Source organism: Actinoplanes oryzae (genome assembly GCF_030757795.1).
GTDB lineage: Bacteria > Actinomycetota > Actinomycetes > Mycobacteriales > Micromonosporaceae > Actinoplanes.
Genome location: NZ_JAUQWH010000069.1, coordinates 1 through 44076 on the forward strand (window position 1 = coordinate 1; position 44076 = coordinate 44076).

The following is a 44076-nucleotide window of genomic DNA, read 5'->3' on the forward strand; positions in this document are numbered from 1 at the left end:
TCTGCGTGACGGGGCCGTCCTCGGCGAGAGTGACGCGGTCGCCCGCCGCGGCCGCCGCCTCGTCCCCGGCGAGGGCGGCGCGCAGCCGCTCCTTCTCGGCGGACCGGCGCTCGGCGGCCGACCCGAGCTGCTCGGCCATCTCGTTGCGCCACTTCGCCAGCAGGAAGTACGAGAAGGCAGCCGACGCGACGAGCGCGATCATCGCCTTGACCAGGAAGTTCAGCGGCACGGGCAGCAGCAGCGCGAACACCACGACGAACAGTCCGAAGCGGCCCAGCGTGTACTTGAGGGCGGGATTCATCACCAGACTCCTGTCAGCCGACCCGATGACTGAGCCATCGGAGGCCGTAGAACCAGACCAGGCAGTAGACCACGGTCAGCCCGAGCGCCCCCACCGTGCCGCTGACCAGCGCGGGGAACGCCGGCGCCACGAGCCCGGCCAGGGTCATGCCGACGGCGATCCCGAAGCCGGCCGCCAGCGCCGCCACGATGATCCGATAGGCGCCGTAGCCCGCCGCGCGAAACTCCTCGGTGAACAGCCACACCGGCAGCACGATGGCGATCCAGCCGCTCGCATCCCCGAACTCCGAGGCGCGGATCAGAGCCATCACGCCCTCGAAGATCAGCAGGATGACGAGCCCGGACGCCAGCCCGGCCAGCGCCACCCCGAGCAGATCCTGGACAGTCGCCAGCCGCCCGTCCGCATCCCGGCGCGGGCGTCGCACACTCTCGGTCTCCGCCATGACAACCACAGGGTACGCCGTGCCGAGCCCGCCCTTTCAGCCCACACCCGCCGACCAGCCCGAACCCGCCCCGCCGCACTCCCCGAGTCCCGCCGCCGCTGCCCTGCCGCCGCCGCCCGACCCTGCCGCACTCCCGAAGTCCCGCCGCCGCTGCCCGCCGCCGCCGCCCGACCCTGCCACCGCTGCCCGAGCCGAGCCCGCCGCCCCTGCCACTGCTCGACCCTGCTGCCCTTGCCGCCGCCCCACCCTGCCGCCGCTGCCCGGGCCGGCTGGGCGCGCAAGGGCGAAGTCTCGACGGGCTGGAGGGGTCAGGCCCAGACGCGCTGGGGCTCGCTGCGGCGCTCCGCGAGGGAGATCGGCTTGTCGAACTCCCGGACGACCTCGTAGCGGGTGTTGCGCTCGACCGGCTGGAAGCCCGCGTCGGTGATCAGCTCGAGGAGGTCGTCGCGGTGCATGGTGTGCGGGGTGCCGTAGGAGTCGGCGTCGTGAGTGATCTTGTACTCGACGACCGAGCCGTCGAGGTCGTCGGCGCCGAAGTTGAGGGAGAGCTGCGCCACGGACAGGCCGTGCATGACCCAGAAGCACTTGAGGTGCGGGACGTTGTCGAACATCAGCCGGGACACCGCGAACGTCTTCAGCGACTCGGCCGGTGCCGCCATCGTGGTGCGCTCCTGGAGGCGGTTGCGGATCTTGCCGTCGGCCGAGTCGACGAAGTCGTGCTGGTAGCGCAGCGGGATGAACACGGCGAAGCCGCCCGTCTCGTCCTGCAGCTCCCGCAGGCGCATGACGTGGTCGACGCGGTGCCGCGGCTCCTCGATGTGGCCGTAGAGCATGGTGGCCGGGGTCTTCATGCCCTTCTCGTGGGCCAGCCGGTGGATCCTCGACCAGTCCTCCCAGTGGGTGTCGTGGTCGACGATGTGCTGCCGGACCTCCCAGTCGAAGATCTCCGCGCCCCCGCCGGTCAGCGACTCCAGGCCGGCGTCCATCAGCTCGTCGAGGATCTCGCTCGCCGGCAGGCCGCTGATCTTCTCGAACCACTTCACCTCGGTCGCCGTGAAGCACTTGAGCTTGACGCCGGGCAGCGCCGCCTTCAGCTCGCGCAGCACCTTGGGGTAGTAGCGCCAGGGCAGGGAGGGGTGCAGGCCGTTGACGATGTGCAGCTCGGTGAGCTGCTCGTCCTCCATCTCCTTGGCCTTCGCCACCGCCTCCTCGATGCGCATCGTGTAGGCGTCCTTCTCCCCCGGCTTGCGCTGGAAGGAGCAGTAGGCACAGCTCGCGGAGCAGACGTTGGTGAGGTTGAGGTGCCGGTTGACGTTGAACATCACCCGGTCGCCGTTGAGCTCGGTGCGCTTGTGGTGGGCCAGCCGGCCGAGCCATGCCAGGTCGTCGGACTCGTAGAGGGCGATGCCGTCCTCGCGCGTCAGCCGCTCACCCGCATAGACCTTGGCCTCCAGCTCACGCTTCAGTCCGGCGTCCACCCGAGCCCCCTCTCCCTGCATCGCTTCGGTGGATCGAGCGTACGTCCTGACGCGGCGTGAGGTTCCAGCCGTGCCGCCTCGGGTGCGGCGTAGGTCACTCGGCGCTCCGCCCCAGGTCACGTAACCGGCTCACGATTCTCAGGGTCCTTTCATCTTCCATCAATCGACAGCGGTGCAGGTGTTGCGGTAAGACCATTAGGGAGCCGGGAACGCCCGGCGCCACAGGTCTCGGACGGGAGCTCATGCCGATGAAGAGGCAGCACCGGTTCACCTCGGCGCTGCGGGGACGCCCCTGGTGGCGTCCGGTCGTGCTGTCGGCTACCGCGGCTGCGGCCATCGCCGCCCTCTTCAACCCGATGCCGGCCCTCGCCGATCCGGTGTCGCCCGGCGGCGTCCCCGTCGCCGTGCCCGACACCGGCTCCCGGCCGGTTCTGCCGGGCGCCGTCACGCTGCCCGGGCAGCAGGGCGCGACCGGCGGCAGCTCGGCCGCCACGACGATCAGCCCCGTCACCTCCACCCTGCCGACCGACCCGGTGCTCCGGAAGGTCGAGGCGGGCCGGGCCGAGCTGGCCACGCTCGGCGAGCAGCTGGCGAAGCTGCAGGAGGACATCGCTCTCACCCAGGCGCAGATCGCCACCACCGACCAGAAGGCGATCGACGCCCGCGCGGCCGTGACGCAGGCTCATACCGAGGTCAAGGAGGCGGCGAAGACATCGGTGCGCGACGCCGCCGCGCTCCCGCCCGGCACGCTCGGGTCGGGCCTGCAGGACCTCGACTCCCTGGCGCGCCTCCAGCGCGGCGACTCGGCCACGCAGGAGGCGGCGAGCCGTCAGCTCAGCATCGCCCAGGCCGCCCTCGCCGCGGCCCTCGCCGACCAGCAGGCGCTCAGCGCCAAGCTGACGCAGCTCACCCAGTCGCAGACGACCCAGCAGAAGGCCGTCGACACCAAGACGGCCGCCCAGCAGAAGCTCGAGCAGGACAACGCCGCCGTCATCAACGCGGCCGACACCGCGGAGGCGGCCCAGGACGCCGCGATCGGCCAGGGCATCCTCGCGGGCGAGACCGCCGGGCGGGGCGCCGACCCCCGGGCGCTGGCGGCGCTGCAGATCGCTCTCGCCCAGCGCGGCGACCCCTACGTCTGGTCGGAGGAGGGCCCGAACGAGTTCGACTGCTCCGGGCTCATGTACTACGCCTACCGGTCGGCGCAGGCGGGCAGCTTCCCGCTGGTCCGGGTGTCACGCGACCAGTACTACCAGACCCGCGCCAAGACGGTGGACCGCTACTCGCTGCTCCCCGGCGACCTGCTCTTCTTCAGCTCGACGAGCAGCTGGACGGGCATCCACCACGTCGCGATGTACGCCGGCGAGGGCATGATGGTCGAGGCGCCGCGCACCGGTCTCGACGTCCGGCTCACGCCCGTGCGCTGGACCCGCCTGTTCGCCGCGACCCGCATCTACGGCTCGGTCGAGGGCGTCGTCGAGGGCCCCAACCTGGGCGCGCCCGACCCGGAGACGCCGAGCAACCACACGCCGGCGACCCGGCCGACGACCCCCACCACCCCGGTCACGCCGAAGCCGACGACGTCGCCGACCAAGCCGGGCACGCCGACGAAGCCGAGCACCCCCACCAAGCCCACCAAGCCGAGCACGCCCACCAAGCCCAGCACGCCGACGAAGCCGAGCACCCCGTCGACCGATCCGAGCACGACGACGCCGACGAAGCCGAGCGAGGACCCGTCCCCGACCACGCCGAGCGAGGACCCGTCGCCGACCGCCGATCCGACGACATCGGCGACCACGGCGGCACCGACGCCGGAGGAGACCACCAAGGCTCCGACGGAGAGCGCCCCGACGTCGGAGGCGACGAAGACCCCGTCGGAGTCGGCAGCGAGCTCGGCCTCCGCGGAGGCGTCCGCCTCGGCCCAGGCGTCGGCCGAGGCCAAACAATCCAGCTAGATCCTTTCTCGCTGGTCACGGCCGTTCGCGGGGGTAACACGCGCCTCGCGGACGGCCCACGCCGGATGCGCTCACGAGCACTGATATGGCACGGTGGTTACCAGCGCCCGGCAACCGGCTTGCCCGGCGTCCGGTAGTTGGCGCCGGCGCACCGCGTGGCGGCGATCGGGAGGACCCATGGACGAGCAGCAGGCGGGATCGGGCAGCGACGGCACGAAGCCGGCGGCTGCGCGATCTTCGGCGAGCAGCTCCCCGCCCCGGAGCGAGCCCCGGGCCGACCAGCCGCGCAGCGACCAGCCGGAGGGCGACCAGGGCTACCGCCCGCCGCCGCCCCCGGGCCCGGGCGCCCTCTGGCCCCCGGCCGCCCCGGCCTCCGCAACCACCCCGAGCCCGACCCCCACCTCCGGCCCGGCCCCGGCCCCCGGCGGCACGGCACCGACCTCTGGAGCGGCGTCAACCTCCGGAGCGGCGTCGACTCCCAGCGCGGCCCCGACGTCCGGCGCGGTGTACGGCTCGAAGCCCAGCTCGGCCCCGGTGTCCGGCTCGGTCTACGGCGGCTCGTCGAAGCCCGCCGCCGCCCCCGTTTCCGGTGGCCTCTATGGCAGCTCGGCAAAGCCCGCCGCCGCCCCGGTCTCCGGCAGCCTCTACGGCACGCGACCGGCCGCGGCGCCCGTCTCCGGCTCAGCCGCCGTGCCGCTCAACACGGCACCCAAGTCAGCACCGCCCGCCTCGGCACCATCCGCCTCCCCGGCGCCCGCCTCGGCACCGCCCGTCTCCACGACGCCCGCTTCCGCACCGCCCGTCTCCACGACGCCCGCCTCCGCACCACCCGTCTCCGCGACGTCCAACTCCTCCGTGACGCCCGCCTCGGCACCGCCTGTGTCCGCGGCTCCTGTCTCGTCCGCCGCTGCTTCGGGTGGTGGGGGTGACGACCGCACGGCCTTCTTCCCGAACTCGTCGGCCGGCGCGGCATCGAGCGCGTCGGGGCCGGACGAGGACAAGACGATCGTGCGCACGCCGGCCGAGCCGGACCTGCCCGAGCCGTCGACCCCCGAGCCGCGTCCCGCCAAGCCCGAGCCGCAGCGCCCGCAGCCGCCCAGCCCGGCGGACCCGACCGAGCCGCTCAAGCCGGAGCCCACGCCCGCCCCGGCGCCGCCCGGCCCCGGCCCGTCGCCCACCCCGCCCGGCCCCGGGCCCTCGCCCGTGCCGCCGGGTCCCGGGCCCTCGCCCGTACCTCCCGGCCCTGGGCCTTCGCCCGTTCCGCCAGGTCCCGGGCCTTCGCCCGTACCTCCCGGTCCCGGGCCTTCGCCCGTGCCGCCGGGGCCCCACCCCTCGCCGGTGCCGCCGACGCCGCCGGCCCCGTTCCCCGCGCCACCCGCGATCGCCGGTGCGACCGGGCTGCCGAGCTATACAGTTCCGCCGACTTCCGCTGCCGACCGAAGGATGCCGGTGCCCACCCCGCCCGCAGACGCCACCATGCCCATCAACACCGCCTTCGCCGCCGGGACGCAGTTCCCGGCCACGCCGCAGGCCGATCAGACCATGCCGATCTCGACGGCGATGCCGGGCTCCGACCGGACCATGCCGTTCCGCAACGACGAGCCCGAGTCCGACCGCACCATGCCCATCAGCACGGCCGCCGCGCAGGCCGCCGCCGCGGGGGCGTCGTTCGGGGTCGGCGCATCGGGTGGATCACGGCAGCCGTTCGGGCAGCCGCCCGCCCCGGCCGGGGGGCCCGGAATGTACGGGTCGGGTTCCGGACACACGTCCGTGCCCCAGCAGCGGGAGCAGGCCGGCATGTACGGCGGCCTGGCCGACTACGCGCCCGCGGACATGACGATGCCCATCAGCATGAATGCGGCCGAGAACTCGGGCTCGCTGACCGGGCACATCCTGGCCCAGGGCTGGCGGGACGTCCCCGAGAACCAGCGGCGCAGCAACGTCAAGGTCGTCGTGGCGATGCTGGCGGTGCTGGGCTTCCTGGTCGGCGTCAGCCTGCTCTTCGTCTTCACCGTGGGCGACGCGTTCAGCGACATGATCGGTGGCGTTTTCTCGGGCTGAGTTGTCGGAGCGACCCGCGGACCCTAAGCTGGCGAGGTTGCGCCGAGGGTGAGTCTGCCCACTACCGGCGCGGAATGCGGGCCGGGTCGCCGACGTTGACCCGTACACTGATGACAGTAATTGACCTGGCGTGCTCTTCAGGAGCACGCCACGGGCGTTCTTGCGGGGATTTCAGCAGCGGGCTTCAAGGTTTCCGCGGCGGATACGCGAGCATGCGCCCCCGTAGAGAGGTTCTCTTGACCACTTTTGCTGACCCCAGCACGTTCCCGTCCGTCTTCGAATCCCCCTCCGCGGCGTCTGCCGCCGAGACGGTGAACACCGCTGCCGAGACCACCGAGCCGGCGCAGGTCCCCGCGACCGCCGCCGCTGTCGAGGCCGCCCCCGCCGCCGAGACCACCGCCGCCGCGGCGGCCACCGCGCCCACCGAGGCGCCGATCGACACCACCGCGCAGGCCGACGCCGCAACGCCGGCCGCCGGCGAGACCACGACCGCCGCCGAGCCGCAGGCCACGGCCGACGCCGGCGCGCCGACCGCCACGGCCACCGCCGAGGCGCAGACCACCACGGCCGCCGCTGAGGCGCAGGTCACCGCGGCCGACGCTGAGGCGCAGGTCACCACGGCCGACGCCGAGGCCGGCGACGACACGCAGGTCGCCGAGGCCGGTGCCGAGGCCGAGCCGGTCGCGCTGCCGAGCTTCTCCGAGCTGGGACTGCCGGTCGAGCTCGTGCGCGTGCTCAACCGCGAGGGCATCACCACCCCGTTCGAGATCCAGGCCGCGACCCTGCCGGACGCGCTGGCCGGCCGGGACGTGCTCGGCCGCGGGCAGACCGGCTCGGGCAAGACGCTCGCGTTCGGCCTGCCGGTGCTCGCCCGGGTCGCCCAGGGTGGCCGGGCCCGCCCGCACCACCCCAAGGCGCTGATCCTGGTCCCCACCCGTGAGCTGGCCATGCAGGTGGCCGACTCGCTGATGCCGCTGGGCCGTTCCGTGGGCGTGTTCCTCAAGACCGCCGTCGGCGGCGTGCCCTACGACCGGCAGATGGACGCGCTGCGCCGCGGCGTCGAGGTCATGGTCGCCACCCCGGGCCGCCTCGGCGACCTGATCGAGCGGGGCGCGTGCAAGCTCGACGACGTCGAGGTCACCGTCCTGGACGAGGCCGACCAGATGGCCGACATGGGCTTCCTGCCCGAGGTCACCGAGCTGCTGGCCAAGACGCCGGCCCGGGCGCAGCGCCTGCTGTTCTCGGCGACGCTCGACGGCGACGTCGACACGCTGGTCAAGCGGTTCATGAACGACCCGGTGACGCACTCGACGGCCCCGGCCGAGGCGAGCGTGTCCACCATGGACCACCACCTGCTGCTGATCCCGCCGCACGACAAGTTCCCGATCACGTCGTGGATCGCCAACCGCGAGGGCAAGACGATCGTCTTCGCCCGGACGCAGATGGGCGTGGACCGGCTGGTCGACCAGCTCGCGGCGGTCGGCGTCCGCGCCGGCGCGCTGCACGGCGGCAAGACCCAGCGGGTACGCACCCGCACGCTGGCCGAGTTCAAGGAAGGCCGCACGAACGTGCTGGTCGCGACCGACGTGGCGGCCCGCGGCATCCACGTCGACGGGATCTCGCTGGTCGTGCACGTGGACCCGCCGAAGGACCCCAAGGACTACCTGCACCGCGCCGGCCGCACCGCCCGCGCGGGCGAGTCGGGCGCCGTGGTGACGCTGGTGCTGCCCAAGCAGCGCCGCAGCACCCAGTCCATGATGCAGAAGGCCGGCGTCTTCCCCGGCGAGGTGCGCGTGCGCCTCGGCGACGAGAAGCTGGCCGAGATCACCGGCGCCCGCGAGCCCAGCGGCATCCCGGTGAAGGAGGAGCCGGAGCCCCGCCGCGAGCGTGGCGACCGTCCCCGCCGGTTCGGCGACCGCCCCCGTGGCGGCTACGGCGACCGTGACCGCGGTGGCTACGGCGACCGGCCGCGCGGCGACCGCGGCGGCTACGGCGACCGGCCGCGTGGCGGATTCGGCGACCGCGAGCGTGGCAGCAGCTTCGGCGACCGTCCGCGCAGCGACCGCCCGTTCGGCGACCGTCGTCCGGCCGGCGACCGCGGCGGCTACAGCGACCGCGCCGCGTCGGGCGAGCGGGGCGGCTACAGCGACCGGGGCGGCGACCGCGGCGGCTACAGCGACCGAGGCGGCGACCGCGGCGGTTACAGCGGCGGCTCCGACCGGGCCGGCTCCGGCGACCGCGGTGGCTACGGCGACCGGGGCGGCTACAGCGGCGGCTCCGGCGACCGTTCGTCGCGTAACTTCGGCGACCGCACGGGCGGCTTCCGCCGGGAGAGCGGCCGCAACGACCGCCGCGACCAGGGCGGCAACCGCTACTCCAGCGGCCGCCCCGCCCACACGCACTGAACCAGCACGTAACTGAGGAAAGGCTCCCGGGATGATCCGGGAGCCTTTTTTCGTGCAGCGGCCCCCGTACGGGGTAGGAACAACAGCATGCCCACCTCGCTCTTCTGGGAACGCCGCGACACCACCGGCGCCGAGCACGTCCTGGCCGACACGCGCGCCGGCCTCCACGCCAAGGGCACGATGCTGGCCGTGGACCCGATCGAGTACACGGCGACGTACGAGCTGCGCACCGGCCCGGACTGGGTCACGACCAGCATGGACGTGTCCGTCGCGGGCGCGGGCTGGACCCGTACTCTCCGGTTGGAAGCCGACGGCGGGCAGTGGCGAGCGACCACCCAGGAGACCGGCGACCTGGACGAAGCGCTGGCAGCGAGCGGCCATGCCCGCGTCGGACTGCCCGGCACGGAGGATCCCGACCTGCTCATCGGGGCGTGCGACGTGGACCTGACGGGCTCTCCGCTGACGAACACGCTGCCGATCCGGCGGCTGGGCCTGCTGGGTGAGGAGGCCGGCGTCGCGCATCGGGTCAGCGTCGCCTGGGTGCGCCTGCCGAGCCTGGAGGTCATCCAGGCCGACCAGATCTACACCGCGCTGGGCGACGGCAGGGTCCGCTTCGCGAGCGAGACCTTCAGCGCCGACCTGACGGTGGACGACGAGGGATTTGTCCGAGACTATCCGGGACTCGCTAAGCGTTGTCCCTGATCCACGACACGCACGTCCTGTCGACCGTGGCGAAGGGCCGACCGAAGGCCTCCCGCGCGGCGGGGTCGAGGTCCTTCTCCTCGCGCAGGTACAGCCGGACGAAGGTGAAGAGCGCCCGCTGCCCGTACTTCTCGGCAAGGCACGCGGCGGCGAAGTGGCCCAGCCCGTAGAAGCTGTCCCCCTCCTCCTGCCGCGCGTCGGTCGCCATGGCCTTCGTGGCGATGCTGGTGGGCGGGTGGTCGCCGGTGACCAGCTCGTGCACCGAGCTGCGGCGCCAGCTGGCGGTGGCGGGCTCCGGGTACCAGCCGATGTACTCGGCGATGCCCTCCTTGAGCCACATGTCGCCCGACCCCCAGTCGCGGCGGTGCAGCGTGCCGATCGTCACCACGTGACCGAGCTCGTGCTGGACCGTGGTCTCCAGCAGGCGCCGGTCCTTCACCAGCGCGTCCATGTTGAGGACGACGTCCATGCCGGCCTCGCCCAGCGGGACGGCGTAGCCGACCACCCACTTGTCGTCGATGCCGCCGTACCAGCTCTTCCACTGCTTCGCGCCGGCGAGATAGACGCGGTAGCGGTGCTGCGGGTTGCCGACCAGCTTGGCGAACTTGTCGTTGACCAGCGCGGCGGCGTCGGCGATCGGCAGGACGGAGGCGAAGTGCTTCTTCTGGGCGGGGAGCGCGGCGAGGGTCACCCGCTTGCCCTGGGCGAAGACGAGCCCGCCGTTGTCCCACGGCGTCGGCTGGAAGTCGTCCTCGTTGCGCTCGGTGCTCGACGCGGCGATCACCCAGCGGCCGGTGACCGGCTTGAGCGCGACCCGGTGCTCCAGCACGGGCGCGGTCGAGGCGGTGCAGGTGTTGCCGGTCAAGCAGTAGTGGATCCGGGCGCGGGCATTGATCACGTCGGCGGAGGCGTCGGACACGATGAGGTCGTAGTCGAACCGGCTGACGCCCAGCGACCGCAGCGACTTGAACATTGCCTGGTAGCGGGGCCGCAGCGCGGTGTCGACCGCCGCCAGCCAGCCGGCGGAGTCGCCGCTCAGCAATGCCGCGGACTGCTGCTTCAGCGACGCCCGGGCGGCCTCGAGCGGCGTCGGCGGGCGGGCGACCGCGGGCCGGACGGCTTCCGCCAGCATGTCCCGGCCCGCGACGAAGGTGAGCCCGGCAAGGAGCGCCAGCACGCCCAGGATCAGCGGGGCCCGGCGACGCCGGCGCTTCGGGGGATCGGGCAGGTCCGAGAGGGAGAAGTCGCCACGCTGCCGGGGGATGAGCGACGGGGCGATGCCGACCGGCTCACCGTCATCCGCCACGGGCACTCCTCGAACGTGAATCGCTTTAGGGCCACGATCCTCCCACGGAACGGCCGCTCAGGAACCCCCGCTCCACTCTCCGGTGGACAAGAAAAGGTCCACGGCGCCCAGGAAGGGGTCGAGTGCCAGCCCCTGGGCGGACACCCAGGCGTCGGAGTAGTACGTGTCCGCGTACCGCTCGCCGCCGTCGCAGATCAGCGTGACAACCGAGCCGCCGCGCCCCTCGCGCAGCATCTCCGCGATCAGCCCGAAGGCGCCCCACAGGTTGGTGCCCGTCGACCCGCCCACGCGCCGGCCCAGCACCGCCGAGCCCGCCCGCATCGCGGCGATCGACGCGGCGTCCGGCACGTGGATCATGCGATCGACGACGGCCGGCTGGAACGACGGCTCGACCGTGGGCCGCCCGATGCCCTCGATGCGCGAGCCGCGGCCGGTCGACAAGGTCCAATCCTGCTTCTCGTACGCCGGGAAGAACGCCGACCCCTCGGGATCCACCACCGCCAGTCGCGTGGCGAACCGCCGGTACCGCGTGTACCGCCCGATCGTCGCGCTCGTGCCGCCCGTGCCCGCGCCCACCACGATCCACGCCGGCTCGGGGAACCGTTCGAGCCGCAGTTGCGCGTACACGGACTCGGCGATGTTGTTGTTGCCCCGCCAGTCGGTGGCCCGTTCGGCGTACGTGAACTGGTCCATGAAGTGTCCGCCCAGGTCGCCCGCGAGCCGCTGCGCCGTGGCGACCACCGCCGTCGGGTCGGCGACCAGGTGACATTTGCCGCCCTGGAACTCGATGAGCGAGATCTTCTCCGGTGACGTGGCCGCCGGCATGACCGCGATGAAGTCCAGCCCGAGCATCCGCGCGAAGTAGGCCTCGCTCACGGCCGTGGACCCCGACGAGGCCTCGACGACCGTGGTGCCGGGGCCGATCCAGCCGTTGCAGAGGGCGTACAGGAAAAGGGAGCGGGCCAGCCGGTGCTTGAGCGAGCCGGTGGGGTGCGACGACTCGTCCTTGAGATAGAGGTCGATGCCCCAGCGCGCGGGCAGCGGGAAGGGCAGCAGGTGCGTGTCGGCGGAGCGGTTGGCGTCGGCCTCGACGAGCCGGATCGCCTCGGCCGCCCATTCGCGGCTCACGCCGGCACCCGGCCGGGCTGGGGACGGTTCTCCCACTTGGTGGAGAGGGCGATGGCCGTACGCGTGGACGCCACCCCCGGCGTCCGATTGACCCGCACGATCAGCTGCTCCAGCTCGGCGATCGTCCCCACCCGCACGGTCAGCTGGTACGACTCGACGCCCGCCATGAAGTAGCACGACTCGATCTCGGGCATGACCCGGAGCGCGGCGAGCACGTCGTCGGTGTCCGCCCCGGAGTCCTCGACGATGCTGATCAGCGCGGTGATGCCCAGGCCGATGGCGTCGGGCTCGACCTCCGCCCGGTACGCCCGGATCGTCCCGGCGGTCTCCAGCTTCCCCACCCGCTCGTGCACGGCCGGGGCGGAAAGGCCCACCTGCCGGGCCAGCTCCGCATAGGAGGAGCGGGCGTTGTCCCGGAGCAGGTCAATCAGGCGCAGATCGATGGCGTCCATGTCAGCAAAGGTTAGTGTGGGCCCGGCAGGTGTTCACGCCCGGTAGCGGGCGGCGACCGCCCAGCCGCGCAAGAATAACGGCCATCAGAGCAATCGGGGCTTTTTCCGCATTTCAGCGACTTGGTGTTTTGCCCGATGCTCTAATGGCTGTACGTCCCGATCGAGCACGCCGACACGCACCGTGACCACCGGCGCTCCCACAACGAACGCGAGGAGAGGGCCGTGGACACTGGAGATCGACTGCTGACGCCCGGGGAGGTTGCCGCTCTTTTCCGGGTCGACCCCAAGACCGTGACGCGCTGGGCCGCCGCCGGACGCATCGGCAGCATCCGGACTCCGGGTGGCCACCGTCGCTTCCGCGAGTCGGAGGTGCGGGCGCTGCTCGAGGGCGAGGGCGCCGCGGTCGTCGAGGAGATGCGCGAGGACGACGCGCAGAACAGGCCCCGCAACCAGGGGCCGTCGAACCCGGGCGGCGGTTACGGCCCGCCCAACGGGCTGCGCTGATTGAGCTCGCCGCGCCACCGCTGGAACAGGTCGTGCGGCACGCCGAGCGCATCGAGCACCTTGCCGGCCACGAAGTCCACGAGCTGCTGCGCCGTGGCGTCCGCGCCCGCGCCGTAGAAGCCCGGCGACGCGGGGAGCACCACGGCGCCGGCGTCGAGCAGGGCGATCTGGTGCTCCAGGTGGCTGCGGGTCACCGGGGTCTCGCGGGGCACGACGACCGTACGCCGGCGCTCCTTGAGGTTGACCTCGGCCGCACGCTGCAGCAGGTCCTTGCTGAGCCCGATCGCGATGCCCGCGCACGCGGCTGTGCTGGCGGGCACCACGGCCATGCCCTTCGCCGGATAGGAGCCGCTGCTCGGCCCCGCGGCGAGATCACCGGCGGGCCAGTACGCGAGATCCGCCTGGCTCACGTCCCGCGCGAGCCAGGCGGCCAGATCGTCCTTCCAGTGAGCGTCCCGCACGGTCGCGCCCGTCTCGTCGAGCAGGGTGAGCCGGGCGGCCTTGGAGATCACCAGGTCCACGGCCTCGCCGGCGTCCAGGAGCGCTCCGATCACGGCCTTGGCGTAGGGCGTGCCGGAGGCTCCTGAGACGCCGACGATCCATGGGATGCGCATGCGTCAAGCATGCACCTTTACTTGATCGCGGCGGTGGCGTCGAACCAGGCTTTACCCGAGGCGAAGGTCACCTTGCCGAGCACCTTCTTCAGCTCGGCGTCGGGCAGGAAGCCGCCGCCGTTGAGTTCGAGGGTGACCTTGCCGCCCGGCGCCTGCACGTAGCAGAGGCCCGCCGAGGCGCAGTACGGCTCGTCGCCCGCGGCCGGGTGCTTGTTGTACCAGTTCGGCACGACCTGCAGGGTCAGCACCGGGAGCTGCTTGTCGCCCACGAGGTAGGGCTCGTGCACGGTGTCGGTGAGGCCGCTGTAGGGGAAGTCGCCCTTGAGCAGGCTGGCGTAGGAGCCGCCCTCGAGCGGGATGGCCATGCCGTCCCACGTGGTGCCCGCCGCGTTGAGCGCGAAGCCCGCGGGCACGTAGCCGAGCTTGAAGCCGATCTGCACCGGCTTCTCCTCGGCGGCGGTCAGGCCCTCGGCGACCTCGGCCAGGTCGCTGGCGGCCAGCTTCTGCCCGCCCTGGAACTTGATGACGGCCCAGGAGTCGTCCGCGTACTCCCAGGAGTAGAAGCCGTCCTCGCCGGCCTTCCCCTTCTTGGGGTCGCCCGCCACACCCGCGGCGTAGAAGGCCTCGCCGACCTGCTTGCCCTTCTTGACCGCCGACGGGTCGAAGGTGCCGGGGCGGTAGACGACGAGCGCGGCGACCTGGTTGCCGATGTCGCGCTGGGTGCCGTCCTCGTCCTCGAAGACCTGGCCGCGGCCGGGCCCGGTGATCGAGGCGATCTCGTAGGCGGAGGTGACCTGGGTCGCCGCCGAGACGTTCAGGTCGCCGACCCGGTAGGGCTTGATGTTGGCGGTGAAGTCGCCCGCGGGATAGGTGAACGGCTTCTTCTCCGCCGCGGGGGCGGCCACCTGGGTGGCGGGGGCGTCGTCCGCCTCGCCGCCGGGCAGCAGCTGCGGGACCGCGACCGCTCCGGCCACGGCGAGGACCGCGGCGGCCGTGCCGGTGCCGGCCCACATGGCCCGGGTCTTGCGCTGGCGCTTGCGGCCGGCGGCGACGAAGTCGTCGACGGAGTAACGGGGACTGGGCGCGTCCGACTTCGCGTCGCGCAACATGTCAGACAGCTCGGGCTTCACGACGGCTCTCCTTGGTGATGAAGACCTCGGTGCCGAGGATCTGGCGCAGCGCGTCCAGCCCCCGCGAGGTGTAGCTCTTGACCGTTCCCTCGGGGCAGCCCAGCGTCTCGGCGGTCTCCCGGACGCTCAGGCCCTCCAGGTAGCGCAGCGTCAGCACAGCCCGCAGCCGCTTGGGCAGCTGCTGCAGCGCCTGGCGCACCTTCAGCCGGTCGTCGACGTGGCCGGTGCTGTCGTAGGGCAGCGGCCGGTCCGGCATCGCGTCGCTCTGTGCCCGCTCCCGCCGCCACCAGGGGCGGCGGGTCTCGTCGATGGCCGCGCGGACCACCGCGGTGCGGGCATAAGCGGCGTGGTTGTCGATCCGCCGCCACTTCACGTACAGCTTCGCGAGGGCGGTCATCACCGCGTCCTCGGCCGCCTGCCAGTCGCCGCACGTGAGGTACGCCAGGCCGCGCAGCGAATCCATCTGCGCGGTGACGAAGTCTCGGAACTCCGTGTCTCTGTCGCTCACGGGGATTAGACGGGTCCGGCGGCCGGGGAGGTTACATCACGATCAGATCAAGGAGCGTGAACACGAAGAGGGCGATGCCCACGAAGCCGTTCGCGGTGAAGAAGGCCCGGTTGACCTTGGACAGGTCGGTCGGGGTGACGACGACGTGTTGGTAGACGAACGACGCCGCGGTGAGCGCCAGGCCGGCCCAGTAGAACCAGCTCAGGTCGACCAGGAAGCCGAACCAGACGAACAGCGCGAACGTGACGACGTGGGTCACGGTCGAGATGTGCAGCGCCGTGCGGACGCCGAAGCGGGCCGGGGTGGAGTGCACCCCGATCTGCCGGTCGATCTCCACGTCCTGGCAGGCGTAGATGATGTCGAAGCCGCCGATCCACAGGCCGACCGCGACGCCGAGCACCCAGGCCGGGCCCGAGCCGTCGAACGTGCCGGTGATCGCCAGCCAGGCGCCGACCGGAGCCACCGCCTGCGCGAGCGCCAGCACGTAGTGCGGGAAGTTCGTGAACCGCTTCGCGTACGGATAGACGATGAGCGGGATCACGGCCAGCGGCGACAGCGCCAGGCAGAGCCAGTTGAGCAGGGCGGCGGCGAGAAAGAACACCACGAGCGAGACGGCCGCGCCGGTCCAGGCCGTGCGCACGCTCACCGCGCCCGTGACGAGCTCGCGATTCCTCGTACGCGGGTTCTGCGCGTCGATCTTGCGGTCGAGGATGCGGTTCGCCGCCATGGCGAACGTGCGCCCCGCGACCATCGCGACCGTGATCAGCAGCAGATCGACCCAGTGCACGCCGGTGCCGAGCCGGTCCATGGCGACCAGCGCCGACAGATAGGCGAACGGCAGCGCGAAGACCGAGTGCTCGATCGCGACCAGCCGCAGGAAGGCCTTGACCTTGCCCGGCTTCTCGGGTGCCGCCGGCGCGAGCGCTGTCATATGCCGTATTCCTTCCACCGCTTGTCCACCAGGGCGCTCACCTCGGGCGCCATGGTCATCGCCTCGGGCCAGCCCCTCGTGTACCCCTCGGTAGGCAGCTTACGGGTGGCGTCGATCCCCGCCTTGCCGCCCCAGAACTGCTGGTAGGACGCGTGATCCAGGTGGTCAACCGGGCCCTGGGTGACGACCAGGTCGCGGTCGTAGTCGACGTTGCCGAAGGCCCGGAAGGCGACCTCGTGATAGTCGTGGACGTCGCAGTCCTCGTCGACGACCACGATCAGTTTGGAGAGCGACATGAGGTGGGCGCCCCAGATCGCGTTCATGATCTTCTGGGCGTGCTTCGGGTAGCGCTTGCGGATCGAGACGATCACGCAGTTGTGGAAGACGCCGGCCGCCGGCATGTCGTAGTCGACGATGTCCGGGATCAGCATCTTGAGCAGCGGCAGGAAGATGCGCTCGGTGGCCTTGCCCAGGCCGTGGTCCTCCTGCGGCGGCTGCGACGTGACGATCGAGTGGTAGATCGGCTGCTTGCGCATCGTCATGGTCTCGATGTGCAGCACCGGGAACGGCTCGACCGGCGTGTAAAAGCCGGTGTGGTCGCCGAAGGGCCCCTCCGGCAGCCGCTCCCCCGGCTCCAGATAGCCCTCGAGGACGATCTGCGCCTCGGCCGGCACCTGCAGCGGCACGGTCAGGCAGTCGACCATCTCGACCCGCTCGCCGCGCAGATAGCCCGCGAACAGGTATTCGTCGATGTCGCCGGGCAGCGGCGCGCTCGCCGCATAGCTCACGACCGGGTCGCAGCCGATCGCGATGGCCACCGGCAGCCGCTGCCCGAGCCGCTCGGCCACCGCGTGGTGGGCGGTGGAGTCCTTGTGGATCTGCCAGTGCATGCCCAGCGTGTTCCTCGAGTGCTGCTGCAGCCGGTAGAGCCCCAGGTTGCGCTTGCCGGTCTCGGGGTGCTTGGTGTGCGTCAGCCCGAAGTTGTGGAAGATGCCGCCGTCGCCGGGCCACACCTGCAGGCCCGGCAGCTTGCCCAGGTCGACCTCGTCGCCCTTGAGCACGACCTCCTGGCACGGGGCGCTCTTCACCTTCTTGGGCGGGAGCGACTTGAGCTGCAGCACCTTGCCGAGGCCCTCGCGGATGCCGGACCAGCCGACCGGCAGCTCCGGCTTGATCATCGCGCCGATCCGGTCGCCCACCTCGTCGAGCCGGTCCACGCCCAGCGCCATCGCCATGCGCTTCTCGGTGCCGAAGAGATTGACGACGATCGGCATGTCGCCGCGGGTCGGATTCTCGAAGAGCAGCGCCGGACCGCCGGCCCGGACCGTGCGGGTCACGATCTCGCTGATCTCCAGCGTGGGATCGACCGGGACGCGCACGCGGCGCAACTCGCCGGCGGCCTCCAGGGCCGCGATGAAGCTCTGCAGATCGGGGTGGGGGAAGCCGCTGGCCATGCCCCCAGTCTTTCACCCGTCACCCGTGGATCACGGCTTCCGTTGCACCAAAGAAGTGTGATGAGGGAGGCTTCTTGAGGTTCCGGCTGTTCGCCCTCGCGGGCCTGGTCGCCGCGCTGGGGGCCGCCGTGCCGGCCCAGTCACGGCCGAAGGAGCTGCCGGCCTGCGGCAAGGGCCACGCCTCGACGAAGGCACCCACCAGCCGGCCCAGCATGAAGGCGGCGAAGGCCTGCCGGGCCACCGGCCGCGTCCTGGAGTCCGGCATGCGGCTCGACCAGGTGCGCACCCACTACACCCCGAGCGGCTACCACCACCTGGGCGCGGGCACAGCCGGCGAGTGGGGCGGCGTCTCCGGCCGCATCGAGGTCGTCGACGGCGCGGTCCGCCCCAACACCTACGACTTCGTCGCCGGCCGCTTCATGGTCAAGCGCGACCTGGGCGGCGGCAGCATCTCGTGGCTGGAGGCCGGGTGGGCCGAGACCGGCTGGGCCGGGCAGGGCCGCCAGCACATCTACACGTTCAACACCAACACCAAGACCTGGCAGTTCTACGAACAGTACCAGCTGCGCGCCGGCGACCGGGTCTGGCTCGACCTGCACACCGACGCGGACAACGTCTGGCAGGCGTGGCTGTGGTGGAACAACCGCTGGAACCTGCTGACCGCGCAGCGCCTCCCGGTCGGCCAGAGCGCCTACGTCGAGCAGTACGTCGAGGTCCACGTCGACCCGTCGCGCCCCGCGCACGTCCTGGTCCCGACCGTCACGGTCGACAACGTGCAGCTGCGGGCGGCGGGCGGCGGGCCCTACCGCTTCTGGCGCCAGGACGTGGGCACGCTCACCGCGGACGCGTCGAAGCAGCGCAGCGGCGGCTTCTGCCTCAACTGGCGCACTCTCTACGACACGTGGGACGCGGGCGACTGCCCGAACTACTGAGGCAGATGTCGCAGCTGGGTGGGGCGTACAGACCGTCGCTCACGCCGAGGGTCCCTGCGGTCTCCGCTGGCCGCTGGCGCGTCCAGACCGCGAAGCCCTCCGGGACTACGTCCGTGCGGGGAGACCGCTACTCCTCCTCGGGCCCCACCTTGTTACCGCCCGCGGCGTTGAAGACCTCGTTGCTGCTCCCGTGCGCCGGAGTGTCCCCTGTCGGCGCCTCGTCCGTCGTGAACGTGCCCGTCTCCTCGTACCCCGTCACATCCTGATCGGTGCTGCTGCCCGCATCGGGGTGGTGGCCGCCGCTCTCATTCGCGTCCGTGCTCATACGCCTGGCCTACCCACCCAGCCGCCGGCCATGCCGCCGACGTCTCCGGGGTGGCCAACGGCAACATGAGTCGATCTAGGATCCGCGCATGAGAATGCGCGGTATCGTCGCCGCAATCACCACGACCGCCCTCGCGGTCGGCATCCCCCAGGCGGCCCACGCCGCCGACTCTGACACCCAGGCCCCCGTCGTGAGCCTGCTGGGCCTGCCGGACACCTATCTGCGGGCAGACGTCATCGCGACCACGGTCGTGTCCGACGACATCGGCGTGACCAGGACCGAGCTTCTGGCCGACGGCGTGCTCGTCGGAGCCGCCGTCGGCCAGGGCACGACGTGGCAGTGGTGGGACACCAAAACCGTTCCGGACGGCCCGGTCACCCTGACCGTGCGCGCCTATGACGCGGTCGGCAACGTCGGCGAGCGCTCCGGCGGATACGTCGTCGACAACACCAAACCCACGGCCACCTTCGCTGTCGCCGAGCACAACGGCAACGTCCACGGCAATGTGCCGGTCACCGTCACCGGCGCCCACGACCCCACCAACGTCTACTCCATCGACATCGGCCGCCAGTCCTCCTACTACCCGGCCAAGGCCGGCCCCTGGGTAGTGCGGGTGGACACCGGCAAGAGCATCGACATGGCGGACCTCTTCCTGCGGGTCAACGTGCGCGACAGGGCCGGCAACGAGGTTCAGTACTACCGCGAGCTGAGGGTCGACCAGTCGGCGCCGTACGTGAACGTGTCGAAGGCGCCGGCCGCGTATGCCCGTGGCCCGGTCTCGTTCGACGTGCAGACCTTCGACTGGAGTGACGCCACCATCGAGCTGCTGGCCAACGGCAAGAGCGTCGCCGTCCGCAAGACCGCCGCGGGCAAGGACGCGACCATGCGGCTGGCGTGGAACCCGGCCGGCAAGAACGGCAAGTACACGTTCACTGTGCGGGCCAAGGACTGGTTCGGCCAGACGCGGCAGATCGCGCGGACGGTCACCCTCGACACCAAGGCTCCCTCGCTGTCGATCACCAAGGCACCCGGAAACAAGGCCAAGGTGAAGGGCAAGGTCACCATCAAGGCCAAGGCCGCCGACACGTACGGGGTCAGCCGCGTGGAGCTGCTGGTCAACGGCAAGGTGGTCGCGCGCGACTACCAGTCCGGCTACGCGTTCACGCTCAACACGGCGAAGCAGAAGAAGACCTTCAAGGTCCGGCTGCGCGCCTATGACAGAGCGGGCAACGTGAAGTACACGCCCGTCCGCACCTGGCACCGCTGAGAAACCACAAGGGCGCCCCTTCCCAGGAAGAGGCGCCCTTGGCAGTGCGGAGCTGTCACATGCCGCCGGCGTTGGCGTACGAGTGCAGGCCCGTGAAGAACAGGTTGACGCCGAAGAGGTTCATCAGCATCGTCACGAAGCCGAGCAGGGCGATCCACGTCGCCGTCGTGCGCTTGACGCTCGGGGTGGCCCGGGCGTGCAGGTAGGCGGCGTAGACGACGAAGGAGATGAAGGCCCAGACCTCCTTGGGGTCCCAGCCCCAGTAGCGGCCCCAGGACGCCTCGGCCCACAGGGGACCGGCGATGAGGGCGCCGAAGGTGAAGAGCGGGAAGCCGAAGGCGTGCAGCCGGAAGGTGAGCCGCTCGAGCGAGGCCGCGGCCGGCACCTTGGCGCCCAGCGAGTAGGGGAAGCGGCGCTTGCCCTGGTCGTAGCCGGTGCGGATGAGGAACATCGCCGCCGGAACGCCGCCGATCAGCAGGATGCCGCTGGCCAGGATGATCGAGGAGACGTGGATGATGAACCAGTACGAGTTCAGCGCGGGCACCAGCGGCCCGACCGGCGTGTAGGCGATCAGCCCGTCGGCGCCGAGCAGCACGGTCAGCGCGAGCGTGGCGAAGAGGCCGAGGTGGCGGATGCCGGGCCAGCGGGTCAGCACACCGAGCCACACCGCCGAGCCGACCAGGCCGACCGTGAGGATGTACTCGTACATGTTGCCCCAGGGCATGCGGTCGGCCGCGATGCCGCGGGTGACCGTCGTGCCCAGGTGCAGCACGAACGCCAGCCAGGTGAGCCCGACGGCGATCTTGCCGACCAGCTCGCCGCGGTCCCGCCCCGGCGCCTCGGCGACCGGCTCGTCCCCGGCCGGCTCGGCCTCCGGCTCGTAGGGCGCGATGGGCGCGTCGTCGGCCGGGGCGCCCGCGCCGACGAGCTGCCGGGCGGGACGGGACGCTGCCCGCCCGATGTGGCTGCGGGCCCCGAACGCGTACTCCGCCGCATAGAACACCATGGCCAGCAGGTACGCGAGCACCGTGATGCCCATCAGCTGGTTGGACAACTCCGCCATCAGGGCGTCCCTTCCTCCGGGCCGCGCGCGGCCCCCACCAGTCGTCCGAACTCGTCCGTGAAGCCCGGGTAGTCGGAGCGCGGCAGGCCACCGGCCTCCACCAAACTACCGGACTCCCCGCGCGGCCTGATCCGGAACCACATCCTGCGCCGATGCCCCGACAGCGAGAGCATCAGGCCGAGCAGACCCACGACCGCACCGCCCAGCACGTACGGCTGTGCGGGGTCGTAGCGGACCGCGATCGTCGCGAACTCCCGGGTGCCCACGAACTCGAGCTTCGTCCCGTCGTCCAGGGTCATCGTCTGCCCCGGGGTGAGCCGCTGCGGGCGGTCGCCGCTGATCTTCTTGAGCTGCCCGTTGTCGATCTGCCCCTGGTTGAGCGAGTAGACCGACTGCGGCAGCCCCACCTCGACGCCGAGGTCGCCCCGATAGGCCGTGAGGAACAGCACCGGGTCGTTCTCCGCCGGGAAGATCGAGGTGGCGCCGCCGTCGGGGTCGACCGTGGGCAGGAACACGCCCTCGAAGCCGACCTGCAGCTTCACGTCCCGCTTGTTCGTCTTCGGGTCGATGTTCACGTCCGGGAACTGCGCCACGCCCTCGCTGGTGAACATCCCGTCGCGGGGCAGGAACGGCACCACCTTGGTCTGCGACGCGCCGTAGCGGTCGGTGTAGCGCAGCACCATCGCGTAGCCGTGGCCGAGCGGGTAGATGTTGCCCTGCGACAGGCGCAGCGGGCTGTTGACCGAGAACTCCTCCGGCTCCCACGGGCCGTCCTGCTTCGTCTGCAGCTCCACCTTCGCCGCGAAGGACTTCGCCTGCCCGCTGTCCTGGTAGGTCGCCGCGAAGTCGTTCAGGCGCAGGCAGAAGAACGGCAGGTCGGAGGGCTGGACGCGGGGCCCGAGCGAGGACTCGTCGTACTGCGTGACGCTGTTGCAGAAGGCCTCGTCCCGGCCCTCGACGAGGATCCGGTTGCCGTGCCAGCCGTACCAGTAGCCGAAGCCGACGCCGAGCAGCACGGTGAGCATGGCGGCGTGGAAGAGCAGGTTGCCGGTCTCCTTGAGGAAGCCCTTCTCCGCGGAGACCGTCCAGCTGCCGTCGGCGTGCTCGCGGACCTTCGTGCGGAAGCGCTCGGCGCGCAGGGCCTTGGCCGCGGCCTGTGCCGCCTCGGCGGGAGCGTCGGCGTGCTCCTCGGCCTCCGCGTGCTGCGGCAGGCGGTCCATCCGGCGCGGGGCGTCCGGCGGCACGGTCCGCAGCGCCCGGATGTGGTCCCGCAGCCGCGGCGCCACGCAGCCGACGAGCGACGTGAAGAGCAGCAGGTAGATCGCCGCGAACCAGGCCGACGAGTAGACGTCGAAGGCGCCGAGGCTGTCGAGCTTCGGGGCGAGGTCCGGATGCTCCTGGAAGTACTGGGTGACCCGCTCCGGGCTCACCGGGCGTTGCGGCCACACCGAGCCCGGGATCGCGGCCACCGCCCAGAGGAAGAGCAGGACGAGGGCCGTACGCATGCTGGTCAGCTGGCGCCACGAGTTGCGCAGCAGGGTCAGCAGCCGGTTGGGCCGGCGCGGCGGAGGCGCCACGGCCGGGGCGGGGCGTTCGTCGACGGCCGTCACAGCAGCGTCCCCGAGTCGAAGTTGAAGGTCGTCAGCAGCCAGATGAGGAAGCTGTTCCAGCCGCCGGTGACCAGGGCGATCCCGACCAGGATGAGCAGCGCGCCGCCGATCCGGGTCACCCAGCGGCTGTTGCGCCGGATCGCCTTGAAGACGCCGAGCAGCCGCCGGAAGAAGAGGCCGAACAGCACGAACGGCACCCCGAGCCCCAGGCTGTACGCCAGGGCGAGCACCACCGCGCGGTCGGTCTGCCCGGCGCGCGTGGCCAGGCCCAGCACCGCCCCGAGCGTCGGCCCGACGCACGGCATCCAGGACAGCGCGAAGATCGCCCCGAAGATCGGCGCACCGATGAGCCCGGCGTTCGGCAGCTTGTGGATCCGGACCTCGCGCTGCAGCCCCGGGATGACCCCGAGGAAGGCGAGGCCGAGGACGATGATCAGGACGCCCAGGACGATGTCGAGGGTCTCCTTGTGCGTCAGCAGCACCTTGCCGACGTTCGCGACCAGCGTGGTGGTCAGCGTGAAGACGATCGCGAAGCCCAGCACGAAGAGGCTGGTCCCGGCCAGGATCCGGCCCTTGACCCGGGTGCCGGTCTCGCGCTCCCGGTCGTCCAGGTCGGAGCCGGCCAGCCCGGTCACGTAGGACAGATAGCCGGGCACGAGCGGGAGGATGCACGGCGACAGGAAGCTCACCAGCCCGGCGACCGCGGCCACCAGCACCGCCAGCAGCAGCGGGCCGCTGCCGGCGACGTCGGCGAAGGTGTCTCCCATCAGCCGTTCGCCTCCGCGGCTATCCGCTCGACCAGCGGCTGCAGCTCGGCGATCGTGGTCGACCGGCGGATGGCGGCCGCGATCCGGCCCTCCCGGTCGAGGATCAGCGTGGCCGGCGTGGTGGTCTGCGTGACGTCGAACTTGAGCGCCACGGCGCTGCTCGGGTCGTAGATGCTCGGATAGCTGACCTGGAAGGCCTGCTCGAACCGCTTGGCGGAGTCCCGGTCGTCGCGCACGTTGACGCCGATGAAGGCGACGTTCTTGGCCTTGGTCGCCTGGTACGTGTTCTCCAGGTCGTCCGCCTCGGCCCGGCACGGGTTGCACCACGAGCCCCAGAAGTTGACGACGACGACCTTGCCGCGGTCGTCCGCCACGTCGTAGGTGCCGCCGTCGAGCTGCTCGCCGGTGACCTCCCGGGCCTCCGGGCGCTGCTCCGGCGTGCACTCGACCACGTCGTCCTTGCTCGTGGTGCACTTCGACGCCCAGCTCGAGCTGCCGCAGCCCGCCAGGGCACCGGCCGCGACGGCGGCGGTGAGCACAACAGCGGCGAGCCGGCGCATCGTCAGACTGTGCCGGCTGTTGGCGTGCCCTCCTGGCCCTCGCTGCGCTCGGTGCACTCGGTCACGCCCCCTTGGCTGTCCGGGCGCCGGGCGACATCGCGACCAGGGCCGCCGCGGGCTCCGCGTAGTCGATGCCGACCACCTTCGCCCCCTCGAAGCGGAACGAGGTCAGGCTGGCCAGACCGCACTGCCGCCGCCGCGGATCGTGCCAGAGCCGCTTGCGCTCGACGTAGCGCCGCAGGGTCCAGATCGGCAGCTGGTGCGAGACGCAGACCGCCTCGTGGCCCTCCGCGGCGACCCGGGCCGCCTGGATCGCCTCGAACATCCGCTGCGCGATCTGCAGGTAGGGCTCGCCCCAGCTGGGCGTGATCGGGTCGCGCAGCACCCACCAGTTGCGCGGGTTGCCGAACGCCCCGTCGCCGACGGCCACCTTCTTGCCCTCGAAGAAGTTCGCGGACTCGATGAGCCGGGTGTCCGTCGCCGTCTCGAGCTTGAAGTGCGCGGCGAACGGTTCGGCCGTCTCCTGGGCGCGCTCCAGCGGGCTCGCGACGACGTGGGTGATGTCGCGGTCGGCCAGCCACTCCGAGGCCGCCTTCGCCATCTGCCGGCCGAGCTCGGAGAGGTGGAAGTCGGGCAGCCGGCCGTACAGGATCTTGGCCGGGTTGTGCACCTCGCCGTGCCGCAGCACGTGCACGGTGGTCGTGGTCTGCTCGGTCATGCCTTGTCCCCCGCTGCCGCGGCGGCGCGCGCCGCTGCCGGCAGCGCCGCACCGATGGTTTCCAGCGCCGCGTCGTCCAGGGCGGTCGACACGAACCAGGACTCGAAGGCGCTCGGCGGCAGGTAGACGCCGCGGCGCAGCATCTCGTGGAAGAAGGCCTTGAACGCCGCGCCGTCCTGCGTCTTCGCCGTGTCGTAGTCGACGACGTCGTCCGGCGTGAAGAAGATCGAGAACATGTTGCCCGCGAAGGAGAGCCGGTGCGGGACGCCGGCGTCGGTCAGCGCGTCGGAGGCGAGCGCGGCGACGGTCGCCGACAGCTCGTCGAGCCGCTTGTAGACCGCGTCGTCCGCCAGACGCAGGCTGGCCAGCCCGGCCGCGCACGCCAGCGGATTGCCGGAGAGCGTGCCCGCCTGGTAGACCGGGCCGGCCGGCGCGAGCCGGGACATGATCTCCGCGCGGCCGCCGAACGCCGCCGCGGGCAGCCCGCCGCCCATGACCTTGCCGTAGGTGAACAGGTCGGCGTCGACCGGCTCGAGCCCCGCCCAGCCGCCCGCGGACACCCGGAAGCCGGTCATGACCTCGTCGACGATGAGCAGCGCGCCGTGCCGGTGGGCGATCTCGGCCAGCCGCTGGTTGAAGCCGTCGCGGGGGGCCACCACGCCCATGTTGCCGGCGGCGGCCTCGGTGATGATCGCGGCGATGTCGGCGCCCTGCTCGGCGAAGACGGCCTCGACCGCCGCCGGGTCGTTGTAGGGCAGCACGATCGTCTCGCTCGCCGCCGCGCCGGTCACGCCGGGCGAGTCGGGCAGCCCGAGCGTGGCCACGCCGGAGCCGGCCGCGGCGAGCAGCGCGTCGACGTGCCCGTGATAGCAGCCGGCGAACTTCACGATCTTGGACCGGCCGGTGTAACCCCGGGCCAGCCGGATCGCGGTCATCGTCGCCTCGGTGCCCGAGTTGACCAGCCGCACCTGCTCCACCGGGGTGCGCCGGACGATCTCCTCGGCCAGGTCGACCTCCCCCGCGGTCGGGGTGCCGAAGCTGGTCCCGTGCGCCGCGGCGGACTGGATCGCGGCCACGATCTCCGGGTGGGCGTGGCCGTGGATCAGCGGCCCCCACGAGCAGACCAGGTCGACATAGCGGCGGCCGTCGGCGTCGAAGAGCCACGGCCCGGCGCCGCGCGCCATGAACCGGGGCGTCCCGCCGACCGCACGGAACGCTCGCACGGGTGAATTGACCCCGCCGGGCACGATGGCCTGGGCGCGGTCGAACAGGGCCTGGGAGACCGGGGCCTCGTCCGGGTACGGACTGCCCTCGGCGTGGTATGAGGTGGTCACAGCGACATCCATTCTGTCAGCGCGGGCCTGAGGGCGTCCTGCCAGCCCCGCCCCGGGTTGCGGAAGTCACCTTGGCCTCCGCGCGCAACGGCTGTCCCGATCGCGCCCGACAGGCCGGATCACGCTGCTCGCGATAGGGTGACGGGGTGGAGCGACCGGAGCTGTCCATCACGGTTGATAGTGCTCCCGACGAGGTCGTGTTCCACCTCGCCGGGGAGATTGACGTGCTCACCGTGGCGAAGCTGTCGGCGATGGTCAACGAGACGCTCGCGGACCCGCCGGGCCGCATCGTCCTCGACATGGCCGGCGTCACCTTCTGCGACTCCCAGGGGCTGGGCACCCTGGTCGTCCTGAGCCGCAAGGCCCAGCACGCGCGGGCGGTGCTGTCGCTCGCCAACGTCGGCGACTTCCTGATGCGGGTGCTGGACATCACAGGCCTCCGCAGCGCCCTGATGATCACTGTATAGATGGCCTCGCCTTCGGCTCGGCGGGCACTGCGCCCCTGAGAGCCGATGACTTGGCCACCGAAAACTGGCGAAGGAAGAGCGCTTCGCCAGTTTTCGGTGGCCAAGTCATCGACGGGCGCAGTGCGTCGTGGGCCCGGCCCTGGCGGGCCTGGGTTGAGGGGGCACGTTTGCGACGGTATCTCAGGCGGCGATGGGTAGGGCGGCGACCGTTTCGTGCAGCGCTTGGACCAGGGCGTTTGCGAGGGGGTTGGCGCGGGCGTGGCGGGGGGTGACGATGCCGACGTAGCGGGTTGGGCGCGGCTGTTCCAGGGGCACCATGGCCAGGCCGCCCGGTTCTCCGCTCAGTGCGATCCGGGGGATCATGCTGATGCCCACCCCGGCGCGGACCAGTGACTGGGCGAAGACGTAATCGGTGCCACGGCAGGCGACCCGCGGCTCGAAGCCCGCCGCCGCCGCGTAGTGACCCAGGATGTCGTCGATGATCAGGCAGCCGTGCACCCAGCGCTCGCCGGCCAGGTCGGCGATCGTCAGCGACTCCCGGCCGGCCAGCGGATGCCCGGCCGGCAGCACGATCCACATCGGGTCGTCCAGCAGCGGCGCCCAGGACAGGCTGGCCGGCACCGCCATCCGCGGGGTGTCGAAGTGGTAGACCAGCGCCAGGTCGGCCGCTCCCTCGCGGACCAGCGGCAGGCTGTCCCCGGGCTCGTTCTCCAGCACGGTCAGCTCGACGCCGGGGTGCTCCGCCGTGAAGCGGGTCAGGGCGGCCGGCAACAGCCGCTGCCCGCCACTGGTGAAGGTGGCCACGGTCAGGGTCGGCTGCTGGTCGCCGGCGAGGCGGTCGATGAGGCTCTGCGCGTACGCCAGCTCGCCCGAGATGGCGTCACTCGCCTCCGCCAGCACCCGGCCCGCCTCCGTGAGCTCGACGCCCCGGGTGCTGCGGCGCACCACGGGCGTGCCGACCGTCCGCTCCAGGGCGCTGATCTGCTGGGACACCGCCGACGGCGTGATGCGCAGGATGGCGGCGGCACGGTTGAAGCTGCCGTGGCGGGCGACTTCGCGGAGCACGGCGAGGCGGCGCACGTCGATCATCAGCTGTCCTTAACACGGCATCAGCAAGTAATCACTACCGCTTACCACGGTAACCGGTGAGGCTGGGGGTGTGAATCGACGTGCCTGGCTGCTCTTCCTCCTCGTCTCGGTCCTGTGGGGCATCCCGTACTTCCTGATCAAGATCGCCCTCGAGGACCTGTCCCCGATCGTCGTCGTGGCCGGCCGCATCGCCGTCGGCGCGCTCGTCCTGCTGCCGGTGGCGGCGCTGCGCGGGAGCCTGGCCGCGCTGCGGGGACACGCCCGGCCGGTGCTGGCCCTGTCGGTGGTGCACATCCTGATTCCGTTCACGCTGATCACGTACGGGGAAACGCACATCAGCTCCTCGCTCACCGGCCTGCTGATCGCCATCGAGCCCGCCGTCATCGCCCTCCTCATGGCCCGCGCCGAGCCTCTCACCCGGGGCCGGACGACCGGCCTGCTCCTGGGCTTCGCGGGGGTCGCCGTGCTGGTCGGGCTCGACATCTCCGGCGACCGCTGGGGCCTGCTCGGGGCGGCGATGGTCCTGGTCGCGGCCTTGAGCTACGCGGTGGCCACCATGCTCGTGCAGCGCCGCCTCGCCACCGTCCCGGCCGAGGCCCTGACCGCGGCGACCACCTCGATCAGCGCGGTGGCGCTGGCCCCCTTCGCCCTCTTCGCCCTGCCCACGAGCCCGGTGTCCGGCCGGTCCTGGACGGCGCTCGCCGTGCTCGGCGTCTTCTGCACGGCGGTCGCCCTGCTCGCCTTCTACCAGCTGATCGGGCACGCCGGGGCCACCAAGGCCGGCCTCGTCACCTACCTCAACCCGGTCGTCGCCGTCCTGCTGGGCGTGCTGCTGCTCGACGAGCACTGGGGCGTCAGCACGATCGCCGGCTTCGCCCTCGTCGCGGCGGGCTGCTGGCTCTCCACCCGCCCGGCGACGCCGTCACCAGCGGAAGCTGAGCTGCCGGCCGAGCTCGCGAAAGCCGAGTAACCGGGCGATCCCCCGCGACGGCCCGGCCAAGGAGCCCGGGCCCACACCGCCCGGGTCCGGTCGAGCAGTGTCAGACGCCCCAGCGCGCCTTCTCGAGGGTCTCGAGCGCCTCGGCGGCCGCCGCGGAGCCGCCGGCGCGGAGGGTGCGGGTGGCCTCGTCGACCAGGTCGGTCAGCCGCTGCCACTGGGCGTCGCGCTCGCGGTTGGCCTCGCTCTGCGCCTTGAGCTGCTGGTTCTTGGTCCAGAGCTCGACGAAGACGGAGACCTTGGCGCGCAGCACCCACGGGTCGAAGGGCTTGGTCAGGTAGTCGACCGCGCCCACGGCATAGCCGCGCAGGGCGAGCTGGGCGTCCCGGTCCGCCGCGGTCAGGAACAGGATCGGGACGTGGCGGGTGCGCTCGCGGCGCTTGATGTGCCCGGCCGTCTCGAACCCGTCCATGTTCGGCATCTGCGCGTCCAGCAGGATCACGGCGAAGTCGTCGACCAGCAGCTGCTTGAGCGCCGCCTCCCCGCTCTCGACCGCGACGCACTGCACGGGCAGGCCCTGCAGGATCGCCTCCAGCGCGAGCAGATTGTCGCGGCGATCGTCGACCAGCAGGGCCTTGGCTCGCTCAGCCACGGTCACTCTCCGTCCCGGACGTCCTCGGTGGCGTTCACCCAGCGGGCCATGATCTCGATCAGCTGGTCCAGGTCGACGGGCTTGGTGATGTAGTCGCTCGCCCCCGCCGCCAGCGCCGACTCGCGGTCGCCGGGCATCGCCTTGGCAGTCAGGAACACTACCGGGAGATCCTGGAAGCGCTGATTGCGGCGAATCCCGCGCGTGGTCTCGTAGCCGTCCTGGTCGGGCATCATCGCGTCCATCAGCACGATGTCCACCTCGGGGTGCTCGGCCAGCAGGCGGACGCCCTCCACCCCGTTGTCCGAGTAGAGCACGTTGAGCCCGTGCATCTCCAGGGCGCTGGTCAGGGCGAAGACGTTGCGCACGTCGTCGTCCACGATGAGCACCGTGGCGCCGTCCAGCTGCCGGCTCGCCGGGGTGATCGGGTGCGGCTCGGGCTCCGGCTGCGGCGCCGTGATCAGGGGCATGTCGAGCGAGGCGAGCGGCTGGCGGCGCGGGGTCGCCGGGCTCTGCTCCGGCAGGTGCGGCAGGCTCGGCACCGGGATCGCGTCCGGCACCGGGACGTCCGGCATGTAGAGGGTGAACGTCGAGCCCTCGCCCGGCCGGGACTCCACCACGATCGTGCCGCCGAGCAGCGCCGCGAACTCCCGGCTGATCGACAGCCCCAGGCCGGTGCCGCCGTACTTGCGGCTGGTGGTGCCGTCGGCCTGCTGGAACGCCTCGAAGATGAGGCTGAGCTTCTCGTCGGAGATGCCGATGCCGGTGTCGGTGACCGAGAACGCCACGACCTGGTCGGCCGCGGACAGCGACGGCGTGTCGAAGTCCGTGCCGGCCGGCGCCGGGTAGATGCTCAGCGTCACCGAGCCGTGGTCGGTGAACTTGACCGCGTTGGACAGCAGGTTGCGCAGGATCTGCTGGAGGCGCTGCTCGTCGGTGACGATCGACTCGGGCAGCTCCGGCGCGATCTCGACCCGGAACTCCAGGCCCTTCTCCTGCGCCTGCGGGACGAACGCCTGCTCGACATAGCTGCGCACGCCATCGAAGTCGACCTGGTCGGGCTCGACGTCCATGCGCCCCGCCTCGATCTTGCTGAGGTCGAGGATGTCGTCGATCAGCGACAGCAGGTCGGAGCCGGCGCTGTGGATCGTCCGGGCGAACTCGATCTGCTTGCTGGTGAGGTTGCGGTCGCTGTTGTCGGCGAGCAGCCGGGCCAGGAGCAGCAGGGAGTTCAGCGGGGTGCGCAGCTCGTGGCTCATGTTGGCCAGGAACTCCGTCTTGTACGCCGAGGCCCGGGAGAGCTGCTGCGCCTTCTCCTCGAGGCCGAGCCGGGCGAGCTCGATCTCCCTGTTCTTCGTCTCGATGTTGCCCTTCTGCTCGCTGAGCAGCTGCGCCTTGTCCTCCAGCTCCGCGTTGGTGCGCTGCAGCTCGTTGGACTGGTCCTGCATCTCGCGGGCCAGCCGCTGCGACTGCGTGAGCAGCTCCTCCGTACGCCGGTTGGCCTGGATGGTGTTGAGGGCGATCCCGATCGTGGCGACCAGCCGCTCCAGGAACGTCAGGTGCAGCCCCGAGAACACGGCCACCGAGGCGAACTCGATCACGCCGAGCATCTCGCCCTCGAAGAGCACCGGCAGCACGACGAGGTCGTTCGGCGGCATGGACATCAGGCCCGAGCGCATGGTCAGCACGCCGTCGTGCGTGGCCCGGACACGGATGGTCCGCCGGGAGACCGCGGCCTGCCCGACCAGCCCCTCGCCGGGGCCGAACGTGACCTCGTGGTTGCGGGCGACGTAGCCGTAGGAGGCGGCGAGCCGCAGGCGCATCACCGCTTCCTCGTTGTCCATCAGGAAGAACGCGCCGAGCTGCGCGTCGACCAGCGGGGTCACCTCGGTCATGATCATGCGGCAGACCTCGCCGAGGTCCCGCTGGCCCTGCAGCAGGCCGCCGATGCGGGCCAGGTTGGAGTCGAGCCAGCCCTGCTCGGCGTTGGCCTTCGTGGTCTCGCGCAGCGCCACGATCATCTGGTTGATGTTGTCCTTCAGCTCGGCGACCTCGCCCTGCGCCACGACGGCGACGCTCTGGGTCAGGTCGCCGCGGGCCACCGCCGTGGACACCTCGGCGATCGCGCGCAGCTGGGTGGTCAGCGTGGACGCGAGCTGGTTGACGTTGTCGGTGAGGTCGCGCCAGGTGCCGGCCACGCCCTTGACCTCGGCCTGGCCGCCCAGCTTGCCCTCGATGCCGACCTCGCGGGCCACGCGCGTGACCTCGTCGGCGAACGACGACAGCTGGTCCACCATCGTGTTGACCGTGTCCTTGAGCTCCAGGATCTCGCCCCGGGCGTCGACCGTGATCTTCTGCGACATGTCGCCCTTCGCCACGGCGGTGGTCACCGAGGCGATGTTGCGCACCTGCGCGGTCAGGTTGGACGCCATCGAGTTGACGTTGTCGGTCAGGTCCCGCCACGTGCCGGCCACGCCCTGCACCTGCGCCTGACCGCCCAGCTTGCCCTCCGAGCCCACCTCGCGGGCCACGCGCGTGACCTCGTCGGCGAACGAGGACAGCTGGTCCACCATCGTGTTCACGGTCATCTTCAGCTCGAGGATCTCGCCCTGCGCGTCGACCGTGATCTTCTGCGACAGGTCACCGCGGGCGACGGCCGTCGACACCTGCGCGATGTTGCGCACCTGGGCCGTCAGGTTGGACGCCATCGAGTTGACGTTGTCGGTCAGGTCGCGCCAGGTGCCGGCCACGCCGCGCACCTGCGCCTGGCCGCCGAGCTTGCCCTCGGTGCCCACCTCGCGGGCCACGCGGGTCACCTCGTCGGCGAACGACGACAGCTGGTCCACCATCGTGTTGACCGTGGACTTCAGCTCCAGGATCTCGCCCCGGGCGTCGACCGTGATCTTCTGCGACAGGTCGCCCTTCGCCACGGCGGTCGTGACCGAGGCGATGTTGCGGACCTGGCTGGTCAGGTTGGACGCCATGTAGTTCACGTTGTCGGTGAGGTCGCGCCAGGTGCCCGAGACGCCCTTGACCTCGGCCTGGCCGCCCAGCTTGCCCTCGGAGCCGACCTCGCGGGCCACGCGCGTGACCTCGTCGGCGAACGACGACAGCTGGTCCACCATCGTGTTCATCGTGTTCTTGAGCTGGGCGATCTCGCCGCGGGCGTCGACCGTGATCTTCTGCGACAGGTCGCCCTTGGCCACGGCCGTGGACACCTGGGAGATGTTGCGGACCTGGTCGGTGAGGTTGGCGGCGAGCTGGTTCACATTCTCGGTGAGGTCGCGCCACGTCCCGGAGACGCCACGGACCTGCGCCTGGCCGCCGAGCTTGCCCTCGGTGCCCACCTCGCGGGCCACGCGGGTCACCTCGTCGGCGAACGACGACAGCTGGTCGACCATCGTGTTGACCGTGTCCTTGAGCTCCAGGATCTCGCCCTGGGCCGCCACCGTGATCTTCTGCGACAGGTCGCCCTTGGCCACGGCCGTGGAGACCTGCGCGATGTTGCGGACCTGGCTGGTCAGGTTGGACGCCATGGAGTTCACCGAGTCGGTGAGGTCCTTCCAGGTGCCCGCCACGTTGGGCACCTCGGCCTGGCCGCCCAGCTTGCCCTCGGTGCCCACCTCGCGGGCCACCCGGGTCACCTGCTCGGCGAAGAGCCGCAGCGTGTCGGTCACGCCGTTCATCGTGTCGGCCAGCTCGGCGACCTCGCCGCGGGCCGAAACGGTGATCTTCTGCGAGAGGTCGCCCCGGGAGATCGCCGTCGCCACCTGGGAGATCGACCGCACCTGGTGGGTCAGGTTGGAGGCCATCGTGTTGACGGAGTCGGTGAGGTCCTTCCACGTGCCGGCGACGCCCCGCACGTCGGCCTGGCCGCCCAGCTCGCCCTCGGTGCCCACCTCGCGGGCCACCCGGGTCACCTCGTCGGCGAACGACGACAGCTGATCCACCATCGTGTTCACCGTGCGGCCGATGCGGAGGAATTCACCCCGGAGGGGTCGCCCGTCCATCTCGAGGGCCATGTGCTGCGACAGGTCGCCGTCGGCCACGGCGACGATCACCCGGGAGATCTCGGTGGTCGGCCGGGCCAGGTCGTCGATCAGGCTGTTCACCGAGCGCACGGTGTCCGCCCACGCTCCGTCGAGACCCTCCTCGTCGAGCCGGTCGGTCAGCCGGCCTTCGCGTCCCACGGTGCGGCTGATCCGGCGGACGTCGAGATTCTGCCGCTCCTGCAGCGAGACGACCTCGTTGAACGCGTCGACGAGCTCGCCGAACGTCCCGCCGCGCCGGGCCAGGCGTACCTTGAGATCGCCGCGACGAACCCGTCGCAGCGCGTCGGCCACCTCGCCGAGCAGGGCCGTCTCGTCGGTCATGCCGACGCCGACCTCCTTGGCCGCAGTCATGCTTTCCTCACTCAGGTCCGACGGGTCGGGGCGTCCCATCATCCCTCGCCCGGCCGGGTCATTGCGAGATCCGGCCGCGTCCTGTGGACAACTGCTCCGCGCCCGGACAGGCTCGCCCGGCCGGGGCATTGCGGAACATGGCTTTGTGCAGATGGGCGCCGACAGGAGAGGATGCAAGCGTGCCGGTGGAGGTGGGTCCCACGACGAACGCCCATGTGCGGCGGGTGCGCCTGCCCAACGATCGGCGCACGCCCGCCGCGGCGCGCGCGCTGGTGCGCTCGGTGCTGGAGGAGGCGGGCCTCGAGCCGCTGGTCAACGAGGCGCTGCTGCTGACCACCGAGCTGTCCACCAACGCCGTCGTGCACGCCGGCACGGAGCTGGACATCGAGGTCGCCGCGGACGAGACCGGGCTCACCGTCACGGTCACCGACTTCGCGCCCGGCCCGGTCGAGGAGCTGGCCGTCGGCCCCCGCAACGAGAAATCGGACATCGGCGAGGTCGCCGAGCGCGGGCGCGGCCTGCTGCTGGTCGACCACTTCGCGAGCCGGTGGGGCACCGTCCACGAGGGCACCGGCAAGGGAGTCTGGTTCCGGCTCGAGCACCGCTCGGCGACGCCGGTCTCCGCCGCGCTGCCAGTCACCGAGGGCGAGCCGACACCCAGCGTGGGCGAGCTGACCGCGCTGCTCGAGGTCGACCCGTCGCGCACCACCGACGAGGGCCTCGCCGACTTCGCCACCGAGCTGCTCGTGCGGCTCGCCCGGCTCTCCGGGGCCAGCGGGGCGGTGGTGCGGCTCGACCGCGGCGACGGCTCCGGCCGCATGGTGCTGGCCCGGCACGGGCGGGCCCCGCGCGACGACGCGGCCACCATCAAGGTGCCGCTCGCGGTGCACCGGCCGTACGCGGGGGAGCTCGAGCTCGACGCCTCGCCGGACGGATACGCGCTGCCCCTCGCCATTATCGTCGCCGAGCGGCTCTCGCTGCACCTGGAAAACGACCGCCTGCGCCGCGCCGACCTGCGCCGCCAGACCTGGCTGACCTTCCTCGCCGAGGCGAGCGAGCTCCTCGCGCAGAGCCTCGACGTCAACCTCACGATGGCGCTGATCCCGCAGCTCGTGGTGCCGCGCCTGGGCCAGTGGTGCGCGGTGCACACCACGGACGCCTGGGGGCGGCTGCAGCTCGCGGCGGCGACCCACGCGGACGAGGCGGCCATCTCCCAGCTGCACGGCACGCTGTCCGAGACCGGCCCCGACTCGATCCTGTCCCGGCTCGAGGAGGCGTCCCGGCTCGGCCAGCAGGTCATGTTCGGCACCCCGTCCGAGGGCTTCGCGGTGCCGCTCGTGGCCCGGGGCCAGCGCCTCGGCACGCTCGCGGTCGGCCGCCACCCCAGGCACCGGCACGACGCCGACGAGGTCGCGGTGCTGGAGGACGTGGCCCGGCGCGCGGCGCTGGCGATCGACAACGCGCGCATCCACGACGAGCGGCGCAAGGTCGCCCGCACGCTGCAGGCCTCGCTCCTGCCCCCGGCCCTCCCGCACGTGGACGGCGTGGGCTTCGCCGCGGAATATGTCCCGACCGGCTCCGAGGTCGGCGGCGACTTCTACGACGTCGTCCCGGCCGAGGAGGGCTGGGTGGTGGTCGTCGGCGACGTCTCGGGCAAGGGCGTCCAGGCGGCGACCGTGACGGGCCTGGTCCGCGACGTGATCCGCATCCTGGTCGACGACGGCAAGCCGATGACCGAGATCCTCTGCCGGGTCAACCGCACGCTCGTCCAGCGCGGCGGCGGGCGCTACTGCACGCTGGCCATGGCCTCGGTCACCCGCGACGGCGACGACCTGCGGGTCTGCCTGCACCTGGCCGGGCACGACCGGGCCGTCCTGGTCCGCGCGGACGGCCGCACGTCCTTCGTCGGCGAGGGCGGCACGGCGCTGGGCCTGCTGGAGACCATCGCCTCCCCCGACGCCGCGGTGACGCTGCGGGCGGGCGACTCGCTGATCTTCTACACCGACGGCGTCACCGAGCGGCGGCGCGGGCGGGAGCTCTTCGGCACCGCCCGGCTCAAGCAGGCCGCGGAGCCGCTGGCCGGCTATCCGGCGGACGTGATGGCGGCCCGGCTGCGCTCGACCACGATCAACTTCTCGGTCGAGGAGCCGCGGGACGACATCGCGATCCTGGTGCTGCGCAACGACGGCTGAGTTTTGTCGCACCCCTCTGGGAGGGTGGTGGCATGGCTCCGGTGACGCAGTACTACACGGCGACCAGCATCGACGGGTACATCGCGGATGCGGACAATTCGCTCGACTGGCTCTTCGAGGCGGACGGCGACGGCGAGCGCTCCGGGGAGAACCCGTTCGGCGCCTTCTTCGCGCAGGTCGGGGCGTTCGCGATGGGCGCGACGACCTACGAGTGGGTGCTCGGGCACGAGAAGCTGCTCGACGACCCGGGTAAGTGGCAGACCTACTACGGCGACACCCCGAGCTGGGTCTTCACCCACCGAGAGCTGCCCCGCATCCCCGGCGCGGCGATCACGTTCGTGCGGGGCGACGTGCGGCCGGTGCACGAGGCGATGACGGCCGCGGCCGGCGGGAAGAATCTGTGGGTGGTCGGCGGCGGCGAGCTGGCCGGCGCCTTCGCCGACGCGGGACTGCTCGACGAGCTGATCCTCGGCGTCGCCCCGGTGACGCTCGGGGCGGGCGCGCCGCTGCTTCCCCGGCGGCTGACGTCGGCCCGGTTGCGGCTGAGCAGCATGCAGCAGGTCGGACAATTCGCTTATCTGCGATATGCGGTGTCCTGACCTCTGGCATGGTGTTTGTCGTGGCGATGACTCAGTACTACACGGCGACCAGCATCGACGGATTCACGGCCGATGCGGACGAATCGCTCGACTGGCTCTTCGAGGTCGAGGAGGGCATCGACAACCCGTTCGGCGCCTTCTTCTCCAACGTCGGCGCGTTCGCGATGGGCGCCGCCACGTACGAGTGGGTCCTGCGCAACGACAACGTGCTGGACGAGCCGGAGAACTGGCACGAGATGTACGGCGACGTGCCGTGCTGGGTCTTCACCCACCGCGACCTGCCCCTGGTGCCGGACGCCAACATCTTCATGGTCAGCGGCGACGTCCGCCGCGTCCACGAGGCCATGATGGTCGCCGCCCAGGGCCGCAACGTGTGGCTCGCCGGCGGCGGTGACCTGGTCGCCGAGTTCACCGACGCGGGCCTGCTCGACGAGATCGTGCTGGCCGTCGCCCCGGTCATGCTCGGCGCCGGCAAGCCGCTGCTGCCGCGCCGGCTCTCCGGGGAGCAGCTCGCCCTCACCAACGTGGCGCAGATCGGCCAGTTCGCCTACCTGTCCTACGCGGTCGGCAACATGGCCAAGCTGGGCCGCCACCTGGCCGCCGACGTCCTGAGCCACGCCGTCATCCCGCTGGCCCCCTCCACCACCAGCTGACGGCCCGGCGTCACCTCGGCCGGGCGCGGGCTCGCCGGCCGGGCGGCCTCTTCGCGGGCCGGACGCGGACGTCCGAAGAGGCAGCCCGGCGGGTCAGCGCGCCACCCTTCGCCGGCACGGGAGCCGTCCGCCGACGCAGAGCAGCGTCCGCTCGGGGCAGGCGCCGCGCCGGGAAGAGCACCGCGAGCGCACGGATGAGCTGGCGCAGGGCCCAGGTAGCTGTGCCATTACTGGGCGAAGCCCTCAGAAGAGGTCCTCCACGCGGGCCATGTCGATCTGGGAGCTGACCGCCGGCGGCGCATAGAGGGCGACGCAACGCCCGTCGCGCGCCAGCAGCACGCCACGCACGGCGTCGAGGACGCCCTCCACCCGGCGCGGGGTCATCGTGCCCGGCAGCATGGCGTGCAGGACGCCGCGGACCACGCCGCCGCGGACCGGGACGGGGATGCCGGTGGCGTCGCTCAGGGCATAGACGGCGGCCTGGAGCGCCTCGAGGGGGGCCGTCACGCGCAGGGCGACGTCGCCCTCGTGGAACGGATAGCGCCCCCACCACGGCGGGGCCGTCGGCGACACCGCGGCGCCGTCACCCAGCGCCTTCGCCACCTGCTCGGCGCGCTGCGTGGCGGCCGCGGCGTCGCCCTCGACCAGCACGGCGAGGGTGCCGGGCGGGCGGGAGACCGGGGTGGGCAGGTCGAGCTCGATCGCGCTGGGCCGCACGCCGAGCGCCTGCACCTCGCCGACCAGGGCCGGCACGTCGCGGGCGGCCGGGACCGGGACGGTCACCCAGCGCCGGGCCTCCGGGAGCGGATGCAGGCGCACGGTGGCCGAGAGCAGGACGCCGTCGATCTCGGCGATGCCCGGGCGGCCCTCCTCGCCGTCGGACTCGGCCTGGTCGCCGTCGCGTGTCACATAGCTGACGGCGAGGATCTGGGCGGCCGGCGTGCCGAACCGGTAGCGCAACGGGCCGGACTCGTTGCGGGCGAGCATGCCGCCGAGGGTGGCGGTCGGCGACGGCGGGTCCACGGCGAGACGCTGCCCCCGCAGGGCGAGCGCGGCCCGGACCGCCTTGAGCGGGGTGCCGGCGCCGATCTCCGCGGTGCCGGCGGCCACGTCGTGGTGCCAGATGCCGTCGAGGCGGCCGGTGTCGAGCAGCAGGTCGACGCCGCGCGGGGGCACACCCCAGTCCAGCTTGGAGCCCGAGCCGCGGGGGAAGACGGCCAGGCCACGCTCGGCGGCGAGGCCCATCACCCGGACGACGGCACGCGTGGTGGCCGGCGCCGCGACGAAGCTGGCCAGCCGGCCCGCCACGTGGTCGGTGGCCCGCGCGGGCCGGGCGAAATCGGGACCGCAGATGTCGATCAGCGCACGGAGCAACGGCTCACGCGCCGGCAAGCCAGGCCGCGTCGAGTCCATTCACCCTCCCGCCCCTCCACCCGAGATCGTCCACTCTGGCATATCGTACACATGTTCGAATCGACCGGGGAGACCCGTCCGGCGGACGGCACGCCACGACTCCTGACCGCCCGGTAACGTGGGGCAACGTGACGACCGACATGCCCACGACCCCGCCCGCGGTCCGCCAGGTTCCCGCCGACCGCACCTTCCACGGCGACACCGTCACGGACGAGTTCTCCTGGCTCGCCCAGAAGGAGAATCCGGAGACCATCGCCTATCTCGAGGCGGAGAACGCGTACACCGAGCAGGCCACCGCCCACCTCGAGCAGCTGCGCACGACGATCTTCGAGGAGATCAAGGGGCGCACGCAGGAGACCGACCTCTCCGTCCCGCAGCGCAAGGGCGGCTTCTGGTATTACACCCGCACGGTCGAGGGCAAGCAGTACGGCATCCAGTGCCGGGTCGCGGCCGGGCCGGACGACGTGGACCCGCCGGCGACCGGCGACGGCGCCCCGCTGCCCGGCGAGGAGGTGCTGCTCGACGGCAACGAGCTGGCCGAGGGCAAGGAGTTCTTCGCGCTGGGGACGTTCGACCTGACGGCGGACGGGACGCGGCTGGCGTACTCGGTGGACTTCGCCGGCGACGAGCGCTTCACCCTGAAGATCAAGGACCTGACCAGCGGCGAGACGCTCGCCGACGAGGTGACCGACACGTTCTACGGCAGCGCGTGGTCGGCGGACGGCTCGGAGTTGTTCTACATCACGGTGGACGAGGCCTGGCGGCCGTACCGTGTCTGGCGCCACACCGTCGGCAGGCCGGCGGCGGACGACGTGCTGGTCTATGAGGAGAGCGACGAGCGCTTCTGGGTGGGCGTCGAGCTCACCCGCAGCGAGAAGTTCATCGTGATCGACGCCAACAGCAAGATCACTTCCGAGGTACGCGTCATCGCGGCGGACAATCCCACGGCGGAGCCCGCGGTGATCCGGGAGCGCGTCCAGGGCGTCGAATACTCGATCGAGCACCACGGACACCGCTTCCTCGTCCTGCACAACGAGAACGCCGAGGACTTCGCGCTCGCCTACACGTCGGCCGACAACCCCGGCGACTGGGTGGAGCTGATCCCGCACACCCCGGGCACCCGCCTCGAGGGCGTCGACGCCTTCCAGCGCCACCTCGTCATCTCGCTGCGCCGCGACGGCCTGACCGGGCTGCGCGTGATCGCCGACGGCAGCACCGACAGCTACGACCTCGAGTTCCCCGAGCCGATCTACAGCGTGGGGCTGGCCGGCAACCCGGAGTACGACACCAACCTGGTGCGGATCGCGTACACGTCGCTGGTGACGCCCGACTCGGTCTACGACGTCGACCTCATCACCAACGCGATGGTGCTCCGCAAGCAGAAGCCGGTGCTGGGCGGCTACGACCCGGGCGACTACGAGCAGTTCCGCGAGTGGGGCATCGGCGACGACGGGACCCGCGTGCCGATCTCGATCGTCGCGCGCAAGGGCACGCCGCGCGACGGCAAGGCACCCCTGCTCCTGTACGGCTACGGCTCGTACGAGCACAGCGTCGACCCGTACTTCTCGATCGCCCGCCTGTCGCTCCTGGACCGCGGCATGGTCTTCGCCATCGCGCACGTCCGGGGCGGCGGCGAGATGGGCCGCCGGTGGTACGAGAGCGGCAAGATGCTCACGAAGAAGAACACGTTCACCGACTTCGTGGCGTGCGCCCGCAGCCTGGTCAGCAAGAAGTGGACCAGCGCCGACAAGATCGTGGCGCGCGGCGGCTCGGCCGGCGGCCTGCTCATGGGCGCGGTCGCCAACATCGCCCCGGACGCGTTCGCCGGCATCGTGGCGCAGGTGCCCTTCGTGGACCCGCTCACCTCGATCCTCGACCCGTCGCTGCCGCTGACGGTGACGGAGTGGGAGGAGTGGGGCAATCCGCTGGAGAGCGCGGACGTGTACTCGTACATGAAGTCCTACAGCCCGTACGAGAACGTCGCCAAGCTGAACTACCCCGCCATCCTCGCCGTGACCAGCCTGAACGACACGCGCGTGCTCTACCACGAGCCGGCCAAGTGGATCGCCCGGCTGCGCGCCACGGCGCCCGACGGGTCCTACCTGCTCAAGACCGAGATGGGCGCCGGGCACGGCGGCCCGAGCGGGCGCTACGACTCGTGGAAGGAAGAGGCGTTCGTGATCGCCTGGACCCTCGACCGGGTCGGCCTGGCCTGACTGCCCGTGGCCCGGCCCCCGTGGCCGGGCCACGGCATCACCCCGCGCGCAGCTCGTCGAGGTCGGTGCTCGAGCGCAGCACGAGCAGCCCTGTCCCGGCGGCGACCAGCATCATGAGCAGAGTCCCGCCGCCGAGCAGGCTCAGTGCCCCCAGCGGAACGTCGACGTCACCCTCCGCCAGGCTTCCGCCCTTGTTGAAGAACTCCGAGGCGGCGAAGCCGGTGACCATCGCCACCAGCAACGCGGGCACGAGCGGCGCGAGCACCTGCCACAGCACCGCCTCGGCGAGCGTCTTCGCCGGTACGCCCACCGCGGTCAGCGTGGCATACGCCCGCCGCCGCGCCACGATTCCCTCGGCCAGCGCGATCAGCGTGCCCACCGCGGAGATCACCACTCCGATGGCCACCGCGATCAGGAACAGGTCGACCCCGCCGGTGTAGAACCCCTCGTCGGCGGCCGGACCGCCCTCGAGCGGCGACCGCGCGTCGAACATGGCCACGAACCCCGCCCGCACTCCCAGCGCGGCCGCGCCGACGACGACCGATGCGAGCAGCGCCGCGAAGGTCCGGCTCCCACTCCACGGATCGGCGATCAGCCGCTTGCCGGCCAGCAGCATCGCCGGTCGCCCGCCGAAGCGCCGCAGCATTTGCCCGGTCGCGTACGTGATCCAGCCGGCCCCGAGCACCACGCCGATCACGCACAGCAGGGCCCCGATGACCAGCAGAGCGACGAAGGGCTTGCCGCCGATGGTGAGGCCCACCCAGCCGGGCATCTGGAAGAAGAGGAGCCCGGCGCCGATCACGATGCCCGGCCACGGGAGCGGGCCACGCGAGCGGGTCCGCCGGGTGACGCCGAGCGGACTGATCACGACCCGGCGCAGCAGGAACGCCCCCGCCAGCCCGGCGACGGCCGGCACCACGAGCAGCAGGCCGATCATGGTCAGCGCCGGCGGCAGCACGTCCGTGGGCAGCGCCAGGAGCCCCGCGGCGTTTCGCCGTTCGAGCAGCATCCGCAACAGCAGGTAGACGCCCAGCCCGGCGACCGAGCCCAGCACCGCCGCGGACACCGTCTCCGCGCTCGCGATGAGCACGGCCTGCCGCGGCGTGGCCCCGGCGAGCCTGATGGCGGCCAGCCGCCGATCCCGGGCCGGGGCGCCGAGCCGGATGCACTGGCCCGCCAGCACCAGCACGAGCAGCGACAACACGACGAAGACCGCGGCCACCCCGGGACGCAGGCCCGCCTCATGCAGGTACGGACTGGAGTAGCGCTGGGCTCCCGACGTGCGCAGATAGGTGCCGTCCGGCGCCACGTAGGCCTCGCCGCCGCGGATCGTGAGCACCGTGGCCGCCGCGAACATCGCCAGCGCGGCGAGGGCGGAGCTGGCGGCGGTCAGCGTCGTACGCAGATGGTCGGTCCTGGTGCCCGCCAGCGCGAGCCGGACCAGGATGCCGGGCCTCACGCGGACATCCGCAGGCCGAGGCCGCTCGCGTCCACCACACCGTCGCGCAGGGCAACTTCCCGATCCGCGTACGCGGCGATCTGGCTGTCGTGCGTGACCAGGACGACCGCCATCCCCCGCTCCCGTGCCACTCCGACGATCTCGGTGAGCACCCGTTCCCTGGCGAGCACGTCGAGCGCTCCGGTCGGCTCGTCGGCGAAGAGCACCTGCGGCTCACTCACCATGGCCCGGGCGACGGCGACGCGCTGCTGCTGACCGCCCGACAGCGTGCCGGGCAGCTTGTCCGCGAGATCGGCGACACCGAACCGCCCCAGCCAGCTCTCCGCCGTGGCCCGGGCCTGCTTGCGCGGGGCGCCACCGAGCAGCAGCGGCAGGGCGACGTTCTCCCCGGCGGTCAGCTCCGGCACGAGCTGGCCGAACTGGAAGAGCACTCCGAAGTCCGTACGCCGCAGCCGCGACCGCGCCGCCTCCGACCACAGCGCGATGTCCTGGTCCCGGTAGCGCACCTCCCCCGCGTCGACCCGCAGGATCCCGGCGAGGCAGTGCAGCAGCGTCGACTTGCCGCAGCCGCTCGGCCCTGTGACGGCGACGACCTCGCCCGCCGCGATCTCGATGTCGACGCCGCGCAGGGCGGGGGTGGGCCCGTACGCGTGGTGCAGCGCGGTGCCACTGATCAGGGCGGTCATTGGTGCACCTCTCGGTTGAGCTCGGCGACGCGCTGCAGGGTGGTCTGCATCCACCGCAGGTCCGCGTCGAGATGGGTGATGGCGTAGTCCGCGGCGATGACGTCACCCACGGTCGCCTGTGCATCGGTCTTGACGGCGGTCAGCTCCCGCAGCCGCGCGGCGTGGGCGGCCCGCTGGGCGATCAGATAGCCGGAGGCCGCCTCCACCCCCGCCGCGAGCAGCCCGACCACGACCTTGGCGAAGAGTGTGCTGGTCACATAGGGCGCCGGCGGCTCGACGGAAGCGAGCCACTCGCCGAGCCGCGCGCGGCCGGTGTCGGTGAGCGCGTAGGACGTCCGGTCGGGCCCGCCCTCCCGGTCCTGCCCGCTCTGCTCGACCAGCCCGTCGCGCTCGAGCCGGCCCAGGGTGGCGTAGACCTGCCCGAACGCCAGCGGCTTGGCCTGCGGCAGCCGGTCGTCGTGCGCCCGCTTGAGGTCATAACCGTGCCGCGGGCCGTGCGCGAGCAGCCCGAGCAGCACGTGGGAGGTGGACATGCCCCTACTATTCACTGAGTGAATAGCGACCGTCAAGCACGCCAGCCGGCCAGCACCTTCTCGATGTCCGCGCGGATCCGCTCCCGCGCCAGGTCACGGGGCACGCCGGCCATCAACATCTCGTCGTACGCGGTGTCCTCGTGCCGCACCGAGGCAACCACCGCGCGCGTCACCGCGTCCGGATCGAGCGCCCGCCCGGCGGCACTACGCCCCACCCGGCCACTGCCCCGCACCCCGGTGTGCCTGCTGATCGCCTCCGCCCGCTCCGGCGGACACCCGGGGAACAGCCGCCCGATGAGCCCGGCCAGCTCCTCCTGGAAGGCCACATCCGCGACCTCCCGCCGCTCCCGGTCCCGCTCCCGGCGCCGCGCCCGGGCATCCTCGTCCGACAGGCACTCCCGCTCGGCCTGCTCGATCGCGGCCTGCTCGACCAGCAGCCCCTGCCGCTCGTTCCGCCGGCGCGACCGGTTGAACCGCACGACCACCGCGGACAGCCGGCTGGCCTTCTTCGCCCGGCGGGTCAGCGCCGCGTCCCCCGCGGGCAGAAACACCAGATGATCGAAGTCCGCGCAGGTGAGGCAGAGCCGCTCGCCCGCCTCCATCATCAGCATGTCCGCGTCCGTACGCCCACAGCCGGCGCAGGTGAACTCCCGATCCGCCAGCAGCACCACCAGATCCGGGGCCTTGTTCTGCCGCGCGGTCAACCGATCCCGCTGCTGCTCCGACAGCTCCGCGAGCATCCAATGCGTGCGATAGGCCAGCTCGTGCGCCGGGTCGCCGGCCTTCGTGAAACGCAGTGGGCGACGGTCACGCGTGGCGGCCGGATACTCGAC

Annotated in this window: 40 protein-coding genes; 13 read left to right on the forward strand and 27 right to left on the reverse strand. The window is 71.8% G+C overall.

Features of this window, described 5'->3' with window-relative positions; genetic code table 11:
• From RBH18_RS22270 to mqnE, 3 genes are all read right to left on the reverse strand, one after another.
• On the reverse strand, nt 1–301 hold a 301-nt coding region (locus RBH18_RS22270), incomplete at its 3' end, for a DUF4229 domain-containing protein (protein WP_306210831.1).
• A 13-nt stretch (nt 302–314) separates the two neighbouring features.
• Nucleotides 315–743, reverse strand: a complete 429-nt coding sequence (locus RBH18_RS22275; RefSeq protein WP_306210832.1) for a hypothetical protein — start codon at nt 741–743, stop codon at nt 315–317.
• 308 nt (nt 744–1051) lie between these two features.
• Nucleotides 1052–2221 (reverse strand): aminofutalosine synthase MqnE, encoded by a 1170-nt coding sequence (gene mqnE, locus RBH18_RS22280; RefSeq protein ID WP_306210834.1) that lies wholly within the window; start codon nt 2219–2221, stop codon nt 1052–1054.
• A gap of 248 nt (nt 2222–2469) precedes the next feature.
• On the opposite strand from mqnE, the gene RBH18_RS22285 reads away from it, so the two are divergent.
• The gene (locus RBH18_RS22285) at nt 2470–4176 is read left to right on the forward strand and encodes an NlpC/P60 family protein (RefSeq protein ID WP_306210836.1); all 1707 of its coding nucleotides are present in this window, start codon (nt 2470–2472) and stop codon (nt 4174–4176) included.
• A gap of 644 nt (nt 4177–4820) precedes the next feature.
• Here the strand turns inward: RBH18_RS22285 and RBH18_RS22290 are convergent.
• Nucleotides 4821–5192, reverse strand: a complete 372-nt coding sequence (locus tag RBH18_RS22290; RefSeq protein WP_306210837.1) for a hypothetical protein — start codon at nt 5190–5192, stop codon at nt 4821–4823.
• Between the two features lie 460 nt (nt 5193–5652).
• Here RBH18_RS22290 and RBH18_RS22295 point away from each other — a divergent pair, with 460 nt between their 5' ends.
• The 3 genes from RBH18_RS22295 to RBH18_RS22305 all read left to right on the forward strand — a co-directional run bounded on the left by RBH18_RS22295 (nt 5653) and on the right by RBH18_RS22305 (nt 9344).
• Nucleotides 5653–6237 (forward strand): hypothetical protein, encoded by a 585-nt coding sequence (locus RBH18_RS22295; RefSeq protein ID WP_306210839.1) that lies wholly within the window; start codon nt 5653–5655, stop codon nt 6235–6237.
• 686 nt (nt 6238–6923) lie between these two features.
• Nucleotides 6924–8642, forward strand: a complete 1719-nt coding sequence (locus RBH18_RS22300; RefSeq protein WP_306210904.1) for a DEAD/DEAH box helicase — start codon at nt 6924–6926, stop codon at nt 8640–8642.
• 87 nt (nt 8643–8729) lie between these two features.
• On the forward strand, nt 8730–9344 hold the full coding sequence (locus RBH18_RS22305) for a putative glycolipid-binding domain-containing protein (protein WP_306210841.1): 615 nt from the start codon (nt 8730–8732) through the stop codon (nt 9342–9344).
• Here RBH18_RS22305 and RBH18_RS22310 read toward each other — a convergent pair.
• The 3 genes from RBH18_RS22310 to RBH18_RS22320 are packed head-to-tail and all read right to left on the reverse strand — an operon-like array spanning nt 9328 to nt 12230.
• Entirely contained in the window at nt 9328–10650 is a 1323-nt protein-coding gene (locus RBH18_RS22310) for a gluzincin family metallopeptidase (RefSeq protein WP_306210843.1), read from the reverse strand. The two genes, RBH18_RS22305 and RBH18_RS22310, sit on opposite strands and share 17 nt — an antisense overlap.
• 57 nt (nt 10651–10707) lie before the next feature.
• On the reverse strand, nt 10708–11778 hold the full coding sequence (cds1, locus tag RBH18_RS22315; protein ID WP_306210844.1) for an L-cysteine desulfhydrase Cds1: 1071 nt from the start codon (nt 11776–11778) through the stop codon (nt 10708–10710).
• Nucleotides 11775–12230, reverse strand: a complete 456-nt coding sequence (locus RBH18_RS22320; RefSeq protein WP_306210846.1) for an Lrp/AsnC family transcriptional regulator — start codon at nt 12228–12230, stop codon at nt 11775–11777. Before RBH18_RS22320 ends, cds1 begins: the two co-directional genes overlap by 4 nt.
• Before the next feature lie 222 nt (nt 12231–12452).
• Here RBH18_RS22320 and RBH18_RS22325 point away from each other — a divergent pair, with 222 nt between their 5' ends.
• A complete protein-coding gene (locus tag RBH18_RS22325) occupies nt 12453–12734 on the forward strand; it encodes a BldC family transcriptional regulator (protein ID WP_305787776.1) in 282 nt (93 codons plus the stop codon).
• Here the strand turns inward: RBH18_RS22325 and RBH18_RS22330 are convergent.
• Genes RBH18_RS22330 through RBH18_RS22350 form a run of 5 tightly spaced genes read right to left on the reverse strand, consistent with a single transcriptional unit; the run spans nt 12707 to nt 17371 of the window.
• Nucleotides 12707–13348 (reverse strand): UbiX family flavin prenyltransferase, encoded by a 642-nt coding sequence (locus tag RBH18_RS22330; RefSeq protein WP_306210849.1) that lies wholly within the window; start codon nt 13346–13348, stop codon nt 12707–12709. The two genes, RBH18_RS22325 and RBH18_RS22330, sit on opposite strands and share 28 nt — an antisense overlap.
• A gap of 17 nt (nt 13349–13365) precedes the next feature.
• Nucleotides 13366–14478, reverse strand: coding sequence for a hypothetical protein (locus tag RBH18_RS22335; protein WP_306210851.1), 1113 nt, complete (start codon nt 14476–14478; stop codon nt 13366–13368).
• Nucleotides 14459–14986, reverse strand: coding sequence for a SigE family RNA polymerase sigma factor (locus RBH18_RS22340; RefSeq protein WP_306210853.1), 528 nt, complete (start codon nt 14984–14986; stop codon nt 14459–14461). The genes RBH18_RS22335 and RBH18_RS22340 overlap by 20 nt, the downstream gene beginning before the upstream one ends.
• Nucleotides 14987–15017: 31 nt before the next feature.
• Entirely contained in the window at nt 15018–15917 is a 900-nt protein-coding gene (gene mqnP / locus RBH18_RS22345) for a menaquinone biosynthesis prenyltransferase MqnP (RefSeq protein WP_306210855.1), read from the reverse strand.
• Nucleotides 15914–17371, reverse strand: coding sequence for a menaquinone biosynthesis decarboxylase (locus tag RBH18_RS22350; protein WP_306210857.1), 1458 nt, complete (start codon nt 17369–17371; stop codon nt 15914–15916). The genes mqnP and RBH18_RS22350 overlap by 4 nt, the downstream gene beginning before the upstream one ends.
• 74 nt (nt 17372–17445) lie before the next feature.
• Between RBH18_RS22350 and RBH18_RS22355 the strand changes: the two genes are divergently transcribed.
• Nucleotides 17446–18303, forward strand: coding sequence for a hypothetical protein (locus RBH18_RS22355; RefSeq protein WP_306210859.1), 858 nt, complete (start codon nt 17446–17448; stop codon nt 18301–18303).
• A 127-nt stretch (nt 18304–18430) separates the two neighbouring features.
• Here the strand turns inward: RBH18_RS22355 and RBH18_RS22360 are convergent, their stop codons facing one another.
• Nucleotides 18431–18628, reverse strand: a complete 198-nt coding sequence (locus RBH18_RS22360; protein ID WP_306210861.1) for a hypothetical protein — start codon at nt 18626–18628, stop codon at nt 18431–18433.
• Nucleotides 18629–18716: 88 nt separating this feature from the next.
• Between RBH18_RS22360 and RBH18_RS22365 the strand changes: the two genes are divergently transcribed.
• Nucleotides 18717–19895 carry an Ig-like domain-containing protein gene (locus tag RBH18_RS22365; protein ID WP_306210862.1) on the forward strand — a complete coding sequence of 393 codons (1179 nt, stop codon included), beginning with the start codon at nt 18717–18719 and terminating at the stop codon, nt 19893–19895.
• Between the two features lie 55 nt (nt 19896–19950).
• On the opposite strand, the gene ccsB is transcribed toward RBH18_RS22365, so the two are convergent.
• From ccsB to hemL, 6 genes are read right to left on the reverse strand one after another with little or no spacing between them, the layout of a single operon-like run.
• Nucleotides 19951–20958 carry a c-type cytochrome biogenesis protein CcsB gene (gene ccsB, locus RBH18_RS22370; protein WP_306210864.1) on the reverse strand — a complete coding sequence of 336 codons (1008 nt, stop codon included), beginning with the start codon at nt 20956–20958 and terminating at the stop codon, nt 19951–19953.
• Nucleotides 20958–22568, reverse strand: a complete 1611-nt coding sequence (gene resB, locus RBH18_RS22375) for a cytochrome c biogenesis protein ResB (protein WP_306210866.1) — start codon at nt 22566–22568, stop codon at nt 20958–20960. The genes ccsB and resB overlap by 1 nt, the downstream gene beginning before the upstream one ends.
• Complete coding sequence (locus RBH18_RS22380; RefSeq protein ID WP_306210868.1) at nt 22565–23335, reverse strand: cytochrome c biogenesis CcdA family protein; 771 nt, start codon at nt 23333–23335, stop codon at nt 22565–22567. Before RBH18_RS22380 ends, resB begins: the two co-directional genes overlap by 4 nt.
• The gene (locus RBH18_RS22385) at nt 23335–23901 is read right to left on the reverse strand and encodes a TlpA family protein disulfide reductase (protein WP_372338964.1); all 567 of its coding nucleotides are present in this window, start codon (nt 23899–23901) and stop codon (nt 23335–23337) included. Before RBH18_RS22385 ends, RBH18_RS22380 begins: the two co-directional genes overlap by 1 nt.
• Nucleotides 23902–23956: 55 nt before the next feature.
• Entirely contained in the window at nt 23957–24613 is a 657-nt protein-coding gene (locus RBH18_RS22390) for a histidine phosphatase family protein (protein WP_306210872.1), read from the reverse strand.
• A complete protein-coding gene (gene hemL / locus RBH18_RS22395; RefSeq protein ID WP_306210874.1) occupies nt 24610–25959 on the reverse strand; it encodes a glutamate-1-semialdehyde 2,1-aminomutase in 1350 nt (449 codons plus the stop codon). The genes RBH18_RS22390 and hemL overlap by 4 nt, the downstream gene beginning before the upstream one ends.
• Before the next feature lie 134 nt (nt 25960–26093).
• Between hemL and RBH18_RS22400 the strand changes: the two genes are divergently transcribed.
• A complete protein-coding gene (locus tag RBH18_RS22400; protein WP_306210876.1) occupies nt 26094–26414 on the forward strand; it encodes an STAS domain-containing protein in 321 nt (106 codons plus the stop codon).
• Between the two features lie 180 nt (nt 26415–26594).
• Here RBH18_RS22400 and RBH18_RS22405 read toward each other — a convergent pair whose 3' ends face one another.
• Entirely contained in the window at nt 26595–27503 is a 909-nt protein-coding gene (locus tag RBH18_RS22405) for a LysR family transcriptional regulator (RefSeq protein ID WP_306210878.1), read from the reverse strand.
• A gap of 70 nt (nt 27504–27573) precedes the next feature.
• Between RBH18_RS22405 and RBH18_RS22410 the strand changes: the two genes are divergently transcribed.
• Nucleotides 27574–28473, forward strand: coding sequence for a DMT family transporter (locus RBH18_RS22410; RefSeq protein WP_306210880.1), 900 nt, complete (start codon nt 27574–27576; stop codon nt 28471–28473).
• A gap of 70 nt (nt 28474–28543) precedes the next feature.
• Here RBH18_RS22410 and RBH18_RS22415 read toward each other — a convergent pair whose 3' ends face one another.
• The gene (locus tag RBH18_RS22415) at nt 28544–29092 is read right to left on the reverse strand and encodes a response regulator (RefSeq protein WP_306210882.1); all 549 of its coding nucleotides are present in this window, start codon (nt 29090–29092) and stop codon (nt 28544–28546) included.
• A gap of 2 nt (nt 29093–29094) precedes the next feature.
• A complete protein-coding gene (locus RBH18_RS22420) occupies nt 29095–33492 on the reverse strand; it encodes a hybrid sensor histidine kinase/response regulator (protein ID WP_306210884.1) in 4398 nt (1465 codons plus the stop codon).
• 179 nt (nt 33493–33671) lie between these two features.
• On the opposite strand from RBH18_RS22420, the gene RBH18_RS22425 reads away from it, so the two are divergent.
• Genes RBH18_RS22425 through RBH18_RS22435 form a run of 3 tightly spaced genes read left to right on the forward strand, consistent with a single transcriptional unit; the run spans nt 33672 to nt 36936 of the window.
• Nucleotides 33672–35684 carry a SpoIIE family protein phosphatase gene (locus RBH18_RS22425; protein ID WP_306210887.1) on the forward strand — a complete coding sequence of 671 codons (2013 nt, stop codon included), beginning with the start codon at nt 33672–33674 and terminating at the stop codon, nt 35682–35684.
• Between the two features lie 32 nt (nt 35685–35716).
• Nucleotides 35717–36283 carry a dihydrofolate reductase family protein gene (locus RBH18_RS22430; protein WP_306210889.1) on the forward strand — a complete coding sequence of 189 codons (567 nt, stop codon included), beginning with the start codon at nt 35717–35719 and terminating at the stop codon, nt 36281–36283.
• An 8-nt stretch (nt 36284–36291) separates the two neighbouring features.
• A complete protein-coding gene (locus RBH18_RS22435; RefSeq protein ID WP_372338963.1) occupies nt 36292–36936 on the forward strand; it encodes a dihydrofolate reductase family protein in 645 nt (214 codons plus the stop codon).
• 243 nt (nt 36937–37179) lie between these two features.
• On the opposite strand, the gene RBH18_RS22440 is transcribed toward RBH18_RS22435, so the two are convergent.
• Nucleotides 37180–38310: an FAD-binding oxidoreductase gene (locus tag RBH18_RS22440; RefSeq protein WP_306210893.1), complete on the reverse strand. Its 1131-nt coding sequence runs from the start codon at nt 38308–38310 to the stop codon at nt 37180–37182.
• A gap of 167 nt (nt 38311–38477) precedes the next feature.
• Here RBH18_RS22440 and RBH18_RS22445 point away from each other — a divergent pair, with 167 nt between their 5' ends.
• Nucleotides 38478–40565: a S9 family peptidase gene (locus RBH18_RS22445; protein WP_306210894.1), complete on the forward strand. Its 2088-nt coding sequence runs from the start codon at nt 38478–38480 to the stop codon at nt 40563–40565.
• A gap of 37 nt (nt 40566–40602) precedes the next feature.
• Here the strand turns inward: RBH18_RS22445 and RBH18_RS22450 are convergent, their stop codons facing one another.
• From RBH18_RS22450 to RBH18_RS22465, 4 genes are all read right to left on the reverse strand, one after another.
• Entirely contained in the window at nt 40603–42024 is a 1422-nt protein-coding gene (locus RBH18_RS22450; protein WP_306210896.1) for an FtsX-like permease family protein, read from the reverse strand.
• Nucleotides 42021–42710 (reverse strand): ABC transporter ATP-binding protein, encoded by a 690-nt coding sequence (locus RBH18_RS22455; RefSeq protein WP_306210898.1) that lies wholly within the window; start codon nt 42708–42710, stop codon nt 42021–42023. The genes RBH18_RS22450 and RBH18_RS22455 overlap by 4 nt, the downstream gene beginning before the upstream one ends.
• Entirely contained in the window at nt 42707–43243 is a 537-nt protein-coding gene (locus tag RBH18_RS22460) for a PadR family transcriptional regulator (protein ID WP_306210900.1), read from the reverse strand. The genes RBH18_RS22455 and RBH18_RS22460 overlap by 4 nt, the downstream gene beginning before the upstream one ends.
• A 32-nt stretch (nt 43244–43275) precedes the next feature.
• The coding region (locus RBH18_RS22465; RefSeq protein WP_306210902.1) for a DUF2293 domain-containing protein at nt 43276–44076 on the reverse strand (801 nt) is incomplete at its 5' end.

Coding starts and splice junctions, on each gene's coding strand:
- RBH18_RS22390 (WP_306210872.1), bottom strand. CDS start 24,613: ATGACCGAGCAGACCACGACCACCGTGCACGTGCTGCGGCACGGCGAG.
- RBH18_RS22285 (WP_306210836.1), top strand. CDS start 2,470: ATGAAGAGGCAGCACCGGTTCACCTCGGCGCTGCGGGGACGCCCCTGG.
- RBH18_RS22420 (WP_306210884.1), bottom strand. CDS start 33,492: ATGACTGCGGCCAAGGAGGTCGGCGTCGGCATGACCGACGAGACGGCC.
- mqnP (WP_306210855.1), bottom strand. CDS start 15,917: ATGACAGCGCTCGCGCCGGCGGCACCCGAGAAGCCGGGCAAGGTCAAG.
- RBH18_RS22460 (WP_306210900.1), bottom strand. CDS start 43,243: ATGTCCACCTCCCACGTGCTGCTCGGGCTGCTCGCGCACGGCCCGCGG.
- RBH18_RS22405 (WP_306210878.1), bottom strand. CDS start 27,503: ATGATCGACGTGCGCCGCCTCGCCGTGCTCCGCGAAGTCGCCCGCCAC.
- RBH18_RS22295 (WP_306210839.1), top strand. CDS start 5,653: ATGCCCATCAACACCGCCTTCGCCGCCGGGACGCAGTTCCCGGCCACG.
- ccsB (WP_306210864.1), bottom strand. CDS start 20,958: ATGGCGGAGTTGTCCAACCAGCTGATGGGCATCACGGTGCTCGCGTAC.
- hemL (WP_306210874.1), bottom strand. CDS start 25,959: ATGGATGTCGCTGTGACCACCTCATACCACGCCGAGGGCAGTCCGTAC.
- RBH18_RS22275 (WP_306210832.1), bottom strand. CDS start 743: ATGGCGGAGACCGAGAGTGTGCGACGCCCGCGCCGGGATGCGGACGGG.
- RBH18_RS22330 (WP_306210849.1), bottom strand. CDS start 13,348: ATGCGCATCCCATGGATCGTCGGCGTCTCAGGAGCCTCCGGCACGCCC.
- RBH18_RS22455 (WP_306210898.1), bottom strand. CDS start 42,710: ATGACCGCCCTGATCAGTGGCACCGCGCTGCACCACGCGTACGGGCCC.
- RBH18_RS22360 (WP_306210861.1), bottom strand. CDS start 18,628: ATGAGCACGGACGCGAATGAGAGCGGCGGCCACCACCCCGATGCGGGC.
- RBH18_RS22435 (WP_372338963.1), top strand. CDS start 36,292: ATGGTGTTTGTCGTGGCGATGACTCAGTACTACACGGCGACCAGCATC.
- RBH18_RS22320 (WP_306210846.1), bottom strand. CDS start 12,230: ATGGACGCCATCGATCTGCGCCTGATTGACCTGCTCCGGGACAACGCC.
- RBH18_RS22380 (WP_306210868.1), bottom strand. CDS start 23,335: ATGGGAGACACCTTCGCCGACGTCGCCGGCAGCGGCCCGCTGCTGCTG.
- RBH18_RS22430 (WP_306210889.1), top strand. CDS start 35,717: ATGGCTCCGGTGACGCAGTACTACACGGCGACCAGCATCGACGGGTAC.
- RBH18_RS22305 (WP_306210841.1), top strand. CDS start 8,730: ATGCCCACCTCGCTCTTCTGGGAACGCCGCGACACCACCGGCGCCGAG.
- RBH18_RS22350 (WP_306210857.1), bottom strand. CDS start 17,371: ATGGCCAGCGGCTTCCCCCACCCCGATCTGCAGAGCTTCATCGCGGCC.
- RBH18_RS22365 (WP_306210862.1), top strand. CDS start 18,717: ATGAGAATGCGCGGTATCGTCGCCGCAATCACCACGACCGCCCTCGCG.